A 57,671-nucleotide genomic window follows, 5' to 3' on the forward strand; every position below is an offset into this window, starting at 1 on the left:
CCGAATAGTGGATCGGCCCGGTGCTTCCCTCCAACAGCGTCGCTAAGCGGTTTTTGCGGTCGACGAGTGGCATGCCGGTCAGATCCTCGCCGTCAAGGCTGAGGAGATCGAAGGTGTAGAATTCCAGCCTTTGCGGTTCGGCCTTGATCGCGGATTGCAGCGTCTGGAAGTTCGTCTGGCCGTCGGCGTCGATCACGACGACCTCGCCATCGATGAGGGCGGATCGCGATGGCAGGGCCTTGACGGCTTCCACGATCGGCTTGAACTTGTCCGTCCAGTCCAACCCGGATCGTGTGAATGCGTGAGAGGAGCCATCACCCACGCTGATCAGGCAACGGTAGCCATCGAACTTCAGCTCGTGGATCCAGCGGTTGCCCTCGGGTACATGGTCCACCAGGGTTGCGAGTTGGACGGGCTGAAATGGAGGTGCTGGAATGGGCGCACCGGGAACTCCCGCGCTACGCACCCCATCGGCTTTGGCAGGCTTGCGCGCCATCGATCAGCCTTGCTTATGCCAGTTGCGCAGGCGTCTGCGGAACACGCTACCAGGCTCACGCGACCTCATATTACTTAGTCGATTTGAGCTTTACCGCAGCCTCGTCCAGCTTCTCACGACTGTTTCCTACCTCTTTGATAAGGTCCTCCGCTTCCTGCGTGGTAATGTCGTGCTTGCGCGCGAAGTAGCTCACTTCATAGTCCTCGCCAGCCGCAACCCGTGCCCGATCCCCGGCGCCACGTTTGCTCTTGTCGTCAGCCATGCGTCTTCTCCTCGCCTATAGAATGACGTTCGTTCGATCTGGTTCCGAACCACCGCCGCCTCGATCCTGTGAGATGGCGATGACGGAACGGTTTATCTCGTGCGGGGTAAGTCACGCATGTCACCAATGATCGAAACCGGGCGTTCCTATGGACAGTCTGTAATTACACCCGGGCGGGGAGCAGCATGGCGACAACCGATCTTCTGCCGATGGAGGCGAAGCTGGTCTCGGATCTACCGGACGACGGGGCCTGGCAATTCGAACCCAAATGGGATGGCTTCCGGGCCCTCGTCTTCCGCCAAGGTGATGACGTCGAGATCATGTCCAAGTCCGGGAAGTCGCTGAGCCGCTACTTTCCGGAGGTGGTGCACGTCATGCGACAGGTCGATTGCCGAGAGTTCACGCTCGATGGTGAGCTCATATTACCGATCGGCGACGTGCTCTCGTTCGATGCGCTGCAGGCCCGGCTGCACCCGGCAGCCAGCCGCATCGAGCGGCTCTCGCGCGAGACGCCGGCCCAGATCATGCTCTTCGATTGCCTGATGGCCGATGGTCGGGATCTGCTTGCCGAGCCGCTTGGCGAGCGTCGGTCGTTGCTGGAAGCCTTTCACCGGGATCATGGTGGACCGTCCATGCTGCTGTCGGATCGCACTCTCGACATCGCGGTCGCGCGATCATGGCTTGCCCGCGGTGGTGGCGCACTGGACGGGGTGGTGGCGAAGCGCCTGGACGAGCGTTACCGACCCGGAGAGCGCGCCATGCTGAAGGTGAAGCAGCATCGATCTGCCGACTGCGTCGTCGGGGGCTTTCGCCGCGTCAAGGAAGGCGAGGGCGTCGCATCGCTGCTGCTTGGGCTCTACGATGACGACGGTCGGTTAAACCATGTCGGCTTTACCTCAGGCCTAGCCGCTGCCGAGCGCTTGGAGATGCTTCGCCGCCTGGAGCCGCTGATCGAGGCGCCGGGCTTCACCGGCAAGGCCCCCGGCGGACCGAGCCGATGGAACAGCGGCAAGGAAAACGAGTGGGAGCCGCTCAGGAGCGAACTTGTCGTCGAAGTACTCTACGACCAGGTCACGGGTAACCGCTTCCGGCATGGCACGAGGCTGCTGAGATGGCGGCCTGACAAGGCGCCGAACACGTGTCTCATGGATCAGATGATGCATGCGGTGCGCCCGGCGGAGCTTGCGACGATCATAGCGCCACGGACATAGGCGCTTTCAGCCTCATCTATCCGTTCGCCCGCTGCGCCTGCGCAATCATTGCCTTCAGCGTCAGCGCATCCTGAATGGCGTGGCCGTCTATGTCGTTGTTGAAATAGATCCAGACGTCGCGCCTCTGGTGGGTCTGATCGACCAGCCAGTCCGCCCAGTCGAGCAACCTCGCGTCTGCATAACGCCCCCAGTATTTCCCTTCGCCGCCGTGCAGGCGAACATAGGCCGTCCTGGCGACCGCAAGTCTTGGGCTTTCCAGGCCGGGCATGTCGTGGGCGCAGAAGCCCGCGCCGTGCCGATCGAGCAACGCGAATACAGCGTCGCTATACCAGCTGGGATCGCGGAACTCGAAGACGTTGGTGACGTCCTTGGGAACGAGTTCCAGGAAGCGTTCGAACCGATCGAGGTTCACGCGAAACCGTGGCGGGAGTTGGTAGAGGATCGGGCCCAGCGCGGGCTGGAGGTGCCGGAACGGCGTCATCATCCGTCCGAGCGGTTCCTCGCAATCCTTCAACTTCTTTGCCTGGGTGATGAAGCGATTGGCCTTCACCGCGTAGCGGAAACCCTCCGGGGCCTGGTCGCGCCACGCACCGAACGTCTCCGCCTTTGGCAGGCGATAGAAGCTGTTGTTGATCTCCACCGTGTCGAAATGCTCGGCATAGAAGGCGAACCAGTGCTTTACCGCCAGCTTTTCCGGATAGAACCGGCCGCGCCAGTGTGGATACACCCAGCCGGAGCACCCGATGCGTATATTTGGCGACGCGGCGGTGTCCACATCCGTACCTATTGTTGGGCAGGATCGGTCGCGTTGTCACCTCGGGCGCCGCCAGCGTCGACATGGCACGGTTGCCGCGCGGCGTGACTGGCAATAATACCTGATGCGTCGCTTGTATAAGACATTAATTCAAGCTTCCAAAAACGGACGATACGTATTCAGCCTCAAATATCGACATCTATCACAAGCATGGTCTGGTCTGTTAAAATGTCTTCCATGTGTGTTTATGCCGCGTTTCTGCTGGCGTTCGCGGACCTCTCTACGATCGACGCATTTGATTTATCCCAAGCGCTGGTCAGACGTCGATAGGTCGCAAGCGCTTGGCCTACTACCTGATCCATATTGTAATAACGGTAGGTCGCCAATCGCCCGACGAAGCTAACGCCGGCCTCGTTTATGGCAAGTGCCTCGTAGCGCTTGTAAAGGACCTGATTTTCATCACGGGGAATCGGATAGTAAGGATCACCATCATCACTCGGATATTCGTAGGTGATGCTCGTCTTGTCCGAAGTCTGCCCGGTAAGGTGTTTGTACTCCGTTATCCGTGTGTATGGAACGGACTCGTTCGGGTAATTGACAACACCTACTGGCTGCAGTGACTCTTGGCTTAGCGTCTCATGCTGAAACCGGAGCGATCGATAGGGCAGTTTGCCGTAACGATAGCCGAAATATTCATCGATTGGCCCCGTAAAGACGAGATGATCGTGAGGATATGCCTCACGAACCTGACTATATTCTACGCCTAGCAGCACATCGATATTGGGGTGGTCCAGCATGCGCTCGAACATCTGGGTATAGCCATTGAGTGGCATCGCCTGGAATGTGTCCGTAAAATAGCGATCATCCACGTTTGTCCGCGTCGGCACCCGTGCTGTGACGGACTTGTCGAGTTCGGACGGATCCATGCCCCATTGTTTGCGGGTGTAGCCCTGGAAGAACGTCTCGTAGAGCTCGCGTCCGACTTTGGACACGACCACGTCGGCCGACGTACGGATCGGATCGATAGGTTCGGCACGATCGGCGAGAAACGCTTCCACGTCCTCGTCGGTCTTCAGATCGAGATCGTAGAGCGCGTTCAACGTCGTTCGGTTGATCGGCATCGGCACGAGTTTGCCATCGACGTCGGCGAGCACGCGGTGCTCATACGCACGCCATTCTGTGAAGCGCGACAGATAGTCGAAGACATCGCGAGAGTTCGTGTGGAAGATATGCGGCCCATATTGGTGCATCAATATGCCCGCCTCATCCAGGCGATCGAAGGCGTTGCCGGCGATATGCGGGCGCCGGTCGACTACGAGCACACGCTTGCCGCCATCTCGGGCGAGGCGTTCAGCCATGACGGCGCCAGCGAACCCAGCGCCGACTACCAAGACGTCGTAACGATCGGCTTTAGGGGGCCAGGCCGTCGGTGACACGACAGGCTGAACCTTGCTGTGGGTCACCACTTCCGATGCGATCAAGGCTGACATGTCTTGTACCGTCTTTGTCCAGGAGGTTTGCGCAAGAATTGCGTCTGCTTCGTCGCGCCAGGCAGTATCCGAATTACGACGTCGCTGAAGCGCGGCCTCGCATGCAGCGACAAACGCCTCGGGCGTCGACGCAATTTCGACGGCGGCAAGGTCGCCGTAATGCCGCACCACGTCGACCACCGGCGTAGACACGACGGTGCAGCCCGCAGCGAGATATTCGGGCGTTTTAGTGGGGCTGATGAACCGCGTTGCCTCATTGATCGCGAATGGCATCAACGCAACATCCCAACCCGCCATATAGCTGGGCAACTCAGCGTAGGGCTTGCTGCCGAGGTAATGAATATTAGCCCGCCGAGGCAAGTCCGCCTCGTCAATCTTCACGACGGGACCGATCATGACCAGGGACCAGTCTGGATGCGCATCCGCCGTCGCGGCCACGAGGCCCAGATCCATCCGCTCGTCTATGACGCCACAGAAACCAAGCCGGGGGGACGAAATCCCCGCCTGATCATCTGCCTGATCATCCGGTTTTGGAAGTATGCCACGAGCTCCGGCAAAATGTGCCGCGTCGATGCTGGAGGGGAAGGCGTGAACGTTGGAATGCCGGTCGCGCTTGGCCTCGTAAAGGCTGCTCCCGCCGGTAAACACAACATCCGCAGCTGCGAGCAGCTTCTCTTCCAGATTGAGCAGCTCGGGAGGCGCATGGCGGAACGCAGATAATTCATCCATGCAATCATAAACCGTGCAGTCTGCAACAAGATGGTCCGAGAACGGAAGCATCATCGGCGTATAATACCATCGTACCAACGTCCCGCGTAGGTCGGTGATGACCCCATCAAGCAATGTTGCGAGGATCGCCGTCTCCTTATCCCGGTCCTGCGTGTCGATCTGGGGCGTGAGTATCGTTACGCCGGTGCGCGGACAGCTACGGCTCTCAAGGGTTGATTGACCTACGCCGTCACGGTAAATCGGTTCTTCCCAGAATAATACGTGATGGTCCTGAGCAAAGCCCGCCATCAAATGCTGAGGGCGTTGATAAACGAAGTCCCAACGCAGATGGCTGAAGCAAAGTATATTCAGCGTGCCATTATACGCAGAAAATTCGGGAGGTGTCGGGCTGCCAACAGGCACGAGCGTCGCTTTCACATTATCTCCTGAGCTAGCAGCAATCGACGAGATAACTAAATAGACCGGCTGTTAGTTTCTAAACCTAGATCAAATATAATGCAGATTAATATGATTGTCAGGAACGGGGATACACTCTGGCCGTTATCAGTTCTCCCAACTGGAACGTCCTATGAAGCCGCTGGAATTATGGGGTGGCATCGAGTGTACGGTGAACCGTACACGTACCGGCTACTCCGATCAGATAATACTAAGCGGCCATCACGATCGGGAAACCGATCTTGACCTGTTTGCAGGTCTGGGACTCACGGCAATTCGGTATCCGGTGCTATGGGAAAGGACTGTGCCGGAGCGCGGTGGGGAACCCGACTGGCGCTGGGCTGACGTACGTCTCCAAGGACTGCGTGATCGCAATATACGTCCGGTAGTAGGATTGACGCATCACGGCAGCGGCCCGGCGTATACCAGTCTGCTCGATGACGATTTCGCGCCGGGGCTTGCACGTTATGCCGCCAAAGTGGCTCAGCGGTATGACTGGATCAGGGATTGGACACCCGTCAATGAACCGCTGACCACGGCGCGGTTTTCGGCCCTCTACGGTCACTGGTATCCGCACCATCGAGATGAAGCCTCTTTCTGGCGAGCCCTGATCAATCAGGTCGACGGCGTGCGGCTTGCAATGAAGGCGATCCGCAGGGTTATTCCCAGCGCGCGCCTCATTCAAACCGACGATCTCGGACGGACCTATTCCACGCTCAAGCTCGCAGAGCAGGCGATGCACGACAACCTTCGTCGCTGGGCCGGGTGGGACCTGCTTTTTGGTAAAGTAACGCGACACCATCCGCTCTGGTCGCGAATTGCGCGGACAGGGCTGGGTGAACGCCTCAAGCAGATCGCTGACGATCCGTGCCCGCCAGACGTCGTCGGCGTGAATCACTATCTGACCAGCGACCGCTTCCTCGATCACCGCATCCAGCGATATCCAAGAACTACGCATGGCGGCAACGGCGAACTTTCCTATGCCGATACGGAAGCGATACGCGTTCTGGAGCCTGCGCCGGCGGGGCTTGGCGGCGCCCTACTCGAAGCTTGGCAGCGGTACCGCGTCCCGCTCGCTCTGACCGAAGTGCATAACGGCTGTACCCGGGAGGAGCAATTGCGATGGGCAGCCGATGCCTGGGATACCGCGACCGCTCTTCGATCTCAAGGCGTCGAGATCGAGGCGGTTACCGCCTGGTCACTACTCGGCAGTCACGGTTGGAACACCTTGCTGACCAAGCCAGGTGCCTATGAGGCAGGCGTATTTGACGTAGCCAGCGGTGCGCCGCGCCCAACGGCACTAGCCGGCTTGTGGAAGGGGTTGCCGCTAGGTGCTGCACGCCATCCGGTCGCAGCAGCAAGCGGATGGTGGAAGCGATCGGACCGAATACTTCATCGTCCGATCACGAGGCCCGCCAAGATTCTCCGAACCGATTTGCAGGCTGGCGTTCAACCGTTGCTGATCTGTGGAGCCACCGGCACGCTTGGCCAAGCCTTTGCGCGCGTCTGTGCGATGCGCGGCATCGCTTGTGTGGTGACGAGCCGAAGGGAGCTTGATCTCGAACGCGTCAAAAGCGTCACCGAGACGCTTGATACGGTCCGGCCATGGGCGGTCGTGAACGCTGCTGGCTGGGTGCGCGTGGATGACGCCGAGGGGCAGGAAGACGCGTGCCACCGTGCCAATGCTCAGGGGGCAATAACGCTCGCCCAGGCCTGTGCGGCCCGACGCATCGGCAATCTTGGCTTCTCGAGCGATCTGGTCTTCGACGGCGCGCTGGGCCGTGCGTACCGCGAGAGCGACGAGCCGAACCCGCTTAGCGTTTATGGGCGCAGCAAAGCGGAGATGGAGCAGGCGTGCCAAGCCATACCAGGTGTCCTCATCGTCCGAACTGCTGCGTTCTTTTCGAACTGGGATAGTCATAACTTTGCTTGGGATGTGACACGCGCCCTACACAAGCGCCAACCGTTCGCTGCTGCGAGCGACCACATAGTTTCACCTACGTTCGTTCCCGATCTCGTTCAGGCTTCGCTGGATCTACTTATCGATGGGGCCGAGGGCATTTGGCACCTGGCCAACGCTGGCGCAGTAAGCTGGGCGGACTTTGCAAAGCAGATCGCAGGCGCTTGTGGTTTAGATGAAGGTTTGATCGAACCGGTGCCCGGTTCATCGCTGAATTGGCGCGCCCGTCGTCCGCCTATGGCGGCATTAACGACCGAGCGTGGCGGTTCGTTACGGCCACTGGAAGAGGCAATTAAGGAATTTGCCGAAGAGGCAAATGTCGTCGGATCTCTCAGGCGCTCGGCATGAGTGATCCGATCGATCGAGAGGTCGATAAATATCATCAACTATAGGAGGTTTGAATGGCGATCAAAGGTGCAGGAGGTAATCCAGGTGCGGTGACCACCAAAGGTGGAGACGGTGCCGGCGGTAGTACTGGAACGGGCCGCGGCGGGGGGAATAACGCCCGGGGTACGTCGTCCACCTCGAAAAAGAAAACCAAAGGAGAGGGTGGCGAAAAAGATGCGGACCCGGGTTAGGGATGCGTAACTATAATCTCTGAAGACAGTAAGGTGCCCGACCCGGCGTAACGCTTGCACGGAAATAAGCGCGCGCCCCACATGTCCGCAGCGCGGATATTTTCCGTATCCTATGCGCTGATGCCGTCACGATGTTCTAATTTATTGGAGTGAAAAACACGGCTTCCGGCCGGGGCGCAGGCCCACGCCGATAGCGTACCGGGGTGCGGGCGGGCGGCAATATGTCGTGATCATCGCGGGCGGGCACGGTGCGCTCGGGACGCGGTATGGGGACTACATGCTGGCCTATGCCTTGCGGCGTACGTGACCAACGAGAGCGAGCAAGTCGCGGAGTCTTTTCATGTAGCTAGGGGAAGCCATCTACCGCTATTCACGGCGTGGATGGTCTGCGAGTTAAGGACGTCAGCGCATCCGCCGCTAAGGATGGCGGGCGGTGCGACAAGGGGGCTAGGTGATCGTTCGGTTCAAGCGGAGAGTATCGCGTCTGGTGCCGCTCTCGATCCTGATGAGTCTTGGAGGCTGCACGGCGCTGTCGCACGGGTTCCTGAATCCGCAGGGGCCAGTTGCGGGACATGAGCGCGACCTGTTCGTCACCGTCTCCATTGTGCTGCTGTTCGTCGTGGGGCCGGTGTTGCTGCTGACGCCGCTGTTCGCGTGGCATTACCGGTTGTCCAACCGGGGCGACGCATACCGCCCGAAGTGGAATTTCTCGTGGTGGGTCGAGGCGCTGATCTGGATCCCGCCCGCTGGGATCGTCGTCGGGCTGGCCGTGCTGTTGTGGCACTGGACGCAGATAGACGATCCGTATCGGCGGTTGCCGGGCGCGGCGCCGGTCGAAGTACAGGCGATCGCGCTCGATTGGAAATGGGTGTTCGTCTATCCCGACCTCGGCGTTGCGGCGGTCGATCGGCTGACCATTCCCGCCGGGCGTCCGGTGCATATCCGGCTGACCAGCGGCACCGTGATGCAGTCGATGCTGATCCCGCAACTCGCCGGCCAGATCTATGCGATGGGCGGCATGACGACCGAATTGAACATCCAGGCGCATCGATCAGGCCGGTTCCGCGGCGAGAACACGCAGTATAACGGCGCCGGCTTCCAGCATCAGAAGTTCGACGTCGTTGCCGTGTCGCCAGCGGACTATGATCGCTGGGCTGCCGCTGCACGTCGCGGCAAGCGCACCCTCGATGCGCAGACGTGGCAACGGCTGTCCGCCCGGTCGATCATCACGCAGCCCGTCGAGTTCGCGCATGTGATGCCGAACCTGTTCGACCACGTGCTGGCCGCGACCGGCGGCATGACCCATTCTCCCGCGCCCCATTCTCCGCCGAAAGCCCTTCGATGACCGTTTCCGTTCCCCTCTGGCCCGCGGTGTTCGGCCGGTTCGGGTGGCAGGACCTGCCGTTCGTGCGCGCGTGGGAGAACCCGACGATCAGCGAATTCATCGGCGCGTTCGCGGGCGCGCTGGTGGTCGTCGGCGCGGTCGTCGTCGCGGCGCTGCTGACGCGCTACGGCAAGTGGCGGTATCTGTGGACCGAGTGGCTCACCAGCCTCGATCACAAGAAGATCGGCATCATGTATATCGTCGTCGCGTTCGTGATGCTGTCGCGTGCGCTGGTCGAGGCGGTGCTGATGCGGATGCAGCAGGCGGTGGCGATCGAAAATCCCGGCTTCCTGTCGCCCGATCATTTCGGCCAGCTCTTCTCGACGCATGGCTCGATCATGATCTTCTTCATGGCGATGCCGTTCCTGACGGGGATGATCAACTACGTCCTGCCGCTCCAGATCGGCGCGCGCGACATGGCGTTCCCATGGGCCAATGCGATCGCGTTGTGGCTGACGATCGGCGCCGCGGGCCTGATGATGGCGAGCCTCGTCGTCGGCGAATTCTCGACCGGCGGATGGAGCGGCTACCCGCCCTATACGGAGCGCGCGTTCAGCCCCGGCGTCGGCGTCGATTACTGGATCTGGGCGGTGACGCTCGGCTCGATCGGATCGACGATGGCGGGGATCAACATCGCCTGTACCGTCTACAAGCTGCGCGCACCGGGGATGCGCTTCATGCGGATGCAGATGTTTTCGTGGACCAGCCTGTGCACGTCGATCCTGATGATCTTCGCAATGCCGCCGCTGACCGTCGCCACGCTGCTGCTCGCGCTCGATCGCTATATGGGGTTCCATTTCTTTACCAACGACCTCGGCGGCAACATGATGAACTATGCCAACATGTTCTGGCTGTTCGGTCATCCCGAGGTCTACATCCTGATCCTGCCCGCATTCGGCGTGTATTCGGAGGTCGTGTCGACCTTCTCGACCAAGGATCTGTACGGCTACACTTCGCTGGTGATCGCGACGATGGCGATCGCGGTGCTGAGCTTCACCGTGTGGGTCCATCATTTCTTCACGATGGGGCAGTCGGCGAACGTCAACGCGGTGTTCGGCATCGCGACGATGACGATCGGCGTGCCGACCGGCGTGAAGATCTACGACTGGATCTGGACGATGTTTCGCGGCGAGGTGCGCTTCACCGTGCCGATGCTGTATTCGATCGCCTTCATGATGACGTTCGTGCTGGGCGGCCTCACCGGCATCATCCTGGCAATGCCGCCGCTTGATTACCTCGTCCACAACACGCTGTTCCTGGTCGCGCATTTCCACAACATGCTGATCCCTGGCCTCCTCTACGGGATGCTGGCGGGCTATCATTACTGGTTCCCCAAGGCGTTCGGCTTCCGCCTCGACGAGTGTTGGGGGCGGATCGCCTTCACCTGCTGGGTGGTAGGCTTCTACCTCGCCTTCTTCCCGCTGTACGTGCTCGGCGCGAGCGGGATGGCGCGGCGGACGCAGGCGATCTTCGAGCCTTCGTTCCGCCCCTGGCTGTACGTCGCCTGTGTCGGCGCGTTCATCCTGCTGGCCGCCCTCGTATCGCTCGGTATCCAGCTATGGGTCAGCATCCGCGACCGCGCCTCGACGCGGGTGGAGGCAGGCGACCCATGGGATGGCCGCGGGCTCGAATGGTCGGTCAGCGCCCCGCCGCCCGAATACAACTTCGCGGTCCTGCCGCTGATCGACGGGCGAAATCCGTTCTACGATCACAAGCATGACGAGGGGCAACCCGATCCCTACGCCTCGCCGCAGAAATACGAAAATATTACGATGCCGAGGGGCAGCGCAACCAGCGTCGTGATCGGGCTTGCCGCCGCGGTCGCCGCGTTCGGCCTGATCTGGCAGATCTGGGGGCTGACGATCGTCGCGCTTCAGGTGATCGTCGCAGCGGTCGTGTTGCGGAGCTTCGGTCGCGACCAGCATCGCACCATCCCCGCGGCCGAGGTCGCGCGCGAGCATGAGGCCTGGCTTGCCCGCGTCCGCTCGACGCCCGCGATTCCACGCCAGCTCGAAACCGCCGCCGTCAACCGCGGCCTTGCGGAGATCGTGGCGTGAGCGAGCCCGAACTGGCACACGCCGGCCTTAACCTCGGCGACACCGGCGAACTGACGCAGGACCAGGCGGAGAACGCGATCTTCGGTTTCTGGATATTCCTGATGAGTGACGCGGTCATCTTCGCGCTGCTGTTCGCCACCTATGGCACGATGATCGCGAGCACCGTCGGCGGCCCGACGCCTGCCTCCGAGTTCAAGCTGATGCCGGCGTTCGTCGAAACGCTGTTGCTGCTGACGAGCAGCGCCACCTTCGGCCGAGCGACGCTGGCGATGAAGTACGACGAACCACGCTGCGTGCTGTTCGGCTGGCTCGCCGCAACGCTGGGCCTCGGCCTTGTCTTCCTCGCGCTTGAGGCTGACGACTTCGCGACGATGTTCGCGCATGGTGCCTATCCGATGCGCAGCGGCTTCCTGTCGTCGTTCTTCGCGCTGGTCGGGCTGCACGGACTCCATGTCGCGGTCGCGTGCTTCTGGCTGGTCGTGATGGTCGCACAGATCTGCGCCTATGGCCTCGATGCCCGCGTGAGGATCAACCTGTTGCGGCTGGGCCTGTTCTGGCACCTGCTCGACATCGTCTGGATTGCGATCTTCTCGGTCGTCTATCTGCAAGGGAACATCGGATGAGCGACCGGACCCGCGAACTCAGAACCTATGCGATCGGTTATGTCCTGTCGCTCGCGCTGACGGCGGCGGCCTTTGCGATGGTCCGCTGGCCGTCCCTCGGCGCGCGCGCGATCTTCGGCACCGTGCTGGCGCTGGGCCTCGTGCAGATGGCGGTGCAGTTCCGCTGCTTCCTCCACATCAGCCTGAAGCGCTCGTCGCGCCACGACCTGCAACTGATATTATTCTCTACGCTGATCATCGCGCTGATGGTGTCGGGAACACTGGTGATCCTGTTCAACCTGCGCGGGCGGATGATGGGGTGACAAGCGCCTGAAGTCCAACCACTGCTAACTTAGCGGTCGCCAGTAAGGCTGAACCAATACGAAACTCCAACCTGAATGAATCTTTCAGGATCGTGTGCCGTCCTGTGTGCGCCCGTGCCAACAGGGCAATGTCCGCCCTTGGGTCCAAGCGTTGAACGCGCGTGGCGCCGGGGGTGGCCTAATTGGCTCCGGGACCTAAAATAGCGTGATGGCTGGTCTGTTCAATCGCCTTTTACCGTCCAAACGCTGGAGGCCGTCGCGGTATAGGGCGTTGCTGCGCGCGCGTGGCCCGCGATCGACGCAGTTTCGGACGCGCGGTGCGATCCTCACGGGTGCGATTCTGATCGGGATCGTCGCGACGCTGTTTGCCAAAGCGGCCGATTGGGGGGCCGAGGTTTTCAGCCATTTTGCCACGACCTGGCCCTGGATGCCGCTGATCACGACTCCGCTGACGTTCATGGGGCTGGTCTGGATGACCCGTCGCTATGCACCGCTCGCGCGGGGATCCGGTATTCCTCAGGTGATCGCGGCGCAGGCCCATCCGAACGACGCCACCGGCACGCTGATCTCGATCCGGACGGTCGCGGCCAAGGCGGTGCTGACGATCGGCGCGGTGCTGGGTGGCGCATCGGTCGGTCGGGAAGGGCCAACCGTTCAACTGGCCGCCGCCGTCATGGGGTTCACGCACCGCGTCGTCAGGGTGCCGTTGCGCGGCGGTGTCCTCATCGCCGGCGGTGCGGCGGGCGTGGCGGCCGCGTTCAACACGCCGCTCGCCGGTTTGCTGTTCGCGATCGAGGAACTGGCTTCGGCCTATGAGCAGCGGGTGACGCTGCTGGTCCTTGCCGCGATCGTCATTGCCGGGATGGTCGCCCAGTCGGTGCAGGGTGATTATATCTACTTCGGCGCGATCGGCGCGCATATGCCGCTGCTGTCCGCGTTGCTCGTCGCACCGGTCGCCGGGATCGCCGGTGGTATGACCGGCGGGCTCTTCTCGCGGATCCTGCTGGCGATGGCGATCAGCCGTAATCGACTGACAAGGTGGACGCGCGCGCATCCCGTGATGTTTGCCGGTATCTGCGGGGGTGTCGTCGCGATGCTCGGCGTCGTGACCGGGCTGACGTGGGGAACCGGCTATGCCCCGGCGCGCGCGATGATCGTCGGCGTGGATGCCCCGCTCTGGTTCGGGCCGGCCAAGATGATCGCCACCGCCGCGACGGCGATCGCCGGCCTGCCGGGTGGAATCTTCGCGCCGTCGCTCGCCGTGGGCGCTGGCGTCGGCAATCTGCTGCGGGAGATATTCCCTGGCGAGTCCGCCAGCGCGGTCGTCATTCTCGGCATGGTCGCCTATTTCGCCGGTGTGGTCCGTGCACCGCTCACCGCGGTCATCATCCTGTCGGAGACGACTGCGAGCCGGGGTCTGATGCTCCCGATGTTCGCAACCGCGTTCATCGCGGATGCCGCGAGCCAGTGGATGTGCCGCGAGAAGCTATACCATGGTCTATCGAAGACCTTCGCGATGACGGAGAGGACCTGATCCACCGGAACGCTGCAAGATTCGTTACGCTTCCTCGGGCGTGGATGGCCAAGGCGACCGAAGGTGTCGACCATGACGGCGTCCTGCGACAGATCGCTGAGGACGCGGGATGGTCGGGCGCTACGCCTTCCTGATCGTCATCGCGGCCTCGGCCGCGTTGCCCTGCCCAAAGCGCTAGCTTCCACCGCTTACAATTGTCCTTCGGTTCGCCGCGTATGTCGTATAAAGTAAGAAGCCTATGGCAACGCGGCGGCAATTTCCGCAGCGAAGCGCGCGATGTCGAACCGGGCGGCGCCGGGATCCTCGCCGCGCCTGACCACCACCAGACGCCGGGACGGGATCACCATCACATACTGGCCTCGGTTGCCTTGCGCGGCGAAGCTGCCCTCTGGCAAACCCTGTTTGGGGCCGAGCAGCCACATCGTCGCGCCATAGCCCGGTCCGCTCGTCGGCTGCGGTCCGCTTGGCGTCGTCATGGTGCGCATCCAGCCTGTCGGTAACAGGCGCTTGCCCTGCCAGACGCCGTCCTGCGACCAGAACAACCCCAGCCTCGCCAAGTCGCGGGCGGTCGACCATACCTGACTGGAGAGGATGTAATTGCCGTGCCAGTCCGTCTCGGCGACGGTGTGCGACATGCCGAGCGGGCCGAACAGGCTGCCCGGCAATGCGCGGTACCGGGCCTCGCCGATCGCGTTTCGGGTGGCATAGACCGCAAGCAGGATATCGGTGTTGGCGTAGCGAAAGCGTGTGCCGGGCAGGGCTTCCAAGGGCCATGACACCGCCTGTTCGTCCACGGTGGTGCCGCCGAAATAAATGGCATCGGTGCGATTACCGGCGGTGTCGCTGTGCAGGCCGGATGCCATGCGCAGAAGATTGTCGAGCGTGATGGCCTGACGGGGGTCGCCGATATTCCATTGCGATACGGCAGCGGGGGCCTTCAACGCGCCTGCATTGGCGAGGCCGATAAGCGTGCCGGCGATCGACTTGCCGACCGACCAGGTTCGATTGGACACGAACGGCCCGAAACCGCGGCCATATTGCTCGGCAAGAACTTGGCCGTCTTTCAGGACGATCACGCCGACGGTCTTGGTGTCGACGCCATACGTGGTCCCGAATGCCTTGCCGACGGCGCTGGTCAGCGTGGCCGACGGGCGCGGTGCGATGCCGGAGTCACCCTGCGGCCAGCGACGAGGATCCGCTGGGGCGATCGACGGTGTCGCTGTCGACTTGCGGCTGGCCGGTGCCGTGCTGCCGATCGGCAGCGTCACGCAACCACGTCCGCTCGTCCACATCGCGCGTCGCGGCGGTAGCTTGGGACCGAAGGCTACGGAAACGGACTGGAGGGTGCGATCGACCTTCGCCGTCAGCGTCGGCACGATCTTCTGATATTCGGGGTAGATGCCGGCCAGCTCATCGGCATCGATCTGCTCAACCGTGCGTCCCGCATTGAAGATGCCGGAGCAGTAAAGCGCCGCCTTGTAACCCGCCGCTACCGCGCGTTGATAGGTCCCGGCCGATGGTTGGGCGACAATCTGGGCACTGACGGGCGCTGACGCGAGGAGGACGAGGCCGGCCGCTTTGAGTATCTGCATGACCCCATCTTTCCATTGCGCAACCGGATCGGCAATTCGTTTCTCTGATCAGCAGCAATCGGAGTGTCCCGGGCAGGCGTATGATCGACCGCGGATCGAGTTTGAACCTCATTCGGCGGGTACCGGCACGGCAGGAGTGGTGTGCCGTACAGGTCTCCCGGCGGGCGATCAGTTTTGCATGAACCGCGCAAAGGCGTCGCGCCAATCGGCATGCCAGCGTGACAGGGCCGGGCGGTTTTCGATCAGGTCTCCCGCCGCCCACGCTATACGCTTGGCATCCTGCTCGGCCGTAGTCTCGTTGTCCGGGCACAAGATGTAGAAGTCGCCTGCTGCCACTCGGTCCATCATCAGGGCCACGACCTGTTCAGGTGTCCATGCACCGGACGGTTTCTCCGCGGGTCGACCGGCGGTCATCCCGGTCCAGGTGAAGCCGGGCACAAGCAGGTGGGCGCTGACCCGACTGCCGGTCCGTTCGCGCAAGCTGTGGGCGAGGCCCTCGGTCAGCGATTTCACCCCGGCCTTGCTGACGTTGTAGGCGGTGTTGCCGGGCGGCTGGGTGATGCCCTGTTTGGAGCCGGTGTTGATGATGAGGGCAGGGGCCTCGCCTTCGACCATCGTCGGGACGAAGGCCTGGACGCCGTGGATCACGCCCATCAGGTTGACGCCGAGTACCTCGTCCCACGTCGCGGGGTCGGCGAACACGTCACCGCCCCTGCCGATGCCGGCGTTGTTCATCAGCACCGAGACAGGACCGTGGCGGTCGACCACCTCCTTTGCCAGCGCAACCATTGCGGCACGACCCGCGACATCGGCGGATAGCGCAACCGCGCCGTCTATCGAGGCGGCGGCTTGCTCAAGCGCCTCGCCGGGGCGGTCGACGAGAACGACCCGCATTCCTGCCTCGGCAAAGGCGCGGGCAGCGGCCAGTCCAATGCCGCCCGCGGCGCCGGTGACGACGGCAAGCTTACCTTGCGCAATCGCCGCGAAAGACGGCACGCTCACGTGTCGATGCTAGCCATCGAGGCGTCCGGATAGCGTGTCCCCTGCGCCGCGCCGGGCGGCAGGATGTCATCAATGCGGGCCAGATCGGCATCGCTCAGTTCCACATCGAGCGCACCCAGATTGTCCTCGAGATATTTGCGCCGCTTGGTGCCGGGGATCGGCACGATATCCTCGCCTTGGCGTAGCACCCAGGCAAGCGCCAGCTGGGCCGGCGTGCAGCCCTTGTCTGCTGCCATCGCGCCGATCGCGGCGACGAGATCGAGGTTCTTCTGGAATGCCTCGCCTTGAAAACGGGGGTGGTTGCGGCGCGTGTCGCCTGCATCGAGATCCTCGGGTGTCTTGATCTGCCCGGTCAGGAAGCCGCGGCCAAGCGGGCTGTACGGCACGAAGCCGATCCCCAACTCGCGCACCGTCGGCAGGATCTGATCCTCGACATCGCGGCTCCACAGCGAATATTCGGTCTGCAGCGCGGTGATAGGATGCACGGCATGCGCGCGGCGGATGGTCGCGGGGGCAGCTTCGGACAGTCCCAGATACTTGACCTTACCCGCGCGCACGAGATCGGCCATCGCGCCCACGGTTTCCTCGATCGGTACGTCGGGGTCGACGCGGTGCTGGTAGTAGAGATCGATAAAATCGAGCCCGGTCCGCTTCAAGCTCGCGTCGCAGGCTGACCGGACATAGTCGGGGCGACCGTTGACGCCCTTGAAGCTGCCATCTGCCCCGCGGACGTTGCCGAACTTGGTCGCGACGACGATCCAGTCACGCCGCTCGCGCACGACGCGGCCGACCAGTTCCTCGTTGGCACCGACGCCGTACATGTCGGCGGTGTCGAGGAACGTCACGCCGAGATCGAGCGCGCGATTGATCGTCGCAACAGACTCCGCCTCGTCGCGGCTGCCATAGAAGTCGGACATGCCCATGCAGCCAAGACCGAGCGCCGAGACTTCGAGACCTTGTCGGCCAAGTTTGCGGGTTTTCATTCGATCGGTCCTCAATAGCTGGCGATAAGATTTGCAGTGGAACGGCTGCACTCCGCGGTATCTCGAAAGCTCATGCCGAAACGTCGGCTGCCGTGAGCAGGACAGGGGGCTCTCCGCCCAACCGGCTGACGAACTCGCGCCGTGCGATACGGTGGATGTCGGACTCGAACTCCATATACGCCTCGATCGCGGTGTCGCTGTCGATGCCGCCAAGGTCCGGGTCGATGAACTCCGCCAACGCCTCGCTCGTGATCAGGAACTCGACCATGCCGAGGTCGGTGTGGCCGAGGAACAGGACGCCATTCCGCTCGGCCAGCCATTCATACTCGCCCAGTTCGAAGCGAACGCTCGCAGACGCCATGCCTCAGCCCTCGTCGTTCGCGCCGGGCAGCCGCTCGGCTAAAGCGGCGATACCGTCACCGGACAGGGTTGCGTGGGCCGCACCATCGATGTGCAAGGGACGCTCCGGCGTAAGCACGGCCGCGTCGCGATGCTCGGGATCGAGCGTCATCCAAGCCCGGACCGCTCCTTCCAAGCTCGTTACCTCCGCAAGGTCCTTGTCCCCACGCGGCACGGTCTCCAACGCAGCGCTCATTCGCCAGTCGATGTCCGGCGTCTTCGCATCGTCGCCCCAAGTTGCTTCCGTCATGCTGAAACCTCAAAATGGCCGGGAGTGCCGGCTTTCCGAGGGCTAAAGCGCTTACCTTCGAAGGCTGGTTCCGCTTGATCGCACATGTTGGCAGGACGGTTGACCCAGACCATCGCAGTCAAATTGAGTGACCGCGACTGGGTCGGAGTGGGCTCTACGCAAAGTCTGCCTAAGTCAGCCAATTGAAAGCACGCTGCAATCGTGCCGCACCATTGCTGTCGAACGGGCGGCCGTGAGCGAAGATCACCCGCTCAGGCTCGAGCGCTACGATCGCTTGCACGGCCTTTTTAGCGTCCGCGCCGCCTAGCCGTACTGGTAGGCGCAAGTAACGCGCGGTCGTGCCGTTCGTCGCAGCGGAAGCCTGCATCAATAGCCGCGAGATCGGTGGCAACTTGTCAGGCTCGAGGTTTTCGATGAGGTCGACGAGCACGAGCGTCTTGGTCTGCCGGTGGAAGAACCAGACCTCGTTGAAGCCAGCACCTCCTCGCACGATGCCTTGATCGAGCGTGTCCGCCCATTCGGCCGGGGCCGTCTCACCCAGCTCGGCATCGAACCGGACCGACGATGCGCGGACCTGCGCCCGGTCCCGTAGCCCCGGCGCGGCCCAGGTGGTCGCATCAGGGTAGGCGCGTTGCCAGTCGGCAAGGAACGTCCAGTGGGCGATGTTGGGCGCGACGAGATGCCGCACACGACCAAGCGCCTCGACAGCCTTGGCCACTTCGGTCGAAAAAGGGGTGGGCGAGTGTAGCAGCAGATCGCCGTTTTCGAGCCGGAGGATCGTCATCCGCACGGGTAACGCGAGGCCCATCGCGTCTATCGGTCCACTGTCGACGATCCAAACACCCTCGGCAACGGCTTTCGGGACATCAAGTGGCGGGTAGGTCGCGCGGCGCCGGGCTTCGGTATCGTCTGAGCGTCGGCTCCCGCCCGCCAGCGCCCAGAGGCCTATGGCGGCGACGCCGACGAGGCCAGCCGCGCCGACTACCCGACGCCGTCTGCCCTCCTTGGCTTGGTCTGCGAAGAAGCGCCGCATATCCGCCAGCAGAAGCCCGGGCTGCTCGAGTGCCGCGAAATGGCCGCCCGCCTCCATCTCGCTCCAGTGGGCGATGTTGTAGGTTTTGCGAGCCTGCGAGCGAGGGGGCGGCGGGAAGACGGGATCGGGGAAGGCTGCGACGCCGGTCGGCACCTTGATGCGGCTCCCTGCCGGAAATTCGCCCGATCCTTCCAATACGCGGCCGCGATACATCCAGGTCGATGTGATGAAGGACCCCTCGACGAGGTACAGCATGATGTTGGTGAGGAGCGTATCCTCGTCGAAGGCCTGCCAAAGATCGGGCCGACCCTGTTCGTCGCGCGGCACGTCCGCCCATGCGCCGAACTTCTCCAGGACCCACGCGGCGACGCCGACGGGGCTGTCCGCCATGGCGACGCCGAGCGTCTGCGGACGTGTGCCTTGCTCCTGCGAGTAACCGGTCTCCTCCTTGGCCAGCGTCGCACGTCGTGCTGCCCAAGTGAGTTCGTCGGGCGTCTTCGGCAATACGTCTGCAGCCTGGATGAGAACCATGTTGAGGTGCAGCGCGGCAACGGCTTCAGGATGATCGTGCGCCATCCAGCCCCCGATCGCGGCGCCCCAGTCACCGCCTTGCACCAGATAGCGAGCATCATCGAAAAGCTCGGTCATCAGGCCGTGCATTATCTCGGCAGTTCGGCGCGGTCCGATCGGCGCGGCGGGGCGCCCTGAGAAGGCGTAGCCCGGAAGCGAGGGCACGACGACGTCATGGCCGTCGGCCACCAATGGAGCGATCAGCGCTTCGAATTCCATGAAGGAGCCCGGCCAGCCGTGCAGCAGGAGCAGCGGTGGGCGCGAACCATCGCCCCGCGCATGAATGAAATGAAGCTTCTGGCCCAGCACCTCCGTGGTGAAGTGGGGTAGAGCATTCAGCCGACGTTCCTGTGCGCGCCAGTCGAACCGGGTGCGCCAATAGTCCACGAGCCGCTTGAGGTCCGCGAGGCCGACACCCGACTGCCAGCTTCCCGCGTCCGGCAGCGCGCCCCAGTCGAACGATGCGACTTTGGCGTTGATGACGGCGAGCCGCTCGTCGGGTACTGCAATCGTAAAGGGCTTTGCCATCTCGCATCCTTGCGTTCCGAGGGGACGCCCCCCTTCTCAAGCCACACCAACGCACTCGCGCACGTCGCGTTCAAATCAAACGGCAGTCAGAACACTTGATGTAGCCTGCGGTGCTGCCGCGCGAGGAGGCCGCTGTGAGTCAAAGCCGGTCGAGCTGCGAGATGAAACCGGCGTTCAAAGTCGGGACGCGGTGGAGGGCGCGTGAACCTCCGCGATTGGGCTGACCGCGGCTGCGCTGGCCCGATAGCGAGCCATCAGACAGCGCGCGCCCGCTCCTCGACGATCCGCTCGAGCATCGACAGCGGCATCGCACCGGCTTCCAGTACATCGTGGAAATGCTTCAGGTCGAAGCGATCGCCGGCGATCAGCTTGGCCTTCTCGCGTGCGCGCAGCCAGGCGGCATGGCCGATCTTGTAGCTGCAAGCCTGACCGGGCGAGACGCAATAGCGCTCGACCTCGCGCTGCGAGCGCCCGGGGGCGAAGCCGACCGTATCGACCAGGTATTTCGTCGCCTGATCATGCGTCCATCGCTTGGTGTGGATGCCGGTATCCACGACCAGCCGTGCGGCGCGGAACAGGAACGATTGCAGATAACCGGCGCGTTCCACGGGCGAGGCATAGCCCCCCAGTTCGTCGGCGAGTTGTTCCGCATAGAGTGCCCAGCCTTCCAGATAGGCGTTGAAGAAGGCGATCTTGCGCAGCGGATGCGTGGGTGCACGTTGCGCGGTCGAAATCTGAAGATGATGCCCCGGCACGCCTTCGTGATAGGTGAGGCTCGGCAGCGTGTATTTGGGCCAGTCGTGCACGCTCTTGAGGTTGATCCAGTAGATCGCGGCGCGCGAGCCATCCAGCGGCGCGCGGAAATAATAGCCGTTGGGTGCACCGTCCTGGATCTCGGGCGCAACGCGGCGGATCTCGAGCGCCGCGTTGGGCGGGTTGCTGAATGCCTGGGGCAGCCGTGCCTGCATCGCCTTGGCGCCGGCGTTGAGGCTGGCGAGCAGCTCGGCACGGCCGGTGTCGGTATCCGCGAACAATTGCGCAGGCAGGCGGTTGAGCTGGTCGAGGCGGGCGCCGACACTGCCCTGCGTCAGGCCCTGTCCGCGCAGGATCGGATCGAGCTGCGCGGTGAGCTCTGCGACCTGCTGCAGGCCCATGCGATGGACCTCGTCGGGCGACAGGCTGGTGGTGGTCGCCTGCGCCAGCGCCGCGGCGTAGATCGCATCGCCGTTCGGGATCGCCCAGATGCCGGCGGCACTGCGCGCTGAGGGCCGCAGCGAGCGCAGCAACGCGATCTGGCGATCAAGCGCCGGATAGACTTGCGTCGCGACGATCCGGGCGGCGCGCGCCTGCCAATCCCCTGCGATGTTCGCCGCACCGGTGCGGCTGGTCAGCGCCTGGACGAGCTGGCTGTCGATGGGACTGGGGGACCGCAGCTTTGCCATTTGGCCGAGCGCAAGATCGAGCGAGAAGTCGGGTGCCAGCCGGCCCTTGGCAGCTTCGCGACGTTGAACCTCGGTTTCGTTATCGAGTTGGCGGCCCATCATCGCCAGGCGATCCAGATAGGCTTCGGCGTCGTCCGCGGTCTTGACGGGATGGGTCGAGGCAAGGAAGTCCGGCAGCGAGAAATAGACGCCGTCCTGCTGCGAGATCGGATAGGGCCCCTGCGGCGACGAGAGACCGAACCGCTCCGGGCCGACCATGTTCGACTGGATGTTGTAGAGGACGACTTCGCGATCGATGCGCGCCTGCGGCGACAGCGAGGCGGGATCGACGGCGGTGACGAGCGCCTGCGCCTTGCGGTTGCGGGCCAGATCCTTCGCGATGGCGGCATAGCTGTTGTCGCCCAGCGTGTGGCGCAAATCGGCATCCCTGCCGGTATCGAGCCCCAGCGAGGTGGCGAATTCCGGCGATTGGCGTACGGTTTCGCGCAGGACCTGATCGAAGGCCGCGTTCAGCCGAGCGTCGCCCGGCGACGGTGCCGCTGCTCTGCCGGCCGGCGTCTGCGCCAACGCGGACCGTGCGGGCAGCGTGCTCAACGCAGCGGTAGCGGCGCTGGACATGATGAAGGCGCGACGATCCATGCCGATTTTCCTGACTGTGAAACTCTTTGCGTTACGCTAGGCGACAGTAGGGCCACCACGCAACCCGACTTTCCCTTCTTGCTGCGCGGGTTTGGCCGGCAGGACGCTGGATCAATATCAGCGCGATTTTCCGCCACGATCCACTTCAGCATCTCGGTCTCGATCGCCGGCAGGGGCACCGAGCCCATGTTGAGCAAGGTGTCGTGAAAGCGGCGCTGGTCGAAGCGGTCTCCCAGAGTCCCCAACCTTCGCCGTACCCCGAGAAATACGTCTCGCGACGGGACGCGGGGCGGTCGCGAGCCCGGTGGCATTTCCCCATTGAATCAAGCTATCGCTCGTCACCCGCATCCTGATAATAACCGGTCGAACACGATGGCGACGGAAAGCTCCACTGCATTGACGGGCAAAAGGCGACATATCGCCATCATCGCGCCGCCAACCGCGGGCCACATCAATCCGCTGGCAGCATTGGGAACATCGCTCGTCGAAGCGGGACGTCGAGTCACGATAATCCACATGGCTGACGTCGCCTCGCTCGTCCCTGACTGCGGCGTCGGTTTTGCGGCGCTAGGCCACCCCGCGGACCGGCAAGGCCTGTTGGCAGAACATTATCGCAAGCTGGCGCAGCCGTCGGGGCCTGTCGGACTGCCCAGGATGATCCGCAGCACCGCATCGATGACGGAATTGCTGCTGAAGGCACTTCCGGCGGCACTGTCCAGGCTGGAGGTCGATGCGGTGCTCGCCGACTCGGTCGAGCCGGCGGGGGCGCTGGTGGCACGACATCTCCGTCTGCCGTTCGTGACTGCCGTGACGGGATTGCCGTTGCTCAGGGAGCCAACGGTGCCGCCGCCCTTTCTGGGCTGGGCGTATCGTCCGGATGCGGTTGGGCGAAATCGGAACAACGGCGGCTACGCGATCAGCGATCTGCTGATGCGGCCCATCACGACGATGGTGTCGACCTATGCGCGTCGTTGGGGGCTCGATCCCGACCCCCGGCATCAATGGTCGGAGCGGCTGCAGATCGCGCAATGCCCGGCAGGCCTGGACTTTCCGCGCATGGAATTGCCGCAGAGCTTTCGATACGGCGCGCCGTGGCGGCTGGCCGAGCCCGAGGAGAACCTTCCGGAGAATGACGGCCGACCGCTTATATTCTGTTCGCTGGGATCGTTGCAGGGTGCGCGCCGATCGCTGTTCGCGGCGATGACGGCTGCGTGTGCCGCGGTGGGTGCCCGGGCCGTGGTGGCGCATGGCGGCGGATTGAGCGACCGCGAAGCCCACTCGCTACCGGGAAATCCGCTGGTGCGGGCATTCTGGTCTCAGACCCGCATCCTGCCACAGTGTTCCGCCGCGATCCTGCACGGCGGGTTCAACACGGTGCTGGACGCGCTGGCGGCCGGCGTTCCGATCGTTGCCGTGCCGTTGGCATTCGAACAACCGGCAACGGCGGCACGGTTGAAGCGGATCGGGGCTGCGCGCGTCGTCTCTGCCGCCGAAGCTGCCAGGGGGGGCCTCGAACCGGCGTTGCGGCGCGTGCTGAGTGACCCGCAATATCGCCGTGCGGCACGGATGCTGGCGACGGATATGGCAGGGGCAGGGGGCGCGCCCGAGGCGGCGGCGATGGTCGATGCGGCGCTCGGCGACGATCCCGACGCTATGCCGGCAAGGCGGAACCCATCGGATGGGACGGCTGCCTGCGCCGGGTGAGGCGGCGCGCTGCAATGATGGCAGGCGGCGCGAGGATAAGCCCCATGATGACGTCCACCCCATAGTGGCCGCCGAAGACCGGCGTCGCGACGATCGTCAGTATCGCCCACGCCCGGCCCGGCAGGGCACCACGCGGCATCGCCCCGAACGCCCATATGAAGATAGCAGCGAGCGTCGCATGAAAACTGGGAAAGCTGACGATTCCCATGAGCATGGTGAGGTCGAGCTTGCGCAGCGATCCATCTCGAAGTCCGGATATCAGCCCCTGTTCCAACCACGCTATGGACGGCCAGAGATGCGCGTAGCGGGATGGATCGAACAGACTGCCCATCGCTGGGGTGAGACCCGAAATCAATATCGTAACGAAACCGGACAGGATCGCGGCGCAGACCATCGTCCTCAGCGTGTCGAATTTCGCCATGCCGCTCAACGCCACGATGACGACGATCATCTGCAAGGTGAGGCTGTGATACGCCAATCCGAGTAGCCAGATGGCAGGAGGGCATTTGTCGAGCAACGCCAGCACGGCCGGCCAGTTGAAGCCGATCGCCCGATCGGCGGCGGCCAGCCGCGCATCCCACAATTGGCCGGAATTCGCCGCCAACGCATACGCCAACACGACGCCGAACAGCGTAAAGAGCGTCATCTGGAGGAAGGCCGTAGCGCCAGCCGTCAGGCGCGGTCGCGCGGTGTATTTGCCAATCGCCAGCGCGCCGCCGAGCGTCATCAGCGACGCTATCGCGGGGACCGCGCGGATCGGATCCACCGTGAAGCGGTGATGATATTGGGCCGCGAGATAACTCATCAGCATGGCCGCGATCAACAGCCATGAGGGCGTGTCTCGGTGGTCGGCGCGGAACACTGGGGCGATCATCCTGGTCGAACGCAGACTGCCGCCATGCGGTGCCCAGGGTGATCGCTTTCGAGCATTTTACCGGGACTTCCCATCGCAGGTGTCCGGTTCAGCGCGTCCCGGCTGGTGACGAGATACGTCGATCACTACGCGGTCTTGAGGGCGGTCTTGAGGGCGATCTTGAGGCGATGCAGCCCTGAAAACAGGGCGGCCTCAGGTGTCACAGACCCCGAGATTTTGTCGCGGAGCGCCCTCGCATCGGCCGCCGGTAACGGTTATGTATGTATCATGTTGAATTCGTTGCACACGTCCATCGGCAATTCGTGCGATCGAGCTAGGTGACCTGGTTCGAGAAACTCGCAATCGTCGTCTTCATGGTTCTGTTCATGGAGTGCTTCGCATGGGCGGCGCATCGCTACGTCATGCACGGCTGGGGCTGGGGCTGGCACAAGTCTCATCACGAAGAGCATGAAGGCTGGTTCGAAAAGAACGACCTTTATGCGGTCGTCTTCGCGATCGTGCCGATCGTGCTGTTCGTCGTCGGGCTCTGGTGGGAGCCACTTTGGTGGGCAGCACTCGGCATCACCGTGTACGGCGGCATCTATGCCTTCGTGCATGACATGCTCGTGCATCAGCGGGGCGGCTTTCGCTGGGTGCCCAAGCAGGGGTATTTCAAGCGCCTGTTGCAAGCGCATCGTCTGCATCATGCGGTCGAAGGCAAGGACGGTACCGTCAGCCACGGCTTCCTCTTCGCGCGCAAGCCCGCGGTGCTGAAGGCGCAGTTGCGGGCGAATGCCGATCCGCAGCGGCGTGGGGTAGTTTCGGATAAAACCGAAAACCTCGTCTCGGCAGATGCGAAGACGTGAGCGTGACGGCTCCCCAATCGGAAGCGATGAGGCGTCAGACACGTATTAGCGTGTTGCTGTCCGCCGCGATCGTCGTGGCTTGGCTGGCGATCCACGTAACCGGCATCTTTTTCTGGCAGTGGGGCCTGGATACAATTCCCTTGGCCATCGTGCTGGTCATCGTCCAGACATGGCTGAGTACGGGGCTGTTCATCGTTGCGCACGATGCGATGCATGGTGCGCTGGCTCCCGGTCATCCCCGGCTGAACCGGGCGATCGGTGCGGCCTGTCTTTCGCTATATGCCTGCTTGTCCTACGCAGCATTGCTGCCGCAGCATCATCTGCACCATAAACAAACCGGCAGAGCGGGGGATCCCGATTTTCATGGTGGCGATCCGAGCCTCGTCGGTTGGTTCCTGCAGTTTTTCAAGACCTACTATTCGCACGGGCAGATCATCCGGATAACCGTGATGGCGCTGATCTATACGATGCTGCTTGGGGCACCGCTTGGCAACATCGTCATCTTCTGGGCATTGCCGGCGCTGGGCGCCGTGGCGCAGTTATTCGTGTTCGGGACGTGGTTGCCACATCGGGAACGCGAGACTCCCTTCGTCGACGCCCACCGCGCTCACAGCATCGACGTGGGGCCGGTGATGTCTCTGCTGACCTGCTTCCACTTCGGCGGCTATCACCACGAGCACCATCTGTCGCCGGGAACGCCGTGGTGGGGCCTTCCATCGCGACGGCGTGCTCTTGCCCTGCGCGTTGCCGATCGCAGGGTCGTCGAGGATCAAGCATGACGCTCGCCATCATCCTTTCCGCTGTCGCGATGACCGTCATCGTCGGCGTTCGCTATCTCCTCGTTTCGGGCGCGTTCGCCTGGATCACGATACGCAAGCATCCGGGCCTGTACCTCGGACTGGACCCGCAGGTCCGTCGCGAAATCATCTGGAGCCTCGCGTCCGCAGCGCTCTACGGGATTCCGGCCGGCGTCGTCGCCTGGGGGTGGCAGCATCATGGCTGGACACAGGTGTACTCCGATATCCATGCCTATCCGCTCTGGTACCTGCCGGTCTCGGTTTTCCTGTATCTGCTGCTGCATGATGCCTGGTTCTACTGGACGCATCGCTGGATGCACCGACCCAAGCCTTTCAAGCTCGCGCACGCGCTGCATCATGCCAGCCGCCCTCCGACGGCATGGGCCGCGATGGCGTTCCACCCGATCGAGGCGTTGACCGGTGCGGTGGTCATTCCGTTGCTGGTCTTCTTCGTTCCGATCCATATCGCCGGTCTCGGCATCGTGCTGACGATCATGACGGTGATGGGAGTCACGAACCACATGGGATGGGAGATCTTCCCGCGTTTCATGTGGTCGGGCCCGCTGGGCGGATGGCTGATCACGGCGAGCCATCATCAGCGGCATCACGAACTCTATGGCTGCAACTACGGCCTGTATTTCCGCCATTGGGACCGGCTGTGTCGAACCGACCGCGGCGTGGGCGATTTCACGCGAGAGCACGCCCGCGCGGCGCGTCGTGCCGAAGTGGCGAACTCATAGCCGCATCTTCGATCGCCGAGCGATCCACCAGAAATAGGCGAAGCCCCGAGCTTTGTGGCGCAGGCGGAACCAGTAAAATCGCCTGAGGCCAGCCGATGCTGAGTGTTCCAGGCGGCGCCGAGGCTCTTGAGATTGTATGGTTGGCTCGCGCGGGGCATTGTCGCGGGAGAACCGCTCAAGGAGTGTAACGCTATGAACCGACTGCTCGCCGCCTTGACCTGTATTGCCGCGTTTGGAGCTACGGGGGTGGGGGCACAATCCGTTGCCCCATCGAAGGACATTGCTGCCGTTCTCGCATCGCCGACGCGGACGCCTGCGAACCGCGCGCGCGATCGCTATCGTCACCCGGCGCAGACGCTGGCCTTCTTTGGCGTCAAGCCGACGCAGACCATCGTCGAATTTCTTCCGGCGGGTGGCTGGTATGCCGAAATCCTCGCACCGCTGGTGAGGGGCCGGGGCCACTATGTCGCGCTGGTACCGACAGCGCAGGCCGAACGCACCCGCAACGCCTTTGCCGGCAAGGCTGCGGCGTATGGCGCGACGCAGGTCGCGACGATCGACTTCAAGACTGGAGCGTCCTCGCTCCCGGCGGCAAGCGCGGATATGCTGCTGACGTTCCGCAACGTCCACAACCTGTTGATGCAGGACGACCCCGCCGTAGCAGGCCGCGTGTTCAAGGCGTTTTATGCAGCGCTCAAGCCGGGCGGCGTGCTCGGCGTGGTCGATCATCGCTTGCCGGAGGAAATGGACACGGCGCGCGAGAAGACGAGCGGCTACATCAAGAGATCGACGGTCGTTCGGCTGGCACAGGAGGCCGGCTTCGCGCTTGCCGCAGAATCGCGGATCAACGCCAACCCCAAGGATACCCACGATCATCCGGAAGGCGTCTGGACGCTGCCGCCGAGCTATCAATTGAAGGACGTCGATCGCGCGAAATATGCTGCGATCGGCGAGAGCGACCGGTTCACCTTACGGTTCGTAAAGGCGCGATGACCGCACTGGTTTGCAGGCCGGTAACCGGCGCCCCGGAGGTGTTTTGATCCAGCAGGAGGCGGCAACGACCCGCATATGGATGCCCGCCACGCGGTGACCTGAAACGCCCTCTCCCCGCCGGGGAAAGGGAAGGGGCCGCCGCCCTTGTGGTGGGAAGGGAGAGGGGCGTGAGGCTCGGGGTTTTGCATCCCAACGCCCCTCACCGGGGATCGTGAGGCGCTCGACATCGTTACCTTGCGTGTCGCGAGCGTCCTCTCGCGAGCATAGTTGAAGGTATGATGCCGATGCCGATGCCGATGCCGGTGCCGATGCCGATGAACGCTGCCGATGTCTTCACGACGCTGGACGTCGAGTTGAAGCCCGATCCGTCGCGCACCGTGATCCGGCCATTCAGCTTCGGCTATCCACAAGCGTTCGAGGCAGACCGCCTGCCACGCAGTCAGGTCGTCGTAGACCGCATCCAGGCGCTGGACGATACGATGCGGCTAAGGATGCGCGACCTGCTGCTGACCCCCATGCGGGAGCGTCATCGCAACGCCGAGCAGGTCCTGCTCCGTCGTTTCGAGGAGGTACGGCAGGACATAGGGGACGGCGACTTCAACGACGACGAACGGCTCATCATCGGCGCCTATTTCAGCCAGGAATACGCGTTCGAGTCCGCCGCGCTCTTCAACCCCAGCATCGTTTCACTGACGGATGAAGAGCCCTCGGTGCCGGGTGCGGTCCGCTTCGTCATGTCGCTGCGGGGCATCGGCGAGGGCCATATCTCGTCGATCACGTTCCGCACCGGCGAGTGGGGACCGGGCGACCGGCTCGTGATCGATCCGGCCAGCGCGCACGGCGTCCCGCCTCGCATCGAGCGGCAGGATGACGGGTGGGTCCGTCTGCTATGCGAAGACAGCCAGGATGTGTCCGAAACCGTCATCTTTCCGGTCCTGCCGAGCCAGCGACAGGGCATCGAGGACCTACGGCTCGTTAACTTCACCGATCACGACGGTGTCCGCAGCATCATCGGCACGTACACCGCGTTCGACGGCAAGGATGCGCGCCAGGAGATCCTGCGCGGGATCGACCTGCGTCGGGTCGAGATGAGGCCGCTTGCCGGCGCCATGACCGGCTACAAGGGAATGGCGCTGTTCCCGCGACGGATCGACAACCAGTTCGTGATGCTGGGTCGCCAGGACAGCGAGAACATCTGGCTGCTGCGATCCGACGATCTCTATACGTGGGAAACCGGAACGCCGATCATGGCGCCGAAATACCCCTGGGAGTTCGTGCAGTTAGGCAATTGCGGATCGCCGATCGAGATAGACGAGGGCTGGCTGATGTTCACGCACGGCGTCGGCATGGTGCGAGGATATTGCGTCGGCGCGTGCCTGCTCGACAAGGATGATCCGGCCAAGGTGCTGGCGCGCACTGCCTCGCCATTGCTGTTCCCAAGCGCGGAGCGACGCGGGGGCTATGTGCCGAACGTGACCTATAGCTGTGGCGCGCTGATCCGGGATCGTCGCATTCTGCTCCCCTATGCGATCGGCGACGAGTTCTCCGCGTTTGCCGTAGGCGACGTGGATGACCTGCTTTCGGTCATGACCCCCTGTTGATCCGCCGTGCCGAAGGCGTTTTAAGAGGCCGTCATCGGCTGAAAGCAGGACCAGCACAGGGGAACGGCGATTAACCCGTCGGCATGGCCGCTTCAGGCATCGTGACGCCGCCCCACTTAGCCATGAGCGAGCCGATGTTCGCAAAGGGAACGCCAACCGCGCAACAGGTTGCCTATGTCGCGCGGCATGGATCGTGGAACCGGTCCGCGTTCATCGGGTATGACGTGCTGGCTGTGCCGTTTGCAAACGGAAGGCCGACGGTGCCGCCGCAGCCGTTCCTGACCGGGTTCGTCGCGGATGAGAAGAAGAATGAAGTCTACGGGCGGCCGGTGAGCGTCCAGACGCGCGACGACGGCGCGATCTTCGTCGTCGACGATGCCGGCGATATCGTCTGGATGGTGCGACGCACCTCGTGAACGCAACAGCCCTGATGGTTCTCGCAGCGACGCTCGTCTGCGTCGCTGCACCACGCGCGTCGGCGCAGACCGTGCCGTTCATCGACACCGAGGATGCGACATTATCCGAAGTCGACACCGGCGATGGCGCCGTTCATCCGATCGTCTCGTTCGACCTCCGCAACGGCGATTATGCACGCGGTGCGTATGACGATGACGACGCCGGCCTCGACAGGGTTCCGGTCCATGTCGCGATCGGCGGTCCCGCAGTGCTGAAGCGCCGGGCGGACGGGCAGGGGACCTTGTTCCTGGTCGGGCAAAGCTCGAACGGTTTCCACGCGCCTCGATCCGATGAAAGATCCCGACCGCGCAATTGGTACGAGAGCAATACGATCGTCGGTGTCGCCCCCGCGTTCCCCCTGACGCGCGCAGAGGACGGCCCCACGCTCACGGTGCCGGTCTCGGTCGGTGCCGGTTGGCGCGGCTTCTATGCAGCAGATAGCGGGGGCAGGGTTTACGGCAGCGCCGGGATGAGCGTTGCCAACCCGTTGAAGATCGCTAGCGCAAGGGCCTCGTTGCAGGGCGAAATCCTTGCTCTCGTTCGAGACCCTCAGCTTCGCCGGCTCGACGCTCCCGATGGCACGACCGCCTCTGTCGTGCCGTTGGCAACGATATCGATTGTCATGGCATGGTGACGTAGACCGGCATTGGTCGGCCAGTGATAACCGCGCGTCGACGAACGAGGGTCGAACCATTGATTTGTTATGGAAAATGGTGGACGCACTTGGGCTCGAACCAAGGACCCGCTGATTAAGAGTCAGCTGCTCTACCAACTGAGCTATGCGTCCATTCCCGGGCGGTTTTGAGTGGCGCCCTGGTGTGGCGCCCCGCTGCTGGAGGCGCGCTGTTAGCAGACTCATCGGGGGCCGCAACCCCCTTTTCGTCGATCCGAGTCCGTTTTGGTCGATCAGGCCGTTTTTTTGCCCATTAAGTCCGGTTTTGGCTCACCAGCCGACCGTCTTGCGGTTCTGGCGGTCGATCGACATCAGGATGCCCAGGCACAGCAGCACGGTCATCTGCGCCGAGCTGCCGAAGCTCACCAGCGGCAACGGAATGCCGACGACCGGGGCGAGGCCCATCACCATCATCAGGTTGATCGCGACGTAGAAGAAGATCGTCGTGGCGAGGCCCGCCGCGGTGAGCCTGGCGAAGCGGCTGTTGGCGCGCTGGCCGACCTCGATCCCCCAGCGGATCACCAGCAGGAAGGCGAGGATCAGCAGGCAGCCGCCGACCAGCCCCCATTCCTCCGCCATCGTCGCGAAGACGAAGTCGGTATGGCCTTCGGGGAGGTAGTCGAGGTGGCTCTGCGTACCCTGGAGGAAACCCTTGCCCCAGATCCCACCCGAGCCGATCGCGATCTTCGACTGGCTGATGTGATAGCCGGTGCCGAGCGGGTCGCTCTCGGGATCGAGGAAGATCAGGATGCGGTTGCGCTGGTAATCGTGCAGCGCGAAGTTGATCGCCAGCGGAATCGCCACCGCCGCGGCGATCGCGCCCCCCACGAACAGGCGCAGGGGAACGCCCGCAAGGAACATGACGGTCGCGCCGCCCGAGCAGATCATCAGCGCGGTGCCGAGATCCGGCTGCTTCATCACGATCGCCGCGGGAATGCCGATCAGCAGCACAGCGGGCCAGACCCCGCCGAACCGGCGCGTCTCGCCGGGCGGGAGCATGTCGTAGAACTTCGCCGCCGCCAGCACGATCGCTGGCTTCATGAACTCGGACGGCTGGAGGCGTATGAACCCGAGGTCGAGCCAGCGCTGCGATCCCCCAGAGACCTTGCCGAGGATCTCGACCGCGATCAGCGACAGCACGATCAGCGCATAAGCGGGCAGCGCGGCGGCCTTCCAGGTGCGCTCGGGGATGTAGGACAGCCCCATCGCGCCGGCCAGCAGCACGAAGAAGCGGATACCCTGCGACAGCGCCCAGGGCCGCAGCGAGCCGCCCGCCGCCGAATACAGCACGACCTGCCCGAAACAGCCGATCGCGACGACCAGGATGATCACCAGCCAGGGCAGCTTGGCGAGCGGTTCGGGGACGATACGGTTCATCGCTTGCGCTCGGTACGGTTCATCGCGTGCGCTCGATACGGTTCACGGCTGGCGGTCCCTTGAATCATCTTCGGCGACCGTAGCGCCGGGCGTGGTGAGCGCTTCCTGCGTGGCATTGGCCATGTCGGTGGCGTTGACCACCGCAGGGGCGTCGCTGGGCACGATCGCGTCGGTCTTGGTGGCGATCGCCGCGGGCGGGGCGGATTGCGCCTTGCGGTACGCCTCAGCAGTCGCCGCCATGCGCGTGCGGATATCGCCACCCCAGGTCGGTTCGACCTCGGCGAGCGACTTCAGCGCACGCTCGCGGTCGAGCATATAGGTCATGATGTCGCGGCCGATCATCGGCGTGTCGAGATTGCGCACGGTGTGGCCGTTATGCTCAAGCACGACCGCGAGCGCATAGCGGGGATTGTCGGCGGGCGCGAAGCCGATGAACAGCGCGTGGTCGCGCATCTTGAACGGCAGTTGCCCGTTCTTGAGCACGCCCGACCGCCGCTCCGCCATCGTGATGCGGCGGACCTGCGCGGTCCCGGTCTTGCCCGCGATCGCGACGCCGGGGATCAGCAGCTTGGCCGCGCCACCAGTGCCGCCCTGGTTGATCACCCCGAACATCGCGTCGCGGACCAGCGCGAGATGCTCGGAATCGATCGCGAGGGCAGGGGAGTCGCGGTGGACGTGGTTCGCCAGGATGCTCGGCTGCAAGGCGCGCCCCGATGCGATGCGCGCCGCCATCACCGCAAGCTGCAACGGATTGGCCAGCACATAGCCCTGGCCGATCGACGCGTTGAGCGAATCCGCGACCGTCCAGTCATGCTTGTATTTCTTCAGCTTCCACGCCGGGTCTGGCACCGTCCCGTAGCGCTGCGTCGAGAAGGGCAGGTCGAACTTCTGCCCCATGCCCAGCGTCCGCGCGACCGGCGCGATCGCGTTGTAGCCGACCCGCCGCGCCATCTCGTAGAAATAGATGTCGCAGCTCTGCATGATCGCGTTCTTGAGATCGAGCGGACCATGGCCGCTTTTCTTGTGGCAATGGAACACGCTGGTCCCGAGCCGCATCGCGCCCGAACAATTCACGCGCGTCGACGGATCGACGCCTGCGTTCATCAGCGCGAGGCCGTTCATCGGCTTGACCGTCGAGCCCGGCGGATACAGCCCCTGTGTGACCTTGTTCATCAGCGGCACGTGATCGTCGTCGCTCAGCATCTGCCATTCGAGATGGCTGATCCCGTCCGAAAAGCTGTTCGGATCATAGGCCGGCATCGACACCATCGCGAGCATCTCGCCGGTGCGGCAGTCGAGCACCACGACCGATCCGGAGTTGGTGCCAAGGCGGCGCGCGGCATATTCCTGGAGGCCTGCGTCGATCGTCAGGCGCGCGGTCTTGCCCGGCACGTCGGGCTTGGTCGCGAGTTCGGCGACGAGCTTGCCGCGTGCCGTCACCTCGACCCGCTTGGCACCGGCGACGCCGCGAAGTTCGGCCTCCAGCATCTTCTCCAGCCCGTCCTTGCCGAGCTTGAAGCCCGGCGTGACGAGCAGCGGGTCGCGCGTCTTCTTATACTGCTCGGCATTGGGCACGCCGACATAGCCGGTCAGGTGCGCGACCGCGGCGCCCGCCGGATAGCTCCGCGCAAACCCGCGGGTGGGCGCGACGCCGGGCAGTTCGGGCAGCCGCACGCTGACCGCGGCAAACCGCTCCCAGTCGAGATTCTCCGCGACCTGCACGGGCTGGAACCCGGCGGCATGTTCGAGGTCGATCGCGATCCGCTCGACTTCCTCGGGCGGCAGCTGGAGGATGCGACCGAGCAAAGGCAGCACGCGCTCCTTGTCGCGGAGGCGATCGGGGATGATGTCGACACGGAAATCGGTGCGGTTGTTGGCGATCGGCACGCCGTGGCGGTCGACGATCCAGCCGCGGCGCGGTGGCAACAGCGTCATGTTGACGCGGTTGCTTTCCGACATCGCCGTGTAGCGCTCGTTCTGCGCCACCGACAGCCACGCCATCCGCCCGGCAAGCATCAGCCCGACGCCGCCTTGCGCCGCGCCCAGCATCCACGCGCGGCGCGAGAAGCTGTACGCCTGCGACATTTCGGTGACGATCCGCGGGGTATTCCTCACTCGGCGCCCCGTTTGTTCTGGATCGCAGCGACGATCCGCGCGGCGAGCGGAAACATCAGGATCGTGACGGCGATCTGCGCAATCAGGATGGTGTCGACATGCGCGCCGACCGGCACCGCGATGAAGCGGCCGACCAGGATGCACGCCGCGATCAGCCCGCCGGCGATCAGCCAGTCCTGCCAATAGTCGCGGAAGGCGAGCCGCTGCTCGATCATGTCGATCGCAACGAACGCTAGCGACCACATCAGCACCGCGCTGCCGAGCGGCTGGCCACTGACGAGATCATCGAAAAAGCCGAGCGGCGCAGCAGCCCAGGGCCTGAACGCGAACCGCGCGAGCAGCCGCCACGCGAGCAGCATGACGAACCCGAACGGCGGCAGCAGCGGGATCGTCGCGACCACCGGTATGATCGTGATCAGCGATCCGGCCATCACCGTCGCCCAGGGAATCGCGCGCGATCGGCCGGCGGGGATCTTGGTCTCGAACGGCTTGTAATCGACGCTGTCGACGACGCGGGCCCTGCTCATCGTAGCGCGCTCATTGCTGGGTCACCGGTCGGGGTGGCGGCACCGGCATGAACATCCGCTCGACCAGCGCGAAGTCGAGCGTATCGGGATCGGCGAACGCGCGCGCCATCACCGAGTCCGACCCCGCCCTGGTCACGCGCGCGACGGGCACGCCGGGTGCGTAGATGCCGCCGGTACCGGTGGTCACGAACAGGTCGCCTGCATTGAAGCGGACGTTGGTCGCGTTGACCGATCGGATGTCGATCATCCCGTCGCCGCGCCCCGCCGCGATCGCCGGCAGGCCGTCGCGCGTGCGGCGGACGGGGACGATGCTGTCGCCGTCGCTGAGCAACAGCACGCGCGCGGCGTTCGGCCCGGTCTCGACGACGCGTCCGATCAGTCCGTCCGGGCCGCGTACCGGCATGCCGGGCAACACGCCGTTCCACCGTCCGGCGTTGAGCAACGCATACCGCCGCCCGCTCGACGCGCTCGAACTCACCAGCCGCGCCGTCACGACCGGCGCGGTCGAGCGTTCGCGGATCGCGAGCAGGCTGCGCAACCGTCGATTGTCATAGGCGATCGTCCGTGCGCGCATCAGCAGCGCCCGGGTGCGGTCGCGATCGGCCCGTAGCGCGACGTTCTCCTGCTTCACGAAGAAGTAATTGCCGATCGCATCGGGGATACCGGAGATCGACGACCCGACCGTCGCGAGCCCCGTCGAGACCGGCGTGGTCACCCCCGCGACGCCCATGCGCAGCGCGGAAAACGCCGGCGGATTGAACGTGGACGCGACGAGCAGCACCAGGCCCACCACCGCACCAGCGACGGCGAGCACATAGCCCATGAACACACCATATTGCCGACGTCGGGAAAACCCCGTCCGCCGGTCGCGGGCTGGCGCCATGCGCCTGTCCCCCTGTCTCGGGCGCCGCCGAAGCGCTGGGGGACCTACCCCTGCGACTCGGTCGACGCGATTTCGTGTCCGCGTGTCTTAAAGCAAATCCAACCTCTTAGCCGCTCATCAGCACGCCGCGGAACAGCGGATCCTCGAGCGCACGGCCGGTGCCGAGCGCTACGCAGGTCAGCGGATCCTCGGCGACCGTCACCGGCAACCCCGTCTCGTCACGCAGCACTTCGTCCAGCCCCTGCAGCAACGCGCCGCCGCCGGTGAGCACGATGCCCTGGTCGACGATGTCCGCGGCCAGTTCCGGCGCGGTGTTCTCCAGCGCGACGCGGACGCCCTCGACGATCGTCGCGACCGGCTCGCTCAGCGCCTCGGCGATCTGGCCCTGGTTGATCTGGATTTCCTTGGGCACGCCGTTGACGAGATCGCGGCCCTTGATCTGGATGATCATGCCGATGCCGTCGACCGGCGGCTTGGCGATGCCGACCTCCTTCTTGATCCGCTCCGCCGTCGCTTCGCCGATCAGCAGGTTATGATTGCGGCGGACGTAGCTGACTATAGCCTCGTCCATCTTGTCGCCGCCGACGCGCACCGACGTGGTGTAGGCGAGCCCACGAAGCGACAGCACTGCGACTTCGGTCGTGCCGCCGCCGATGTCGACGACCATCGAACCGATCGGCTCGGTTACCGGCATGTCCGCGCCGATCGCGGCCGCCATCGGCTCCTCGATCAGCCACACCTGCGATGCGCCCGCGTTCGACGCGGCATCGCGGATCGCGCGGCGCTCGACCTTGGTGGAACCCGACGGCACGCAGATCACGATCTCGGGCCAGCGTGCGAACTTACGCGGGCCGTGCACCTTCTGGATGAAATACTTGATCATCTGCTCGGCGACGTCGATGTCCGCGATCACGCCGTCGCGAAGGGGCCGGATCGCTTCGATGTTGCCCGGCGTCTTGCCCATCATCATCTTGGCGTCGTCGCCGACCGCCTTGACGCGCTTGATCCCGTTGATCGTCTCGACCGCGACCACCGACGGCTCGTTCAGGACGATGCCGCGGCCACGGACGTAGACGACGGTGTTCGCGGTGCCGAGGTCGATCGCCATGTCGTGCGACATGAACTTGAAGAAACGCGAGTAGAAGGCCATTCAATCAGGGTCCCGTAATCCTGGCCGCCGGACGGGCGAACCACCACCAAAAACATGCGCACACACACATCATCTCGCGGAGCCCGCCGGTGTTTTCGAGCACCGGGTGCCTATACTATATAAGTGGCGTTTGCGGGTCGCGGGATGCCGTCGCTTGGTCTAGACGCAAACCCATGTCAATACGGCGTCTCCCCGAGCATCTAGTCAATCGTATCGCCGCCGGTGAAGTGGTGGAAAGACCCGCCAGCGCGTTGAAGGAGTTAGTCGAAAACGCGATCGACGCAGGCGCAGGCCGGATCGCGATTCTCCTTGTAGAAGGAGGCACTTCGCGGATCGAAGTCGCCGATGACGGGTGCGGAATGACCCCCGCCGACATGGCCTTGGCACTCGAACGCCACGCCACCTCGAAACTTCCCGACGAGTTCATCGAATCGGTCGTGACCCTGGGCTTTCGCGGCGAGGCGTTGCCTTCGATCGCGAGCGTCGCGCGGCTGACGATCGAAAGCCGGATTCGCGGCGCAGAAGGCTGGTCCCGAACCGTCGACAATGGCCGCGTCGAGCGCGAGGGCCCCGCCGCGCTCCCGCCCGGCACGCGCGTGGTGGTCGAGGATCTGTTCGCCCGCGTTCCCGCCCGCCGCAAGTTTCTCCGCTCCCCCCGCGCCGAATACGCCGCCTGTCTCGACGTCGTCCGCCGGCTCGCGATGGCCCGTCCGGACATCGGCTTCACGCTGGAACATGACGGTCGCCGCGCGCTGTCGGCGATGCAGGTCGAGGACCGGCCGGGCAGGGTGGCGACACTCACCGACCGCGCACTTGCCGATAATTCGGTCGCGATCGACCTGGAGCGCGAAGGCCTGGTCCTTGGCGGCGTCGCCAGCCTCCCGACCTATAATCGCGGCATCGCCGACCATCAGTATCTCTTCGTCAACGGCCGCCCGGTAAAGGACCGCCTGCTGATGGGCGCGATCCGTGGTGCCTATGCCGAGATGCTCCCGCGCGACCGCCACGCCGTCGTCGCGCTGTTCCTCGACATCCCCACCGACCAGGTCGACGTCAACGTCCACCCCGCCAAGACCGAAGTCCGCTTCCGAGACCCCGCAATGGTGCGTGGCCTGATCGTCTCCGGCCTCCGCCGCGCGTTGGATGCGGCGGGCCACAGAAGCCAACGCGCCAGCGAGTCCGCCCTGTCCATGTGGCAACCCGAAAACTCCTCTCCCCCCAGGGGAGAGGAAGGGGCCCGTCCGCAAAGCGGATGGGAAGGTGAGGGCACGCCCCAAAGGCTACCGCTAGAAAACCGCAGCTACGGCTCAGTCAACGATTCCCGCCCAACCTTCTTCGCCGCTCCCCCACAGGCAAGAGCTGACCCAGCCTGGACGCCCCCACCCCAAACCACAGCCTTCCCCATGGGCGCAGCCCGAGGCCAGATCGCCAAGACCTACATAGTAGCCGAAGCCGAAGACGGCCTCGTCCTCGTCGACCAGCACGCCGCCCACGAACGCCTCGTCCTCGAACGCATGCGCGCAGCCCTGATCGGCGGCACCATAGCGAGCCAGGCCCTCCTGATCCCCGAAGTCGTGGAACTCGACGAATCCGCCTGCGACCGCCTCGAGTCCCGCGCCGAAGAACTGTCGGAGTTCGGCCTCGACCTCGAACGCTTCGGCCCCCACGCGATGCTGGTCCGCGCCACCCCCGCGCTCCTCGGCCAAAGCGATCCCAAGGGCCTCGTCACAGACCTGGCCGACGAACTCGCCGCCTTCGACGAAGCCCTCTCCTTGAAGGAGCGCCTCGACGCAGTAGCCGGCACGATGGCCTGCCACGGCTCCGTCCGCGCCGGCCGCATATTGTCGGTCCCCGAGATGAACGCCCTTCTCCGCGAAATGGAAGTCACCCCGCACTCCGGCCAATGCAACCACGGCCGCCCGACCTGGGTGAAGCTCGCACACGGCGACATCGAGAAGCTCTTTGGCCGTAAATGAGGGCTTACGGGTTTTTCTCTGTGCACATAGTAGCAGGACGATATAAAGCGCTCGAAATGACCGCAACCGCCCAATTATCGCCGGTCATCGTGCCGCAGGTCGCTCCCGGAAGCGGTCGTTTCAGGCGGACCAGCAGCCGAGCGGCGATCCGAAAATGCCGGGTGCGCCAAGGTTGTCCACGTCAGCCCCCCAAAAGCACAGGAACCTGTCTTTCTCGGACTGATATATGAGCCAGTATCCCTCGGAATGAGCCACGCACTGCCCGGTGATGGTGACACCAACATTCGCATCTGGAAAGCCGGGCTCATCAACCTTGGCGGTCACAAGGAACGGGGCGCAGACTGCCTCGCGTAGCGCCCGCTCCAAGCCCGCAGTGTAGCTTTCGGCATCCTGTCCCACACCGACATACACGTCGCTAACATCAGACATTTGCGCGTCGAGGCGCGCTAACGGATTGAACGAAGCCATCATCGCCTCCTGCAAGAAGCAACGGTATCCACGATGTCCGCTTTGCCCGCAATGCAGACCTAAAAGTCGCCGTTCCGCTTTCCTCCTAGTCGGGACGTTCCCTTTCGCGGTAACGCGCTTGCTTTCTGTGCACCGACTTGGGTGAAGCTCGCCCACGGCGACATTGAGAAGCTGTTCGGCCGGAAATGACGGGATGCGCGCAGGTCGGTCGCGGTAAGCCTCGTTACGATTTTCCGTCTTTCGCCGGTACCGTTGCGACGACGGAACAACCTGTTCTTCCGAGTGTTTTCCGAACAGTAACAGGGAGAGTACAATGTCAGATTACCGCACCACCGATACCGTCGTCGTCAAACGCCGCAGCCCGGGCACGACGATCGCGATCGTCCTGCTCGTCATCGCCGTGATCGTCGGCCTGCTGTTCGCGACCGGCTTCTGGAGCGCGGACGTCACCAAGAGCGGTGCGCTTCCCGAAGTCTCGGTCAAGGGCGGTGCTCTGCCCAAGGTCGACATGGACTCGAAGGAAGTCGTCGTCGGAACGTCGAAGACGACGGTCGAGGTCCCCAAGGTTAAGACCGAAACCGAAACCGTCGATGTGCCGACCGTCGGCGTCAAGGACAACGGCGAAAAGTAATTCGCTGACTACCGCGATACGAAGGCCCCTGCCGTCCGGCGGGGGCCTTTTTTGTATCTACGGTGCACCGTGGATGTCCGCGAGAACGGACCGGGTCGCCGGATGAACGCTTGTCCCAGGCGTCGTCTCAGGCATGGCACCAGCCGCGAGTTGTCGCCATAGGGGCAATATGGACGCTCTCTCCCTATTCGGCCTAGCCGCGGTATCCTTCACCCTGCTATGCTACGCCAAGGAAGCCGGTTCGCACTGGTGGACGCTCGGCTTCGCGTTCGGGTGCGTGCTCGGCTCGATCTATGGGTTTCTCCAGGGCGCGTGGCCGTTCGGGGTGGTCGAGCTCATCTGGACGGTGGTCTCGTTCCGCCGCTGGCTGAAGATGCGCCGAGCCGTGGCTGTCCCCGCGGAACCGCTCGCTTGACACTGCGTTCGCCCGCGCCTAGTTGAACTCTCCCCGACACGACGGTTCCGGCGGCGCTTGCTTGCGTTCGCCGCTATCGTGCGTTTCGGTTCATCGCTAAGAGATGGGGTTCGTGCAGCCATGCCGGACCTCGTGGAGCAGGAGAACCAAGTTCATGGCACGTATCGCGGGTGTTAATATCCCGACCAACAAGCGCGTGGTGATCGCGCTGACCTATATTCACGGCATCGGTTCGACCAAGGCCAAGGAAATCGTGACGAAGCTCGGCATCGCCGACACGGCACGCGTCCAGGACCTGACCGACCAGGAAGTCCTGCACATCCGCGAGACGATCGACGCCGATCACACCGTCGAGGGCGATCTGCGCCGCCAGACCTCGATGAACATCAAGCGCCTGATGGATCTCGCCTGCTATCGCGGCCTGCGTCATCGCAAGGGCCTCCCGGTCCGCGGCCAGCGCACGCATACCAATGCGCGCACCCGCAAGGGCAAGGCCAAGCCGATCGCCGGCAAGAAGAAGTAATCCACTTTTTCAATGGATTACTCCGCCGGCGCTGGTCCCAACGGGCCGCCCGGCGTCATGCAGATACAGGTCAGGAAATACACCATGGCACGCGAACCTCAGCGCATTAAGCGGCGCGAGCGCAAGAACATCACCTCTGGCGTCGCTCACGTGAATGCCAGCTTCAACAACACGATGATCACGATCACCGATGCCCAGGGCAACGCGATCTCGTGGTCGTCGGCGGGCGCAATGGGCTTCAAGGGCTCGCGCAAGTCGACTCCGTACGCGGCCCAGGTCGCAGCGGAAGACGCCGGCAAGAAGGCCGCCGAGCACGGCGTCCGCACGATCGAAGTCGAGGTCAAGGGCCCCGGCTCGGGTCGCGAATCGGCACTGCGCGCACTTCAGGCAGTCGGTTTCCAGATCACGTCGATCCGCGACGTGACCTCGATCCCGCACAACGGCGTTCGCCCTTCGAAGCGTCGTCGCGTCTGATTTCTCCGACGTTGTCCGCGCACGGTTGACCCTGATCAGGTCGAACGCGCGTCGCGGATGCATTTTAATGGCCGGCGGAAGTCCTTTTCGTCGGCCCCCAAATTAGGGGAAGCATGTGTCTGTCAACGCAAAGAACTGGCAGGAACTCAAGAAGCCCAGCGGCCTGGAGAAAAAGGCCGGTGGCGACACCAAGCGCAAGGCGACTTTCATCGCCGAGCCGCTCGAGCGTGGCTTCGGCCTGACGCTCGGCAACGCGCTGCGTCGCGTGTTGCTTTCGTCGCTGCAGGGTGCCGCCGTCACCTCGATCAAGATCGAGAACGTGCTGCATGAGTTCTCGTCGCTGGCCGGCGTCCGCGAGGACGTGACCGACATCGTCCTCAACGTGAAGCAGATTGCGATCCGCATGCAGGGCGAGGGGCCCAAGCGCCTCCAGCTCTCGGCAACGGGTCCGGGTGAAGTCAAGGCCGGCGACATCGCCGTCTCGGGCGACATCGAGATCATGAACAAGGATCTCGTGATCTGCCACCTCGATGAGGGTGCGACGCTCAACATGGAGCTGACCGCCGACATCGGTAAGGGTTACGTGCCCGCGACCGCAAACCGTCCGGCCGATGCGCCGATCGGTCTGATCCCGGTCGATGCGCTCTACTCGCCGGTACGTCAGGTTTCGTACAAGGTCGACCCGACCCGCGTCGGTCAGGACCTGGATTACGACAAGCTGACGCTGACGATCGAAACCGACGGCACGATCACCCCGGAAGACGCAGTCGGCTATGCCGGTCGCATCCTCCAGGACCAGCTCGCGCTGTTCGTCCACTTCGACGATTCGTCGGTCACGCGTTCGTCGGCCCCGATCGGCCAGGCAGCACCCGCTGCCGGTGGTGCGGAGCCCGCAGGCGACACCCAGCAGATCAACCGTTACCTTCTCAAGAAGGTCGACGAGCTGGAATTGTCGGTGCGCTCGGCGAACTGCCTAAAGAACGACAACATCATCTACATCGGCGATCTGGTCGGCAAGACCGAAGCCGAGATGCTGCGTACGCCTAACTTCGGCCGCAAGTCCTTGAACGAGATCAAGGAAGTGCTGTCGTCGATGGGTCTTCGCCTGGGCATGGAAATCCCCGGCTGGCCACCTGAGAACATCGAAGAGATGGCCAAGAAGCTCGAGCAAGAGATAATGGGCTAAGGCCAAGTCGCACCGGGTTAGCGCAAGCTAACCCGGAGACGACGCCAGCCTGGCCGGCGGGTTTCACCCGACCGACGACGCGGCTTGCCGCGGCGCCACCCGGTTGAAGACGAAGAAGGAAGGACCGAGGAAGCGTCGTTGGCGTAACCTTATCCTGACCTTTGAACTACGGCGATCGGTCGCGGCCTTAACGGCGACCAGCTCCTGGGTACCTCACACGGCCCCCGAACGAACGAAAAGGTATTAAACATGCGCCATCGCGTAGGCGGCCGTAAGCTTCAGCGGACCTCGGCCCACCGTCTTGCTCTCTTCCGCAACATGAGCGCCGCGCTCATCAAGCACGAGCAGATCACCACCACCGTCGCCAAGGCGAAGGAACTGCGTCCGTACATCGAGAAGCTGATCACGCTCGCGAAGAAGGGTGGCCTGTCCAACCGTCGTCTCGCGCACGGCAAGCTGCTCGACGATGCGCAGCTGATCAAGTTGTTCGACACGCTGGCGACCCGTTATGCGGATCGCAACGGCGGCTACACCCGCGTCATCAAGGCCGGTATCCGCATGTCGGACGCCTCGCCGATGGCCGTCATCGAGTTCGTCGACCGCGACGTCTCGGCGAAGGGCCAGGACTCGGGTCCGGTCATGAACGACAGCGAGTACGACGAAGCAGCGTAAGTCTATGCTGCAGGAGCGCTGAGCTTCCGATCCTCCCCCGCCAGGGGGAGGTGGCAGGCACAGCCTGACGGAGGGGGAGGTAAGGGCAACTTCGGTTGCGTATCCTCCCCCTCCGTCACCTTCGGCGCCACCTCCCCCTTGCGGGGGAGGATAAGATTTCACGCCGGTTTAGAGGCCGCGTTTCCCATCCGGGAGGCGCGGCCTCTTTCGTTACGGGTCCCATCCGGCTATGCGCCCGACATGGAGCACCCAGACAGCATTCTCATCGTCGATTTCGGCAGCCAGGTAACCCAGCTGATCGCCCGGCGCGTTCGCGAAGCCGGCGTCTATAGCGAGGTCGCCCCCTTCCAATCTTCCGAAGCCGCGTTCGACCGGATGCAGCCGAAGGGTATCATCCTCTCCGGCGGCCCCGCATCGGTGACGACGATCGACAGCCCCCGCGTCCCGCAGCGCTTCTTCGAGGCGGGCATCCCGATCCTCGGCATCTGCTACGGCCAGCAGGTCATGTCCGCGCAGCTCGGCGGCAACGTGATCGTCTCGGGCGACGGCGGCGAGTTCGGCAGCGCGTTCATCGACATCAAGAGCGACTGCACCTTGTTCGACGGCCTCTGGGCCGAAGGCGAACGCCACCAAGTCTGGATGAGCCACGGCGACAAGGTCGATGCGATCCCCCCCGGCTTCACGCCCGTCGCGACCACCACCGGCGCGCCCTATGCGATCGTCGCCGACGAGGCGCGGCGCTTCTACGGCGTGCAGTTCCATCCCGAGGTCGTCCACACCCCCGATGGCGGCAAGCTGATCGCGAACTTCGCACGCCACGTCTGCGGGCTCAGCGGCGACTGGACGATGGCCGAGTTCCGCGAGACCAAGATTGCCGAGATCCGCGCGCAGGTCGGCAAAGGCCGCGTCATCTGCGGCCTGTCCGGCGGCGTCGACTCCGCGGTCGCCGCGGTGCTGATCCACGAGGCGATCGGCGAGCAGCTCACCTGCGTCTATGTCGACCACGGCCTGATGCGCGCCGGCGAGAGCGAGCAGGTCGTCAGCCTGTTCCGCGGCCACTACAACATCCCGCTGATCCACGTGAACGTCGAGGAGCTGTTCCTGACCGGCTTGGCCGGCATCACCGATCCCGAGCTGAAGCGGAAGTTCATCGGCAAGACCTTCATCGACGTGTTCGATATCGAGGCAAAGCAGCTCGGCGGCGCTGAGTTCCTGGCGCAGGGCACGCTCTATCCCGACGTGATCGAGAGCGTCAGCTTCACCGGCGGCCCCTCGGTTACGATCAAGAGCCACCACAATGTCGGCGGCCTGCCCGAGCGCATGCACATGAAGCTCGTCGAGCCGTTGCGCGAACTGTTCAAGGACGAGGTCCGCGAGCTGGGTCGCGAACTCGGCCTGCCCGAGATATTCGTCGGTCGTCACCCGTTCCCCGGACCCGGCCTAGCGATCCGCATCCCCGGCGAAGTCACCAAGGAACGCTGCGACATTCTCCGCAAGGCCGATGCGATCTACCTCGAGGAGATCCGCGCGGCGGGGCTGTACGACACGATCTGGCAGGCATTCGCGGTGCTGCTCCCGGTCCGCAGCGTCGGCGTGATGGGCGACGGTCGCACCTACGACAACGTGCTGGCGTTGCGCGCGGTCACCTCGACCGACGGCATGACCGCGCAGGCGTTCCAGTTCCCCGGCGACTTCCTGCCGCGCGTAGCCACCCGGATCATCAACGAGGTGAAGGGCATCAACCGCGTCACCTACGACTACACCTCGAAGCCGCCCGGTACGATCGAGTGGGAATAAGCTAGGTCGCATGGACGTTCGGTTTGGTTCGGTTCGACAAATTCAACTTGGCTTCCGTCATGCCGGACTTGTTCCGGCATCCACGGTGCCGCAGAATCGATAGACTCTGGTTTGCGGAACGGTGGACCCCGGAACCAGTCCGGGGTGATGGAGCGAGTTGGTAAATGGCGCGGCCACGAAATACCGAGTGTCGATCCGTGCTAGTTAAGTAAAAATGTATTCGATCCTCCCCCGGCAGGGGGAGGCCGAAGGTGACGGAGGGGGAGGACACGCAACAGATGGCATCGCTTACCGCCCCCTCCGTCAGGCTACGCCTGCCACCTCCCCCTGGCGGGGGAGGATCGCGAGGCTTTCGCGCAAGATCTTTAGTCGGCGTCTTGGCGCTTGCCGCCAGCGCGCCGCTGCTCCTCGGTGCCGCCGATCCGCCCGCCTGGACGCGCCCCCAAACCCCGTTCCCGATCGCCGGCCCGATCACCTATGTCGGCAGCGAAGGCATCGCGGCGTATCTGATCAAGACCAGCGCAGGGGCGATCCTGATCGACGGCACGCTCGCCGAGAATGCAGGCATGATCGGGCGCAATATCGAAAAGGCCGGCGTCCGGCTTCGCGACGTGAAGCTGATCCTCGTCACCCACGCCCACTTCGACCATGCCGCTGGCGTGGCCGCGCTCAAGCGGGCGACCGGCGCGCGCGTCTTCGCTGGTACAGGCGACGTCCGCGCACTCGAAACCGGAGTGCCACCCGGCGAGACCAACTACGGCGCCATCCGCTTCCCACCCGTCCACGTCGACCGCGGTGTCCGAGACGGCGAGACGGTAACCCTCGGCACCACCACGCTGATCGCACGCGCGACACCCGGCCACACGCCCGGCTGCACGACCTGGACGATGCGTATCGCCGCCAGGCCGCGCCCGCTCGCCGTCGTCTTCCCGTGCAGCGTCAGCGTCGCAGGCAACCGGCTGATCGGCAACCGCGCCTATCCCGGCATCGTCGCCGACTACCGCCGCAGCATCGCGATGCTCGGCACGCTGCGCGCCGACATCGTCCTCCCGTCGCATCCCGAACTCGCCGACGTGATCGTCAGGGGCAAACGTCGCAAGGCCGGCGACACGGCCGCGTTCGTCGACCCCATGCTGCTCCCGAAGATCGTCGCGAAGGCCAAGGTCGCGTTCGCCGCCGATCTCGCCAAGCAGGCGCGCTAGACGCCATGCTGGTCCTGTGCGGCATCGCGGTGATCGTCGCCGGCTTCCTGCTCCGGTTCAACCCGTTGCTGGTCGTCGCGGTCTCCGCGCTCGTCACCGGCCTCGCCGCTGGACTCTCCCCGCTCGCGATCCTCGCCGCGTTCGGCAAGGCGTTCAACGAGAACCGCTATGTCACGGTCATCTACATCGTCCTGCCGGTGATCGGGCTGCTCGAACGCCACGGCCTGCAGGAGCGTGCGCGGCTCGCCATTGCCAAGCTCAGAGGTGCGACGGTCGGCCGCCTGCTGATCGGCTATCTGCTGTTCCGCCAGCTTACCGCAGCCCTCGGCCTGACCTCGATCGCCGGCCCTGCACAGAGCGTCCGTCCGCTCGTTGCGCCGATGGCCGAAGCCGCCGCCGAAGCGCAGGGCGTCGCGCCCGGCGGCGACCATATCCCCGCGATGGCCGCGGCAACCGACAATATCGGGCTTTTCTTCGGCGAGGACATCTTCATCGCGATCGGCTCGATCCTGTTGATGAAGGGTGTCCTCGAAGGTTACGGCATCGTCATCCAGCCGCTCCACCTCTCGATGTGGGCGGTTCCCACCGCGGTCGCTGCGTTCCTGATCCACGGTTTCCGCCTATGGCTGCTCGATCGCCGACTGGCGCGGGCCCAGCGGCCGGCCCAGCGGTCGGCCAAGTGATCGGCACCGGCTTCATCTACGGCGTCGCCGGCCTGATGTTCGCAGCGTTCGCCATCCTGAGCGCGACCGACCGCACTAACCGGAAGCGCTTCGGGAATGCGGCGTTCTACGCGGTGCTGGCAATCAGCTTCCTGCTCGGCGGGCGGCTGGGTGATGTCGGCAACGGTGTTCTCGTTCTGGCGCTCGTCGCGATCGCCGGATCGGGCGCAATGGGTCGCGGCGGGCGGGCTACCACCACGCTCGACGAACGGCGTGTCGAGTCCGCGCGGGTCGGCAGTCGGATATTCCTGCCCGCGCTGATCATCCCGGCCGCAGCACTCGGCGGGACGGTCGTGTTCCGCGCCGTACCCAGCCTCGTCGACCCGAAGCAGGCGACGCTTGTCGCGCTCACCTGTGGCGTCCTGATCGCGCTGGTCGCGATGCACCTCTGGTTCCGCCCCCGCATCGCCACGCCGCTCGCCGAAGGCGTGAGGCTGATGGACGCGATCGGCTGGGCCGCCGTGCTCCCGCAGATGCTGGCGAGCCTTGGGGCGGTCTTCGCGCTGGCCGGTGTCGGTGACGTGGTCGGTGGTCTGGCCGGCCACGCAATCCCCGAGGGCAGCCTGATCGGCGCGGTGCTTGCCTATACGCTCGGCATGGCGCTGTTCACGATGGTGATGGGCAACGCATTCGCCGCGTTCCCGGTGATGGCGGCGGCGATCGGCATCCCGCTGCTCGTGCGGCACTATGGCGGCGACCCTGCGGTGGTCGCGGCGATCGGCATGCTCAGCGGGTTCTGTGGCACGCTGATGACGCCGATGGCGGCGAACTTCAATCTCGTCCCCGCCGCCTTGCTCGACCTCCAGGACAAGAACGCCGTCATCCGCGCGCAGATACCGACCGCGCTGCCGTTGCTCGCGGTCAATATCGGCCTGCTCTACTGGCTCGGCTTCCGCTGACCTGACGTCCTGATCTTCGTCCCGAGCATGACCAGTTTCCCGTCGATGCCGAACCAGTGCGGCACCCCCGCCGGGATCAGGAATACGTCGCCGACCACAAGCTTCCGCGTCGTGCCGCCCTCGATCCGGTCGCCCTCGACAAGTCCCGGAAAGCGCAGCTTCGGCGCGACCAGCGTACCGCCCGAGACCAGCGTCCCCGAACCCGCCATAACGATCGCATATTCGGCCTCGTCGGGATGAACCGCAGGCTTGCCCGGCGCCTTCCAATATTCGAGCGCGGCGCTCGTCCCGTTCGCCTCGACCAGCGGCGCCATGGCGAACCCCTGGCCCGGTTTCATCGTCTTCTCCAACGCCGCGATCCGCGCGCGAACGTCGGCCGAGGCAGCAAAGCTCGTTGGATCGCTGGCGGTCTGGGCGGACAGGGGGGAGGCGGCAACCAGGGCCACCGCAGCGGCGAGCAGGGGCCGCATCACAGCTTCACCGTCCGGCCTTCGCGTGCGGACCGGTAGATCGCCTCGACGATCCGCATGTCGCGCAGGCCCTCTTCCCCCGAGACGATCGGCTCGCGCCCGTCGAGAATGCACTCCGCCAGATGATCGAGCTGCCCGGCGAACTGCGTCTTGCCGGGACCGGGCGGGGGGCTCGCGATCTCGGTCTCGCGCCCGTCGCGGCCGGTCCACATGTGGTTGCCGTCATAGCGCGTCGCCGGCTCCAGCTCGATGCGGCCCTTGTCGCCCATCAGCAGGACGTGATTCTGGTTGGCGCTGTACATCGACTGGCAACCAGCGATCGCGCCCGAGGGGAATTCGAGCGTCCATTCGATCATGTCCTCGACCTCGCGGAAACGCGGATCGCGGCGATCGGTGGATTCGCGTGCGGTGACCGCGATCGGCTCCTCGCCGGTCATGTAGCGCGCGGCCTGCAGGCTGTAGATGCCCATGTCCATCAGCGAACCGCCGCCGGACAGGGCGCGCTTCAGCCGCCACTTGTTCGGGTCACCCTGGACGAAACCATGCTCCGAGCGGACGTAGCGGATCTTGCCCGCCGCACCCGACTTCGCCAGCCGCATCGCCTCGAGGTTGAACGGCTCGAAATGGCAGCGATAGCCGATCATCAGCTTCTTGCCGGCGGTCTTGCACGCGCGGATCATCGCCTCGCACTCGGCCACCGAAATCGCCATCGGCTTTTCGCACATCACGTGCTTGCCGGCCTTCGCCGCGCGGATGGTGTATTCGGCATGCATCGAATTGGGCAGGCAGACATAGACGATGTCGACGTCCGGATTGTCGCGGATGCGGTCGAAATCGGCGTAGGTATAGATCGACCGCTCGGGCACGTCGTATTTGGCTGCGGTCGCGAGCGCCTTGGTCCGGTCGCCGCTGACCAGCGCGGTCACGCGCGAATGCTCGCAATTGACGAACTGCGGCAGGATCGTCTGCAACCCGTAATAGCCGAGCCCGACGATCGCATAGCCAAGCTTCCGATCGGGGGCCGCGCGGGCCACGCCGCTCGACGTGGCGGCCAGCGTTGCCGCGGCGACCAGGAGATCACGCCTGCCGAATTCCATCAGGGTTCCTTTCGAGAAACTGGGGGTATCTTCGCCGATCCGTGCGGGATGAGCCAGCCTCCGTCCCCCAGCCAGTCCGCCAGCCGATCGGGCCAGTGCTGGATCGAGATGCGCTCCGAATGCGTGCCCAGATTGAACGCGTGATCGGTGTCGGCGTACAGATGCAGTTCGGCCGAAACGCCGGCGCTGCGAAGTTGCGAATAGAGCGTCATCGCCGATGTCGCGCAACATTGGTCGAGCGAGCCCGCGACGAGGAAGGCGGGCGGTGCGCCCACGGGAGCCTTGGCCGGCGTGCCAAGCGGCCCCGGATAGACGAGGATCTGGAAGTCGGGTCGTGCGCTCACGCGGTCGATCGCGTCCTTCGGTGACTGCGCCGGGGCTTGATTGTCGGCCACGAGCGACACGAGCTCGCCCCCCGCCGAAAAGCCCATCGCCCCGATCCGCGTCGGATCGATCGCATAATTGGCGGCATGCGTGCGGACCCAACGGATCGCACGCCTGAGATCGGCCGCCGCATCGCGCTCGATATCGTAGGACGAGCCGGAATCGCGGGCGAGGCGGTATTTCAGGACGAATGTCGTCACGCCGTAGCGGTTGAGCGCTTTCGCCGGCACCTCGCCCTCATTGACCAGCACGAGCATGCGGTGACCGCCGCCGGGCACCACGATCACCGCTGCGCCATTGGCGTGACTGGCGGCGGCGCGGTACACGGTCAGCGAAGGGTTGTGGACGTTGCTGACATAGCTGTCCTTGACCGTCTCGGCTTCGGTGCGCCGCGCTTCCGATCCGGGCGCCCCGTTCGGCCAAAGCGGGATCGCGGGCGCGGGCGCGGGCGCCGGTTGTGCCATCGCAACCGCCGGCGCCGCAAACACGATCAGGGCGAAGGCGGCGCGTATCGACATGAGCAATCCCCGAGCGCACCCTTGCCCGGGCGCTGTCTGTGATCACAGGTTGTCGGCGTCATTCGCCTGCGTGGCTACTACGACCTTGGTCGTGGTTTGCCGGTGGGCATGGGGCAGACGTCTCGCGCCGGATCCAGTCCAGCGCGGCGGCGCATAGCCGGTCTGGCGTATCCTCCGCATCGAGCGTGATCGCGCGCTCGTCCGCGCCCAGCTTTTCCAGAACGTCGAGTTGGCTCGCGAGCAGGCTGGCGGGCATATAATGGCCTGAGCGATCGACCAGTCGCCGTGCGAGTTCGTCGCGGTCGGTCGTGTCGAGGAACACGAACAGCAGCGGCATCCCGAGTGCGTGCGACAATCGATCGCGATAGACCCGCTTCAGTGCCGAGCAGGCGGCGACCGCGGTGCCCTTGGCGTTTGCCGCATCGTGGAGTCCGGCGGCGATGCGATCGAGCCACGGCCAGCGATCGTGATCGTCGAGCGGATGGCCGGACCGCATCTTCGCCACGCTTTCGGCGGAATGAAACGAATCGCCTTCGAGGAAGTCGCAACCGAGACGCTCCGCCAGTGCGGCGCCGAGCGTCGACTTGCCGCTGCCGCTGACGCCCATGACGATGACGGCATAGAGCGCATCGTCGTTGCGGGGTTCGCGGGTCGGTTCGGGGTAGGCAGGCACTGGCTCTCCATACGCTGAGCGCGGTCGGTTCGTCACCCTCTGTATCGGGCGCCGGCCCGGGATTGCCTACTACGACCTTCGTCGTGATCGCTTCCGAAGGGGTGGTGTACTACGCCGGATCGCAGTTCGGGCGATGCTGTACGGCGCGCTGCACAACAAACTTCGGGTGACCCAGTGAAACTGACGCTAAACGCTGCCATCGCGCTGCTTGGAACGTCGGTTCCCGCGTTGGCCATGCCTGGAACGCCGTCGCATTCGGTGTTCCTTACCGCGCCCGCCGACCCGCGTGCAGTGACGGTGCGAGGGCGCGGCGACGGCCGAACCGACGATACCGCAGCGATACAGGCCGCGATCGACAGCGCGGCGAGCGCGAAGGGTGGCGAGGGGATCGTCTTCCTGCCCGCCGGCCGCTACCGCATCTCTCGAACCATCTTCGTCTGGCCCGGCGTGCGGGTGTTCGGCACCGGCAGGACGCGACCCGTCATCACGCTCGGCGCGGCGACACCCGGTTTCCAGACCGGGGTGGCGAACATGCTGTTCTTCACCGGATCGCGTGCCGACAGCCGCAGCGCGCCGCCAAAGGTGCCGGTGTCGCCGCGCACCAGTGTGCCGTTCGATCCGACGATCGGCGATGCGAACTCCGGCACGTTCTACTCCGCGCTCAGCAACGTCGATTTCGAGATAGGCGACGGCAACCCGGCGGCCACCGCGGTCCGCTTCCATTTGGCGCAGCATGCCTATCTGAGCCACATCGATTTCCACATCGGTTCCGGACTGGCCGGGATCTATCAGGTCGGCAATGTCGGGCAGGACCTGCGCTTCTATGGCGGGCGCTACGGCATCCTCAGCGAGAAGACGTCGCCCGCATGGCAGTACACGTTGCTGGATTCGTCGTTCGAGGGCCAGCGCGACGCCGCGATCCGCGAGCATGAGGCCGGGCTGACGCTCGTCAACACCAGCATCCGCAACGTCCCCGTGGGGATCGAGATCGACCGCGGCTATGGCGACTGGCTATGGGGCCGCGACGTGCGGTTCGAAAACGTCTCGGATGCCGCCGTCGTCGTCAGCAATGAGGACAACGTCTACACGCAGATCGGTTTTCAGGACGCCACCGCCAGCGCCGTGCCGATCTTCGCGCGGTTCCGCGACAGCGGCAAGACCGTGGCTGGCCATGGCGCTCGATACCGGGTCAAGGCGTTCACCTACGGCCTGACGCTGCCGGGTCTCGGCGCGACCGGCAAGTACGAGACACGCGTCGATGCCGCCACGATCTCCGCGATGCCCAGGCGAATACCGCCGGCGATCCGCTCGCTGCCACCCGTCGCGCAGTGGTTCGACGTGCGGGGCGCGGGTGCGAAGGGCGACGATGCGACCGACGATACCGCGGCGATCCAGCGGGCGATCGACACGCACCGCGTGGTCTATTTCCCGACCGGCTTCTACCGCGTCTCCAATACGCTGAAGCTGCGGTCGGACACCGTGCTCATCGGCCTGCACCCGGACATGACCCAGATCGTGCTCGCCGACGACTCGCCCGCCTTTCGCGGCATCGGTGCGGCCAAGGGCCTGATCGAAAGCGCGAAGGGTGGCGCCGCGATCGTCTCCGGTATCGGCCTGACCACCGGCGGCATCAATCCGCGAGCCACCGCCCTGCTATGGAAGGCCGGCGCGGACTCGCTGGTCGACGACGTCCGCTTCCACGGCGGCCACGGCACCAGCCGCGCCGATGGCAGCCGGATCGATCCGTACAACGCCAACCACACCGGCGACGCCGACCCGCGCAAACGTTGGGACGGGCAATATGCCAGCCTGTCGGTCACCGATGGTGGCGGCGGCACGTTCAACAATCTCTGGACGCCGAACACCTTCGCCGCCGCCGGCCTTCACGTTTCGAACACCAGCACGCCGGGGCACGTGTACGAAATGTCCGCGGAGCATCACGGTCGCGCGGAGATCGTGCTCGACGGCGTGAAGAACTGGGAACTCCTCGCCCCGCAGACCGAGGAGGAGGCGGGCGAAAGCCGCACTGCGGTGTCGCTCGAAATCCGCAACTCCAGCAACATCCTGGTCGCCAATTACCACGCCTACCGCGTCACCCGCTCGCTCGAGCCGGCCCCGACTGCGGTGCGACTGTATAATTCGGACGATATCCGCTTCCGCAACGTCCATGTAAATGGCGAAAGCGGATTACCGTTCTGCGACGCCGATGGATGCAGCACCGATCTGCGCGCGAGCAAGTTTCCGTACGAGAACGCGGTCCAAGACATGACCACCGGGCTGGAGGTGCGCGAACGCGAGTTCGCGGTGCTGGACGTGAAGCGCGGCGCCGTACCGGTCGCTGCTGCGGCCGGCCCGGTCGTCCGAAAGCTCGAAGACGGGTTCTACTCGATCGCGGGGGCGGCGGTGGATGCCAGGGGCAAGCTCTACTTCGTCGAGCATAACACGCACCGCATCTACGGCTGGACGGCAGGCGAGGGGCTTTCGGTCGCTGCCGACGCACCGGTCGATCCGGTCAATCTCGCGGTCGATCGCTCGGGTAATCTGATGGTGCTGTCGTCGGACGGCGCGGCGGGCACGATGTACAGCATCAAGCCAGGCGATCCCGACAGCATCGCCGTCATCGCGCCGACGCCGGCCGTTCAACACCGCAATGCCAGCGTCGCGCTGCCGGGCAATTTCTGGGTCAACGGCGAGTTCAAGGATCAGATCGATCCCACCACCTATCAGTTCACCACCCTCGGCGAGATGTTCGCGCGCGACATGGCCGTCCCCAAACCCCGCGAATATGTCTCGCCCGATGGTTCGCTGGTCCTGCCCGCTTACCGCACCGTGCAGCAGGGCCCTCCCAACCATCTCGGCTGGCGGTTCTCGGACGCACTCGACACCTACGGTTTCGTGAAAACCAAGGTCGGCGAGCGCGTGTTCGTCAGCAACGGCTCCGAAGCGAAGACCTATAGCGGGCTGGTCGGCGCAGGCGGCAGCGTCACCGATCTCAAGCCGTTCGCCAACCGTGGCGGGGAAAGCGTCGCGGTCGGCGCCGATGGCCGCGTGTATCTCGCCAACGGTCAGGTGTTCGTCCATGCCGCGGATGGCCGTGAGACCGGCCGGATCGACGTGCCCGAACGCCCGCTGCAACTGATCTTCGGCGGCGCGAACGGACGCACCTTGTTCATCCTGACGCATCACGCGCTGTACGCCGTCGAAACGTGATCGGGCTTGGGGCACCGCCGCGTTGCCTCCGCGGCGGGCGTGACGCATGAAGCGACGCGACGATGACGAGGGGGCCGGCATGACCGACTGGACGACGACGCGGCGGTCCGCCTTGACCGCGATGGCTGCGACGATGGCGTTTCCCGCAGCGGCTGCGCGGTCGGGCACGCGGGCTATCCGGCTGATCGCAGGTACCTATGCGCGCGAGGGCGGCAAGGGGCTGTATCCGATCGCGTTCGATCCGGCCCGCGATCACTGGCAGGTCGGCGTGCCGGTCACGGGGATCGACGACGCCTCGTTCGGGGTCGGCGGAGGGCCCGGCGGGGCTTGGTATTTCGTGCGCGAAAAGGCGCAGGGCGAAATCGCCGCGTACGCGTCGGACTGGGCACGGCGCGGCACGGCGTCCACCGGCGGTGCCGATCCCTGCTACGTCGCCATCGACCCCGCCAGCGCGTGCCTTGCCGTCGCCAATTATTCGAGCGGCAGCACGGCGTTCTACCACCTCGACCCGCGGACCGGTGTCCCGAGCCCACCAGTGCTGTTCCGCCATACCGGCACGGGAGCCGACCACGGCCGGCAGGAGGCGCCGCACGCGCATTGGGTGGGGTTCAGCCCGGATCGGCGCTGGCTGCATTCGGTCGATCTCGGGGCGGACACGATCTTCGCCTATCGCTTCGATCCGCGCGCGCGGACGCTGGCCCAGCCGGATCCCGCGTGGCGCGCGCCGGCGGGGGCGGGACCGCGCCATCTGGTCCATCACCCGAGGCGCGCGCTCGCCTATGTCGTGTGCGAACTGTCCAACTCGGTCATCATGATCGATGCGCGCGCGGATGGCAGCTTCGCCACGCGGCACATCATATCCACCCTGCCCACGGGGTTTCGCGGTGCATCGCAGGCGGCGCATATCGCGATCGATCGCGCGGGTCGGCGGCTCTACGTCTCCAACCGCGGGCATGACAGCGTCGCGGTCTTCGGGCTCGATGCGGACGGCGTGCCGACGTTGCTCCAACATATCCCTAGCGGCGGCGACTGGCCGCGCTTCCTGCTGGTCCTCGAAGCGCAACGCCGCGTCGTGGTGGGCAACGAGCGCTCGGGAACGCTGGCGATCTTCCGGATCGAAGCCGACGGCCGGCTAGCAGCGACCGGGCAGACCCTTTCGGTCCCAGGCGCGGTGTTTCTGGGCCAGGTCTAGCGCGGATCACCCAGTCCGACTTCGGGACCGGTTCAAGGCAATCGCCGTTCGAGCATCGGCGTCGCGGCCCCGTAGCGCACCTGTTCGGTGAACGGCTCGGACCGGGTTTGCAGGTCGACGATCTGACGCGGGATCGGGCCTTCGCCGGCTGGTGCCGGAGACCAATTCGGCAGACCCGTCCCGTTCGGATTGCCGGTCTTGATGAACGCCGCAAAATACCCTTGGAAGACGGTCGAGATTTTCCGGTCGTCCGCCGTCCACGCATAGGCCGGATTGGTATCGAGATTGCCGAGCGCATATTCGATCTCGGCGCTGTGCACGGCACCGATCGGCGCAATGTCCGGATTCGTCAGCGGTGGCAGTGCGGCCGGCCGAGGATGCGCGAAGTGATAATAGAAAGTCGGCTGGCGCGTTCGGCGGTGCAGGTCGAACCACTTCCACGTCGATGCGCCGAGGAACGCGTCGCTCGCGAGTGCCGTACCCGCGACCGGCACGTCGGCGTCGGACTTGGCGGGGTAGAGGGCAAACAGCGCATCGGCGTCGGTGTAGAGACGCGCGATGCCGGCGCGGTAATTGGCGACTGTGGGCGGCTGGCCTTGCAGAATCGCGGTCCAGCTTCCCTCCTGCGAATTCGCGCCGACCAGCAGGGGCACGCGAGCGGCGCGACCCGCCGCGTAGGTGTCGATCGGGGCTTCGGTCAGGAACGCGCCATCGACGATGAAGTCCGCACGGAACCGTTGCGTCCCCTGAGCCGCAAGCAGCGCGTCCGCCGGCATTGCGCGCAACGCGGCTAACGAAGGCGCCCCTGCAGTGCGAGCGAACGTATCGCCGTCCCCGGTTGCCTGTTCGAGCGACTTGGGCCGGAAGGTCGGCGGCATCACCCCGCCGCTCTCGCCGATCGCGCCGGCAAACTGCGTGCGGGTGAGAGGGGAGGTCATCAGCACGCTCACCGACATCGAGCCGGCGCTTTCGCCACCGATCGTGATCCGCGCCGGATCGCCGCCGAAGGCCGCGACGTTGCGCCGCACCCAGGCGAGCGCTGCCGCCTGATCGAGCAGCCCGTAATTGCCGGCGGATCGCGTCGGCGATTGCGCCGCGAGGTCGCTCGTCGCGAGGAATCCGAACGCGCCGAGCCGATAGTTGATCGTCACCACGACGATCCCCTGCCGTGCCATCGCCGCACCGTCATACCGCAGTTCGGAGCCATCGCCGGCGATCGCGCCGCCGCCGTGAATATAGAACAGCACCGGCAGCCGCGCGCTGGGCTTTGCCCCGGCCGGCGTCCACACGTTGAGGGTCAGGCAATCTTCGCTGATGCCCGGCGAGCGGAACTTCATGTCGGCGAAAAGCGGCTGCTGCATGCAACGCGCGCCGAACCGGTCGGCCTTGCGCGCGCCCGTCCACCGTACCGCCGGTCGGGGAGACTGCCACCGGAATTTGCCGAGCGGCGGTGCGGCATAGGGTATGCCGAGATATGCATCCACGGACGTGGCAGCAGCGCTCGCGACACGCGTGCCGTCGAGCGTACCATTCGCTACGGTCACGCGTTGCGCCGCTGCGGATGACGCAAGCGACCCGATCGCCAAAATCCACCCTGCCTGCCGCATACATGCCTCCGCCATAACCCGGGGGATGGTCGCAGTTTGCCACGGGTTTGCCAAGGCGGACGTGCGGACCTCACTCCGCAAGATGCCCCTTGGCGGGCGTACATCGCCGCAGCCGATCGCGGGTCGTCGTCCCGATCCGCTTGTGCCCGAACGCGCGCGCCGCTTCGCCGGGCGGATCGTCGCCGGCACATGCACGCAACGCTGCGCCCAGTTCGCGTGCCGCGATGTCCTCGATCGGGCGGATGTCGTCGGTTGTCGCGGGGTAGCGGGCTTGATTCCAATCGTTCGCCGACGCCGCATCCGGCCAGACGAAGCTCGCGCCGCCCGCCTCCGTCCCGCCGCCCGTCTCCGTCTCGACAAACGCCGCGCCGCGCACCAGCGTCATCACGCGGTCGCGGATCAGCCGGCCGGTCCGCTTGAAACCGTGTGCCCGTGCGATCCGGTCGACGAGCAGGTCGTCGCGGATCGGTGCTTCCTGCGCGATCACGTGCGCGATCATGCTCCGCAGCGTGCCGGTATAGTCGGCGTCCTGGAACCGGTCGGGTGCGATCGATACGCCGATCTCGG

52 protein-coding genes and 1 tRNA gene (2 of these 53 cut by a window edge) are annotated in these 57,671 nt (G+C 64.6%); 28 read left to right on the forward strand and 25 right to left on the reverse strand.

The genetic code is table 11. The features are described from left to right. Positions 1-394, reverse strand: partial view of a DNA ligase D gene (gene ligD, locus AC1MLZ_RS18460; protein ID WP_480959767.1) — the start only. 1,382 nt of this gene lie to the left of the window's left edge; the window shows 394 of its 1,776 coding nt (coding positions 1-394); the start codon lies at positions 392-394; the stop codon falls past the left edge of the window. Between the two features lie 172 nt (positions 395-566). Continuing rightward, positions 567-758: a DUF3606 domain-containing protein gene (locus tag AC1MLZ_RS18465; RefSeq protein WP_480959768.1), complete on the reverse strand. Its 192-nt coding sequence runs from the start codon at positions 756-758 to the stop codon at positions 567-569. Positions 759-943: 185 nt separating this feature from the next. Between AC1MLZ_RS18465 and AC1MLZ_RS18470 the strand changes: the two genes are divergently transcribed. Further along, on the forward strand, positions 944-1,969 hold the full coding sequence (locus AC1MLZ_RS18470; protein ID WP_480959769.1) for an ATP-dependent DNA ligase: 1,026 nt from the start codon (positions 944-946) through the stop codon (positions 1,967-1,969). A 16-nt stretch (positions 1,970-1,985) separates the two neighbouring features. On the opposite strand, the gene AC1MLZ_RS18475 is transcribed toward AC1MLZ_RS18470, so the two are convergent. After that, positions 1,986-2,696, reverse strand: a complete 711-nt coding sequence (locus AC1MLZ_RS18475) for a DUF72 domain-containing protein (RefSeq protein WP_480959770.1) — start codon at positions 2,694-2,696, stop codon at positions 1,986-1,988. A gap of 272 nt (positions 2,697-2,968) precedes the next feature. Next, a complete protein-coding gene (gene glf / locus AC1MLZ_RS18480; protein WP_480959771.1) occupies positions 2,969-5,359 on the reverse strand; it encodes a UDP-galactopyranose mutase in 2,391 nt (796 codons plus the stop codon). Positions 5,360-5,510: 151 nt separating this feature from the next. On the opposite strand from glf, the gene AC1MLZ_RS18485 reads away from it, so the two are divergent. From AC1MLZ_RS18485 to AC1MLZ_RS18510, 6 genes are all read left to right on the forward strand, one after another. Beyond that, positions 5,511-7,685 carry a family 1 glycosylhydrolase gene (locus AC1MLZ_RS18485; protein ID WP_480959772.1) on the forward strand — a complete coding sequence of 725 codons (2,175 nt, stop codon included), beginning with the start codon at positions 5,511-5,513 and terminating at the stop codon, positions 7,683-7,685. 681 nt (positions 7,686-8,366) lie between these two features. Continuing rightward, positions 8,367-9,260: a cytochrome ubiquinol oxidase subunit II family protein gene (locus AC1MLZ_RS18490; RefSeq protein ID WP_480959773.1), complete on the forward strand. Its 894-nt coding sequence runs from the start codon at positions 8,367-8,369 to the stop codon at positions 9,258-9,260. Then, entirely contained in the window at positions 9,257-11,356 is a 2,100-nt protein-coding gene (locus AC1MLZ_RS18495) for a cbb3-type cytochrome c oxidase subunit I (RefSeq protein ID WP_480959774.1), read from the forward strand. The genes AC1MLZ_RS18490 and AC1MLZ_RS18495 overlap by 4 nt, the downstream gene beginning before the upstream one ends. Beyond that, positions 11,353-11,979 (forward strand): cytochrome c oxidase subunit 3, encoded by a 627-nt coding sequence (locus tag AC1MLZ_RS18500; protein ID WP_480959775.1) that lies wholly within the window; start codon positions 11,353-11,355, stop codon positions 11,977-11,979. The genes AC1MLZ_RS18495 and AC1MLZ_RS18500 overlap by 4 nt, the downstream gene beginning before the upstream one ends. Then, the gene (locus tag AC1MLZ_RS18505) at positions 11,976-12,281 is read left to right on the forward strand and encodes a cytochrome o ubiquinol oxidase subunit IV (RefSeq protein WP_480959776.1); all 306 of its coding nucleotides are present in this window, start codon (positions 11,976-11,978) and stop codon (positions 12,279-12,281) included. Before AC1MLZ_RS18500 ends, AC1MLZ_RS18505 begins: the two co-directional genes overlap by 4 nt. A gap of 208 nt (positions 12,282-12,489) precedes the next feature. Next, complete coding sequence (locus AC1MLZ_RS18510) at positions 12,490-13,815, forward strand: chloride channel protein (RefSeq protein WP_480959777.1); 1,326 nt, start codon at positions 12,490-12,492, stop codon at positions 13,813-13,815. A gap of 236 nt (positions 13,816-14,051) precedes the next feature. On the opposite strand, the gene AC1MLZ_RS18515 is transcribed toward AC1MLZ_RS18510, so the two are convergent. The 7 genes from AC1MLZ_RS18515 to AC1MLZ_RS18545 form a co-directional block, all read right to left on the reverse strand. Then, positions 14,052-15,407 (reverse strand): serine hydrolase domain-containing protein, encoded by a 1,356-nt coding sequence (locus AC1MLZ_RS18515; protein WP_480959778.1) that lies wholly within the window; start codon positions 15,405-15,407, stop codon positions 14,052-14,054. Between the two features lie 168 nt (positions 15,408-15,575). Continuing rightward, positions 15,576-16,403, reverse strand: coding sequence for an SDR family NAD(P)-dependent oxidoreductase (locus tag AC1MLZ_RS18520; RefSeq protein WP_480959779.1), 828 nt, complete (start codon positions 16,401-16,403; stop codon positions 15,576-15,578). Between the two features lie 2 nt (positions 16,404-16,405). Then, complete coding sequence (locus AC1MLZ_RS18525) at positions 16,406-17,392, reverse strand: aldo/keto reductase (RefSeq protein ID WP_480959780.1); 987 nt, start codon at positions 17,390-17,392, stop codon at positions 16,406-16,408. Positions 17,393-17,462: 70 nt separating this feature from the next. Continuing rightward, a complete protein-coding gene (locus tag AC1MLZ_RS18530; RefSeq protein WP_480959781.1) occupies positions 17,463-17,753 on the reverse strand; it encodes a DUF1488 family protein in 291 nt (96 codons plus the stop codon). A gap of 3 nt (positions 17,754-17,756) precedes the next feature. Continuing rightward, complete coding sequence (locus AC1MLZ_RS18535; protein ID WP_480959782.1) at positions 17,757-18,041, reverse strand: hypothetical protein; 285 nt, start codon at positions 18,039-18,041, stop codon at positions 17,757-17,759. Positions 18,042-18,210: 169 nt separating this feature from the next. Beyond that, positions 18,211-20,172 (reverse strand): alpha/beta fold hydrolase, encoded by a 1,962-nt coding sequence (locus AC1MLZ_RS18540; protein WP_480959783.1) that lies wholly within the window; start codon positions 20,170-20,172, stop codon positions 18,211-18,213. Between the two features lie 254 nt (positions 20,173-20,426). Further along, positions 20,427-22,253, reverse strand: a complete 1,827-nt coding sequence (locus AC1MLZ_RS18545; protein ID WP_480959784.1) for a DUF885 domain-containing protein — start codon at positions 22,251-22,253, stop codon at positions 20,427-20,429. 516 nt (positions 22,254-22,769) lie between these two features. Between AC1MLZ_RS18545 and AC1MLZ_RS18550 the strand changes: the two genes are divergently transcribed. Next, positions 22,770-23,957, forward strand: coding sequence for a glycosyltransferase (locus AC1MLZ_RS18550; protein ID WP_480959785.1), 1,188 nt, complete (start codon positions 22,770-22,772; stop codon positions 23,955-23,957). Here the strand turns inward: AC1MLZ_RS18550 and AC1MLZ_RS18555 are convergent. Beyond that, positions 23,905-24,831: a phosphatase PAP2 family protein gene (locus tag AC1MLZ_RS18555; RefSeq protein ID WP_480959786.1), complete on the reverse strand. Its 927-nt coding sequence runs from the start codon at positions 24,829-24,831 to the stop codon at positions 23,905-23,907. The two genes, AC1MLZ_RS18550 and AC1MLZ_RS18555, sit on opposite strands and share 53 nt — an antisense overlap. Before the next feature lie 353 nt (positions 24,832-25,184). Here AC1MLZ_RS18555 and AC1MLZ_RS18560 point away from each other — a divergent pair, with 353 nt between their 5' ends. The 7 genes from AC1MLZ_RS18560 (at position 25,185) to AC1MLZ_RS18590 (ending at position 30,897) form a co-directional block, all read left to right on the forward strand. After that, positions 25,185-25,676 carry a sterol desaturase family protein gene (locus tag AC1MLZ_RS18560; protein WP_480961604.1) on the forward strand — a complete coding sequence of 164 codons (492 nt, stop codon included), beginning with the start codon at positions 25,185-25,187 and terminating at the stop codon, positions 25,674-25,676. Positions 25,677-25,726: 50 nt separating this feature from the next. Further along, entirely contained in the window at positions 25,727-26,455 is a 729-nt protein-coding gene (locus AC1MLZ_RS18565; RefSeq protein ID WP_480959787.1) for a fatty acid desaturase, read from the forward strand. After that, entirely contained in the window at positions 26,452-27,213 is a 762-nt protein-coding gene (locus AC1MLZ_RS18570) for a sterol desaturase family protein (RefSeq protein ID WP_480959788.1), read from the forward strand. The genes AC1MLZ_RS18565 and AC1MLZ_RS18570 overlap by 4 nt, the downstream gene beginning before the upstream one ends. A 192-nt stretch (positions 27,214-27,405) precedes the next feature. Next, positions 27,406-28,206, forward strand: a complete 801-nt coding sequence (locus AC1MLZ_RS18575; protein ID WP_480959789.1) for a class I SAM-dependent methyltransferase — start codon at positions 27,406-27,408, stop codon at positions 28,204-28,206. 314 nt (positions 28,207-28,520) lie between these two features. Further along, on the forward strand, positions 28,521-29,807 hold the full coding sequence (locus AC1MLZ_RS18580; RefSeq protein ID WP_480961605.1) for a glycoside hydrolase family 130 protein: 1,287 nt from the start codon (positions 28,521-28,523) through the stop codon (positions 29,805-29,807). A 134-nt stretch (positions 29,808-29,941) separates the two neighbouring features. Further along, complete coding sequence (locus AC1MLZ_RS18585; RefSeq protein WP_480959790.1) at positions 29,942-30,223, forward strand: hypothetical protein; 282 nt, start codon at positions 29,942-29,944, stop codon at positions 30,221-30,223. A gap of 14 nt (positions 30,224-30,237) precedes the next feature. Beyond that, on the forward strand, positions 30,238-30,897 hold the full coding sequence (locus tag AC1MLZ_RS18590) for a hypothetical protein (RefSeq protein ID WP_480959791.1): 660 nt from the start codon (positions 30,238-30,240) through the stop codon (positions 30,895-30,897). Between the two features lie 77 nt (positions 30,898-30,974). Here the strand turns inward: AC1MLZ_RS18590 and AC1MLZ_RS18595 are convergent. From AC1MLZ_RS18595 to AC1MLZ_RS18620, 6 genes are all read right to left on the reverse strand, one after another. Next, positions 30,975-31,050, reverse strand: a tRNA-Lys gene (locus AC1MLZ_RS18595). Between the two features lie 156 nt (positions 31,051-31,206). Beyond that, complete coding sequence (rodA, locus tag AC1MLZ_RS18600) at positions 31,207-32,313, reverse strand: rod shape-determining protein RodA (protein ID WP_480959792.1); 1,107 nt, start codon at positions 32,311-32,313, stop codon at positions 31,207-31,209. A 42-nt stretch (positions 32,314-32,355) separates the two neighbouring features. Then, positions 32,356-34,398 (reverse strand): penicillin-binding protein 2, encoded by a 2,043-nt coding sequence (gene mrdA / locus AC1MLZ_RS18605; protein WP_480961606.1) that lies wholly within the window; start codon positions 34,396-34,398, stop codon positions 32,356-32,358. Positions 34,399-34,424: 26 nt separating this feature from the next. Next, positions 34,425-34,955, reverse strand: a complete 531-nt coding sequence (gene mreD, locus AC1MLZ_RS18610; RefSeq protein ID WP_332745490.1) for a rod shape-determining protein MreD — start codon at positions 34,953-34,955, stop codon at positions 34,425-34,427. A 10-nt stretch (positions 34,956-34,965) separates the two neighbouring features. Continuing rightward, entirely contained in the window at positions 34,966-35,838 is an 873-nt protein-coding gene (locus tag AC1MLZ_RS18615; RefSeq protein ID WP_480959793.1) for a rod shape-determining protein MreC, read from the reverse strand. A 106-nt stretch (positions 35,839-35,944) separates the two neighbouring features. Further along, the gene (locus AC1MLZ_RS18620) at positions 35,945-36,988 is read right to left on the reverse strand and encodes a rod shape-determining protein (protein ID WP_055878614.1); all 1,044 of its coding nucleotides are present in this window, start codon (positions 36,986-36,988) and stop codon (positions 35,945-35,947) included. Positions 36,989-37,161: 173 nt separating this feature from the next. Here AC1MLZ_RS18620 and mutL point away from each other — a divergent pair, with 173 nt between their 5' ends. Then, positions 37,162-38,964, forward strand: coding sequence for a DNA mismatch repair endonuclease MutL (gene mutL / locus AC1MLZ_RS18625; RefSeq protein ID WP_480959794.1), 1,803 nt, complete (start codon positions 37,162-37,164; stop codon positions 38,962-38,964). Positions 38,965-39,084: 120 nt separating this feature from the next. On the opposite strand, the gene AC1MLZ_RS18630 is transcribed toward mutL, so the two are convergent. Next, positions 39,085-39,432, reverse strand: a complete 348-nt coding sequence (locus AC1MLZ_RS18630; RefSeq protein ID WP_480959795.1) for a hypothetical protein — start codon at positions 39,430-39,432, stop codon at positions 39,085-39,087. 313 nt (positions 39,433-39,745) lie between these two features. Between AC1MLZ_RS18630 and AC1MLZ_RS18635 the strand changes: the two genes are divergently transcribed. The 10 genes from AC1MLZ_RS18635 to AC1MLZ_RS18680 all read left to right on the forward strand — a co-directional run bounded on the left by AC1MLZ_RS18635 (position 39,746) and on the right by AC1MLZ_RS18680 (position 47,953). Continuing rightward, entirely contained in the window at positions 39,746-40,063 is a 318-nt protein-coding gene (locus tag AC1MLZ_RS18635) for a hypothetical protein (protein WP_480959796.1), read from the forward strand. Between the two features lie 169 nt (positions 40,064-40,232). Further along, positions 40,233-40,478 (forward strand): hypothetical protein, encoded by a 246-nt coding sequence (locus tag AC1MLZ_RS18640; RefSeq protein ID WP_480959797.1) that lies wholly within the window; start codon positions 40,233-40,235, stop codon positions 40,476-40,478. Positions 40,479-40,632: 154 nt separating this feature from the next. Further along, the gene (gene rpsM, locus AC1MLZ_RS18645) at positions 40,633-41,001 is read left to right on the forward strand and encodes a 30S ribosomal protein S13 (RefSeq protein WP_333994044.1); all 369 of its coding nucleotides are present in this window, start codon (positions 40,633-40,635) and stop codon (positions 40,999-41,001) included. Positions 41,002-41,085: 84 nt separating this feature from the next. Beyond that, complete coding sequence (gene rpsK / locus AC1MLZ_RS18650; protein ID WP_031395237.1) at positions 41,086-41,475, forward strand: 30S ribosomal protein S11; 390 nt, start codon at positions 41,086-41,088, stop codon at positions 41,473-41,475. Positions 41,476-41,590: 115 nt separating this feature from the next. Next, positions 41,591-42,661 carry a DNA-directed RNA polymerase subunit alpha gene (locus tag AC1MLZ_RS18655; RefSeq protein WP_031395236.1) on the forward strand — a complete coding sequence of 357 codons (1,071 nt, stop codon included), beginning with the start codon at positions 41,591-41,593 and terminating at the stop codon, positions 42,659-42,661. 249 nt (positions 42,662-42,910) lie between these two features. Further along, complete coding sequence (rplQ, locus tag AC1MLZ_RS18660; RefSeq protein ID WP_480959798.1) at positions 42,911-43,333, forward strand: 50S ribosomal protein L17; 423 nt, start codon at positions 42,911-42,913, stop codon at positions 43,331-43,333. Positions 43,334-43,573: 240 nt separating this feature from the next. Next, complete coding sequence (gene guaA / locus AC1MLZ_RS18665) at positions 43,574-45,130, forward strand: glutamine-hydrolyzing GMP synthase (protein WP_480959799.1); 1,557 nt, start codon at positions 43,574-43,576, stop codon at positions 45,128-45,130. A 377-nt stretch (positions 45,131-45,507) separates the two neighbouring features. Beyond that, a complete protein-coding gene (gene bla / locus AC1MLZ_RS18670; protein ID WP_480959800.1) occupies positions 45,508-46,332 on the forward strand; it encodes a subclass B3 metallo-beta-lactamase in 825 nt (274 codons plus the stop codon). 5 nt (positions 46,333-46,337) lie between these two features. Then, positions 46,338-47,015, forward strand: a complete 678-nt coding sequence (locus AC1MLZ_RS18675; RefSeq protein ID WP_480959801.1) for a DUF969 domain-containing protein — start codon at positions 46,338-46,340, stop codon at positions 47,013-47,015. Continuing rightward, on the forward strand, positions 47,012-47,953 hold the full coding sequence (locus AC1MLZ_RS18680) for a DUF979 domain-containing protein (protein ID WP_480961607.1): 942 nt from the start codon (positions 47,012-47,014) through the stop codon (positions 47,951-47,953). The genes AC1MLZ_RS18675 and AC1MLZ_RS18680 overlap by 4 nt, the downstream gene beginning before the upstream one ends. Here AC1MLZ_RS18680 and AC1MLZ_RS18685 read toward each other — a convergent pair. From AC1MLZ_RS18685 to AC1MLZ_RS18700, 4 genes are read right to left on the reverse strand one after another with little or no spacing between them, the layout of a single operon-like run. After that, entirely contained in the window at positions 47,932-48,423 is a 492-nt protein-coding gene (locus tag AC1MLZ_RS18685) for a cupin domain-containing protein (RefSeq protein ID WP_480959802.1), read from the reverse strand. The genes AC1MLZ_RS18680 and AC1MLZ_RS18685 overlap by 22 nt on opposite strands. After that, positions 48,423-49,520, reverse strand: coding sequence for a Gfo/Idh/MocA family protein (locus AC1MLZ_RS18690; RefSeq protein WP_480959803.1), 1,098 nt, complete (start codon positions 49,518-49,520; stop codon positions 48,423-48,425). Before AC1MLZ_RS18690 ends, AC1MLZ_RS18685 begins: the two co-directional genes overlap by 1 nt. Continuing rightward, positions 49,520-50,422 (reverse strand): alpha/beta hydrolase, encoded by a 903-nt coding sequence (locus AC1MLZ_RS18695; RefSeq protein ID WP_480959804.1) that lies wholly within the window; start codon positions 50,420-50,422, stop codon positions 49,520-49,522. The genes AC1MLZ_RS18690 and AC1MLZ_RS18695 overlap by 1 nt, the downstream gene beginning before the upstream one ends. Positions 50,423-50,480: 58 nt before the next feature. Continuing rightward, positions 50,481-51,095 carry a gluconokinase gene (locus AC1MLZ_RS18700; RefSeq protein WP_480959805.1) on the reverse strand — a complete coding sequence of 205 codons (615 nt, stop codon included), beginning with the start codon at positions 51,093-51,095 and terminating at the stop codon, positions 50,481-50,483. 234 nt (positions 51,096-51,329) lie between these two features. Here AC1MLZ_RS18700 and AC1MLZ_RS18705 point away from each other — a divergent pair, with 234 nt between their 5' ends. Together AC1MLZ_RS18705 and AC1MLZ_RS18710 are read left to right on the forward strand one after the other, a co-directional pair. Continuing rightward, the gene (locus tag AC1MLZ_RS18705; protein ID WP_480961608.1) at positions 51,330-54,305 is read left to right on the forward strand and encodes a glycosyl hydrolase family 28-related protein; all 2,976 of its coding nucleotides are present in this window, start codon (positions 51,330-51,332) and stop codon (positions 54,303-54,305) included. Positions 54,306-54,351: 46 nt separating this feature from the next. Continuing rightward, a complete protein-coding gene (locus AC1MLZ_RS18710; protein WP_480959806.1) occupies positions 54,352-55,497 on the forward strand; it encodes a lactonase family protein in 1,146 nt (381 codons plus the stop codon). Positions 55,498-55,529: 32 nt separating this feature from the next. Here the strand turns inward: AC1MLZ_RS18710 and AC1MLZ_RS18715 are convergent, their stop codons facing one another. Next, positions 55,530-57,041, reverse strand: a complete 1,512-nt coding sequence (locus AC1MLZ_RS18715; protein WP_480959807.1) for a carboxylesterase/lipase family protein — start codon at positions 57,039-57,041, stop codon at positions 55,530-55,532. 133 nt (positions 57,042-57,174) lie between these two features. Continuing rightward, positions 57,175-57,671: the final stretch of a DUF3320 domain-containing protein gene (locus AC1MLZ_RS18720; protein ID WP_480959808.1), read on the reverse strand. 5,446 nt of this gene lie beyond the right edge of the window; 497 of the gene's 5,943 nt are visible here — the last part of the coding sequence; its start codon lies beyond the right edge, outside the window; its stop codon occupies positions 57,175-57,177.

Source organism: Sphingomonas sp. PEI4, assembly GCF_056679955.1.

Bases quoted from the DNA above. Each gene is read 5' to 3' on its own strand.
- AC1MLZ_RS18530 (WP_480959781.1), bottom strand. From the start codon at position 17,753: ATGGCGTCTGCGAGCGTTCGCTTCGAACTGGGCGAGTATGAATGGCTG.
- mrdA (WP_480961606.1), bottom strand. From the start codon at position 34,398: ATGTCGCAGGCGTACAGCTTCTCGCGCCGCGCGTGGATGCTGGGCGCG.
- AC1MLZ_RS18695 (WP_480959804.1), bottom strand. From the start codon at position 50,422: ATGTCGATACGCGCCGCCTTCGCCCTGATCGTGTTTGCGGCGCCGGCG.
- AC1MLZ_RS18635 (WP_480959796.1), top strand. From the start codon at position 39,746: ATGTCAGATTACCGCACCACCGATACCGTCGTCGTCAAACGCCGCAGC.
- AC1MLZ_RS18485 (WP_480959772.1), top strand. From the start codon at position 5,511: ATGAAGCCGCTGGAATTATGGGGTGGCATCGAGTGTACGGTGAACCGT.
- AC1MLZ_RS18570 (WP_480959788.1), top strand. From the start codon at position 26,452: ATGACGCTCGCCATCATCCTTTCCGCTGTCGCGATGACCGTCATCGTC.
- AC1MLZ_RS18515 (WP_480959778.1), bottom strand. From the start codon at position 15,407: ATGCAGATACTCAAAGCGGCCGGCCTCGTCCTCCTCGCGTCAGCGCCC.
- AC1MLZ_RS18555 (WP_480959786.1), bottom strand. From the start codon at position 24,831: ATGATCGCCCCAGTGTTCCGCGCCGACCACCGAGACACGCCCTCATGG.
- AC1MLZ_RS18575 (WP_480959789.1), top strand. From the start codon at position 27,406: ATGAACCGACTGCTCGCCGCCTTGACCTGTATTGCCGCGTTTGGAGCT.
- rpsK (WP_031395237.1), top strand. From the start codon at position 41,086: ATGGCACGCGAACCTCAGCGCATTAAGCGGCGCGAGCGCAAGAACATC.
- AC1MLZ_RS18495 (WP_480959774.1), top strand. From the start codon at position 9,257: ATGACCGTTTCCGTTCCCCTCTGGCCCGCGGTGTTCGGCCGGTTCGGG.
- AC1MLZ_RS18525 (WP_480959780.1), bottom strand. From the start codon at position 17,392: ATGAAAACCCGCAAACTTGGCCGACAAGGTCTCGAAGTCTCGGCGCTC.
- AC1MLZ_RS18535 (WP_480959782.1), bottom strand. From the start codon at position 18,041: ATGACGGAAGCAACTTGGGGCGACGATGCGAAGACGCCGGACATCGAC.
- guaA (WP_480959799.1), top strand. From the start codon at position 43,574: ATGGAGCACCCAGACAGCATTCTCATCGTCGATTTCGGCAGCCAGGTA.
- AC1MLZ_RS18580 (WP_480961605.1), top strand. From the start codon at position 28,521: ATGAACGCTGCCGATGTCTTCACGACGCTGGACGTCGAGTTGAAGCCC.
- mreD (WP_332745490.1), bottom strand. From the start codon at position 34,955: ATGAGCAGGGCCCGCGTCGTCGACAGCGTCGATTACAAGCCGTTCGAG.
- AC1MLZ_RS18540 (WP_480959783.1), bottom strand. From the start codon at position 20,172: ATGGCAAAGCCCTTTACGATTGCAGTACCCGACGAGCGGCTCGCCGTC.
- AC1MLZ_RS18585 (WP_480959790.1), top strand. From the start codon at position 29,942: ATGTTCGCAAAGGGAACGCCAACCGCGCAACAGGTTGCCTATGTCGCG.
- mutL (WP_480959794.1), top strand. From the start codon at position 37,162: ATGTCAATACGGCGTCTCCCCGAGCATCTAGTCAATCGTATCGCCGCC.
- AC1MLZ_RS18560 (WP_480961604.1), top strand. From the start codon at position 25,185: ATGGTTCTGTTCATGGAGTGCTTCGCATGGGCGGCGCATCGCTACGTC.
- rodA (WP_480959792.1), bottom strand. From the start codon at position 32,313: ATGAACCGTATCGTCCCCGAACCGCTCGCCAAGCTGCCCTGGCTGGTG.
- AC1MLZ_RS18710 (WP_480959806.1), top strand. From the start codon at position 54,352: ATGAAGCGACGCGACGATGACGAGGGGGCCGGCATGACCGACTGGACG.
- AC1MLZ_RS18545 (WP_480959784.1), bottom strand. From the start codon at position 22,253: ATGGATCGTCGCGCCTTCATCATGTCCAGCGCCGCTACCGCTGCGTTG.
- AC1MLZ_RS18705 (WP_480961608.1), top strand. From the start codon at position 51,330: ATGCCTGGAACGCCGTCGCATTCGGTGTTCCTTACCGCGCCCGCCGAC.
- rplQ (WP_480959798.1), top strand. From the start codon at position 42,911: ATGCGCCATCGCGTAGGCGGCCGTAAGCTTCAGCGGACCTCGGCCCAC.
- AC1MLZ_RS18640 (WP_480959797.1), top strand. From the start codon at position 40,233: ATGGACGCTCTCTCCCTATTCGGCCTAGCCGCGGTATCCTTCACCCTG.
- AC1MLZ_RS18590 (WP_480959791.1), top strand. From the start codon at position 30,238: ATGGTTCTCGCAGCGACGCTCGTCTGCGTCGCTGCACCACGCGCGTCG.
- AC1MLZ_RS18550 (WP_480959785.1), top strand. From the start codon at position 22,770: ATGGCTGACGTCGCCTCGCTCGTCCCTGACTGCGGCGTCGGTTTTGCG.
- AC1MLZ_RS18675 (WP_480959801.1), top strand. From the start codon at position 46,338: ATGCTGGTCCTGTGCGGCATCGCGGTGATCGTCGCCGGCTTCCTGCTC.
- AC1MLZ_RS18465 (WP_480959768.1), bottom strand. From the start codon at position 758: ATGGCTGACGACAAGAGCAAACGTGGCGCCGGGGATCGGGCACGGGTT.
- AC1MLZ_RS18505 (WP_480959776.1), top strand. From the start codon at position 11,976: ATGAGCGACCGGACCCGCGAACTCAGAACCTATGCGATCGGTTATGTC.
- rpsM (WP_333994044.1), top strand. From the start codon at position 40,633: ATGGCACGTATCGCGGGTGTTAATATCCCGACCAACAAGCGCGTGGTG.
- AC1MLZ_RS18615 (WP_480959793.1), bottom strand. From the start codon at position 35,838: ATGGCGCCAGCCCGCGACCGGCGGACGGGGTTTTCCCGACGTCGGCAA.
- AC1MLZ_RS18690 (WP_480959803.1), bottom strand. From the start codon at position 49,520: ATGGAATTCGGCAGGCGTGATCTCCTGGTCGCCGCGGCAACGCTGGCC.
- AC1MLZ_RS18510 (WP_480959777.1), top strand. From the start codon at position 12,490: ATGGCTGGTCTGTTCAATCGCCTTTTACCGTCCAAACGCTGGAGGCCG.
- AC1MLZ_RS18470 (WP_480959769.1), top strand. From the start codon at position 944: ATGGCGACAACCGATCTTCTGCCGATGGAGGCGAAGCTGGTCTCGGAT.
- AC1MLZ_RS18620 (WP_055878614.1), bottom strand. From the start codon at position 36,988: ATGGCCTTCTACTCGCGTTTCTTCAAGTTCATGTCGCACGACATGGCG.
- AC1MLZ_RS18630 (WP_480959795.1), bottom strand. From the start codon at position 39,432: ATGGCTTCGTTCAATCCGTTAGCGCGCCTCGACGCGCAAATGTCTGAT.
- AC1MLZ_RS18685 (WP_480959802.1), bottom strand. From the start codon at position 48,423: ATGCGGCCCCTGCTCGCCGCTGCGGTGGCCCTGGTTGCCGCCTCCCCC.